Annotated in this window: 59 protein-coding genes and 1 pseudogene (1 of these 60 running past the window's edge); 28 read left to right on the top strand and 32 right to left on the bottom strand. The window is 57.7% G+C overall.

What is annotated here, in order from left to right; all coding sequences use genetic code 11:
- The 9 genes from ilvB to GC177_07730 form a co-directional block, all read left to right on the top strand.
- Positions 1-1,390, top strand: a 1,390-nt coding sequence (gene ilvB, locus GC177_07690; protein MBI1275838.1) for a biosynthetic-type acetolactate synthase large subunit, incomplete at its 5' end; no start/stop codon positions are given.
- Positions 1,391-1,455: 65 nt separating this feature from the next.
- Positions 1,456-1,917: a hypothetical protein gene (locus GC177_07695; protein MBI1275839.1), complete on the top strand. Its 462-nt coding sequence runs from the start codon at positions 1,456-1,458 to the stop codon at positions 1,915-1,917.
- Positions 1,918-1,947: 30 nt separating this feature from the next.
- Positions 1,948-3,363, top strand: coding sequence for a trigger factor (locus GC177_07700; GenBank protein ID MBI1275840.1), 1,416 nt, complete (start codon positions 1,948-1,950; stop codon positions 3,361-3,363).
- Positions 3,364-3,523: 160 nt separating this feature from the next.
- Positions 3,524-4,357 (top strand): histone, encoded by an 834-nt coding sequence (locus GC177_07705; protein ID MBI1275841.1) that lies wholly within the window; start codon positions 3,524-3,526, stop codon positions 4,355-4,357.
- A gap of 178 nt (positions 4,358-4,535) precedes the next feature.
- Positions 4,536-5,792 (top strand): signal recognition particle-docking protein FtsY, encoded by a 1,257-nt coding sequence (ftsY, locus tag GC177_07710; protein ID MBI1275842.1) that lies wholly within the window; start codon positions 4,536-4,538, stop codon positions 5,790-5,792.
- Positions 5,792-6,538 carry a hypothetical protein gene (locus tag GC177_07715; protein MBI1275843.1) on the top strand — a complete coding sequence of 249 codons (747 nt, stop codon included), beginning with the start codon at positions 5,792-5,794 and terminating at the stop codon, positions 6,536-6,538. The genes ftsY and GC177_07715 overlap by 1 nt, the downstream gene beginning before the upstream one ends.
- Before the next feature lie 91 nt (positions 6,539-6,629).
- Complete coding sequence (gene acs / locus GC177_07720; GenBank protein MBI1275844.1) at positions 6,630-8,552, top strand: acetate--CoA ligase; 1,923 nt, start codon at positions 6,630-6,632, stop codon at positions 8,550-8,552.
- Between the two features lie 49 nt (positions 8,553-8,601).
- Entirely contained in the window at positions 8,602-9,714 is a 1,113-nt protein-coding gene (locus tag GC177_07725; protein ID MBI1275845.1) for a hypothetical protein, read from the top strand.
- Between the two features lie 44 nt (positions 9,715-9,758).
- Entirely contained in the window at positions 9,759-10,454 is a 696-nt protein-coding gene (locus GC177_07730; protein MBI1275846.1) for a hypothetical protein, read from the top strand.
- Here the strand turns inward: GC177_07730 and GC177_07735 are convergent.
- Positions 10,451-10,597 (bottom strand): entericidin A/B family lipoprotein, encoded by a 147-nt coding sequence (locus GC177_07735; GenBank protein ID MBI1275847.1) that lies wholly within the window; start codon positions 10,595-10,597, stop codon positions 10,451-10,453. The genes GC177_07730 and GC177_07735 overlap by 4 nt on opposite strands.
- A gap of 118 nt (positions 10,598-10,715) precedes the next feature.
- Here GC177_07735 and GC177_07740 point away from each other — a divergent pair, with 118 nt between their 5' ends.
- Positions 10,716-11,867, top strand: coding sequence for an acyl-CoA dehydrogenase (locus tag GC177_07740; protein ID MBI1275848.1), 1,152 nt, complete (start codon positions 10,716-10,718; stop codon positions 11,865-11,867).
- On the opposite strand, the gene GC177_07745 is transcribed toward GC177_07740, so the two are convergent.
- Positions 11,868-12,899 (bottom strand): hypothetical protein, encoded by a 1,032-nt coding sequence (locus tag GC177_07745; protein MBI1275849.1) that lies wholly within the window; start codon positions 12,897-12,899, stop codon positions 11,868-11,870.
- A gap of 118 nt (positions 12,900-13,017) precedes the next feature.
- Between GC177_07745 and GC177_07750 the strand changes: the two genes are divergently transcribed.
- Both GC177_07750 and GC177_07755 read left to right on the top strand, forming a co-directional pair.
- Positions 13,018-14,625, top strand: coding sequence for a methylcrotonoyl-CoA carboxylase (locus GC177_07750; GenBank protein ID MBI1275850.1), 1,608 nt, complete (start codon positions 13,018-13,020; stop codon positions 14,623-14,625).
- Positions 14,626-14,716: 91 nt separating this feature from the next.
- On the top strand, positions 14,717-16,261 hold the full coding sequence (locus GC177_07755; protein MBI1275851.1) for a hypothetical protein: 1,545 nt from the start codon (positions 14,717-14,719) through the stop codon (positions 16,259-16,261).
- 2 nt (positions 16,262-16,263) lie between these two features.
- Here the strand turns inward: GC177_07755 and GC177_07760 are convergent, their stop codons facing one another.
- The 4 genes from GC177_07760 to argH all read right to left on the bottom strand — a co-directional run bounded on the left by GC177_07760 (position 16,264) and on the right by argH (position 19,684).
- A complete protein-coding gene (locus tag GC177_07760) occupies positions 16,264-16,650 on the bottom strand; it encodes a hypothetical protein (GenBank protein ID MBI1275852.1) in 387 nt (128 codons plus the stop codon).
- A 133-nt stretch (positions 16,651-16,783) separates the two neighbouring features.
- Positions 16,784-18,046 carry a diaminopimelate decarboxylase gene (gene lysA / locus GC177_07765; protein MBI1275853.1) on the bottom strand — a complete coding sequence of 421 codons (1,263 nt, stop codon included), beginning with the start codon at positions 18,044-18,046 and terminating at the stop codon, positions 16,784-16,786.
- A 4-nt stretch (positions 18,047-18,050) separates the two neighbouring features.
- Positions 18,051-18,242: a hypothetical protein gene (locus GC177_07770; protein MBI1275854.1), complete on the bottom strand. Its 192-nt coding sequence runs from the start codon at positions 18,240-18,242 to the stop codon at positions 18,051-18,053.
- Positions 18,239-19,684 (bottom strand): argininosuccinate lyase, encoded by a 1,446-nt coding sequence (argH, locus tag GC177_07775; GenBank protein ID MBI1275855.1) that lies wholly within the window; start codon positions 19,682-19,684, stop codon positions 18,239-18,241. Before argH ends, GC177_07770 begins: the two co-directional genes overlap by 4 nt.
- On the opposite strand from argH, the gene GC177_07780 reads away from it, so the two are divergent.
- Both GC177_07780 and GC177_07785 read left to right on the top strand, forming a co-directional pair.
- Positions 19,548-20,273, top strand: a complete 726-nt coding sequence (locus tag GC177_07780) for a redoxin family protein (protein MBI1275856.1) — start codon at positions 19,548-19,550, stop codon at positions 20,271-20,273. The two genes, argH and GC177_07780, sit on opposite strands and share 137 nt — an antisense overlap.
- Positions 20,260-20,808, top strand: a complete 549-nt coding sequence (locus GC177_07785) for a methyltransferase domain-containing protein (protein ID MBI1275857.1) — start codon at positions 20,260-20,262, stop codon at positions 20,806-20,808. Before GC177_07780 ends, GC177_07785 begins: the two co-directional genes overlap by 14 nt.
- Positions 20,809-20,818: 10 nt before the next feature.
- Here GC177_07785 and GC177_07790 read toward each other — a convergent pair whose 3' ends face one another.
- From GC177_07790 to GC177_07805, 4 genes are all read right to left on the bottom strand, one after another.
- Positions 20,819-21,688: a hydroxymethylglutaryl-CoA lyase gene (locus tag GC177_07790; protein MBI1275858.1), complete on the bottom strand. Its 870-nt coding sequence runs from the start codon at positions 21,686-21,688 to the stop codon at positions 20,819-20,821.
- The gene (locus GC177_07795) at positions 21,685-22,131 is read right to left on the bottom strand and encodes a biotin/lipoyl-binding protein (protein MBI1275859.1); all 447 of its coding nucleotides are present in this window, start codon (positions 22,129-22,131) and stop codon (positions 21,685-21,687) included. Before GC177_07795 ends, GC177_07790 begins: the two co-directional genes overlap by 4 nt.
- A 64-nt stretch (positions 22,132-22,195) precedes the next feature.
- Entirely contained in the window at positions 22,196-23,695 is a 1,500-nt protein-coding gene (locus tag GC177_07800; protein MBI1275860.1) for an ATP-grasp domain-containing protein, read from the bottom strand.
- Positions 23,680-24,477, bottom strand: a complete 798-nt coding sequence (locus tag GC177_07805) for an enoyl-CoA hydratase/isomerase family protein (GenBank protein MBI1275861.1) — start codon at positions 24,475-24,477, stop codon at positions 23,680-23,682. The genes GC177_07800 and GC177_07805 overlap by 16 nt, the downstream gene beginning before the upstream one ends.
- A 41-nt stretch (positions 24,478-24,518) precedes the next feature.
- Here GC177_07805 and GC177_07810 point away from each other — a divergent pair, with 41 nt between their 5' ends.
- Entirely contained in the window at positions 24,519-25,166 is a 648-nt protein-coding gene (locus tag GC177_07810; GenBank protein ID MBI1275862.1) for an O-methyltransferase, read from the top strand.
- A 6-nt stretch (positions 25,167-25,172) separates the two neighbouring features.
- Here the strand turns inward: GC177_07810 and virB9 are convergent, their stop codons facing one another.
- The gene (virB9, locus tag GC177_07815; protein ID MBI1275863.1) at positions 25,173-25,952 is read right to left on the bottom strand and encodes a P-type conjugative transfer protein VirB9; all 780 of its coding nucleotides are present in this window, start codon (positions 25,950-25,952) and stop codon (positions 25,173-25,175) included.
- Between the two features lie 41 nt (positions 25,953-25,993).
- Entirely contained in the window at positions 25,994-26,713 is a 720-nt protein-coding gene (locus GC177_07820) for a hypothetical protein (GenBank protein ID MBI1275864.1), read from the bottom strand.
- A gap of 359 nt (positions 26,714-27,072) precedes the next feature.
- On the opposite strand from GC177_07820, the gene GC177_07825 reads away from it, so the two are divergent.
- Positions 27,073-28,542 carry a hypothetical protein gene (locus GC177_07825; protein ID MBI1275865.1) on the top strand — a complete coding sequence of 490 codons (1,470 nt, stop codon included), beginning with the start codon at positions 27,073-27,075 and terminating at the stop codon, positions 28,540-28,542.
- Here GC177_07825 and GC177_07830 read toward each other — a convergent pair.
- The gene (locus GC177_07830) at positions 28,532-29,323 is read right to left on the bottom strand and encodes an MBL fold metallo-hydrolase (GenBank protein MBI1275866.1); all 792 of its coding nucleotides are present in this window, start codon (positions 29,321-29,323) and stop codon (positions 28,532-28,534) included. The genes GC177_07825 and GC177_07830 overlap by 11 nt on opposite strands.
- Before the next feature lie 86 nt (positions 29,324-29,409).
- On the opposite strand from GC177_07830, the gene GC177_07835 reads away from it, so the two are divergent.
- On the top strand, positions 29,410-30,114 hold the full coding sequence (locus tag GC177_07835) for a hypothetical protein (protein MBI1275867.1): 705 nt from the start codon (positions 29,410-29,412) through the stop codon (positions 30,112-30,114).
- Here the strand turns inward: GC177_07835 and GC177_07840 are convergent.
- Positions 30,111-30,890, bottom strand: a complete 780-nt coding sequence (locus tag GC177_07840) for a YchF/TatD family DNA exonuclease (protein MBI1275868.1) — start codon at positions 30,888-30,890, stop codon at positions 30,111-30,113. The two genes, GC177_07835 and GC177_07840, sit on opposite strands and share 4 nt — an antisense overlap.
- Positions 30,891-30,995: 105 nt before the next feature.
- Here GC177_07840 and GC177_07845 point away from each other — a divergent pair, with 105 nt between their 5' ends.
- Positions 30,996-32,627, top strand: a complete 1,632-nt coding sequence (locus GC177_07845; GenBank protein ID MBI1275869.1) for a hypothetical protein — start codon at positions 30,996-30,998, stop codon at positions 32,625-32,627.
- A 3-nt stretch (positions 32,628-32,630) separates the two neighbouring features.
- Positions 32,631-33,173: a hypothetical protein gene (locus tag GC177_07850; GenBank protein MBI1275870.1), complete on the top strand. Its 543-nt coding sequence runs from the start codon at positions 32,631-32,633 to the stop codon at positions 33,171-33,173.
- Here GC177_07850 and GC177_07855 read toward each other — a convergent pair whose 3' ends face one another.
- From GC177_07855 to GC177_07865, 3 genes are all read right to left on the bottom strand, one after another.
- Positions 33,174-34,115: a hypothetical protein gene (locus tag GC177_07855; protein ID MBI1275871.1), complete on the bottom strand. Its 942-nt coding sequence runs from the start codon at positions 34,113-34,115 to the stop codon at positions 33,174-33,176. It lies immediately after the preceding gene.
- 8 nt (positions 34,116-34,123) lie between these two features.
- On the bottom strand, positions 34,124-35,800 hold the full coding sequence (locus GC177_07860; protein MBI1275872.1) for a hypothetical protein: 1,677 nt from the start codon (positions 35,798-35,800) through the stop codon (positions 34,124-34,126).
- 84 nt (positions 35,801-35,884) lie between these two features.
- Positions 35,885-37,405 (bottom strand): methionine--tRNA ligase, encoded by a 1,521-nt coding sequence (locus tag GC177_07865; GenBank protein ID MBI1275873.1) that lies wholly within the window; start codon positions 37,403-37,405, stop codon positions 35,885-35,887.
- Positions 37,406-37,504: 99 nt separating this feature from the next.
- Here GC177_07865 and GC177_07870 point away from each other — a divergent pair, with 99 nt between their 5' ends.
- A complete protein-coding gene (locus GC177_07870) occupies positions 37,505-38,473 on the top strand; it encodes a hypothetical protein (protein MBI1275874.1) in 969 nt (322 codons plus the stop codon).
- Here GC177_07870 and GC177_07875 read toward each other — a convergent pair.
- From GC177_07875 to GC177_07905, 7 genes and pseudogenes are all read right to left on the bottom strand, one after another.
- A complete protein-coding gene (locus tag GC177_07875) occupies positions 38,470-39,552 on the bottom strand; it encodes a DNA polymerase III subunit delta' (protein ID MBI1275875.1) in 1,083 nt (360 codons plus the stop codon). The genes GC177_07870 and GC177_07875 overlap by 4 nt on opposite strands.
- Entirely contained in the window at positions 39,536-40,204 is a 669-nt protein-coding gene (locus tag GC177_07880) for a dTMP kinase (protein ID MBI1275876.1), read from the bottom strand. The genes GC177_07875 and GC177_07880 overlap by 17 nt, the downstream gene beginning before the upstream one ends.
- 209 nt (positions 40,205-40,413) lie before the next feature.
- Positions 40,414-41,493, bottom strand: a pseudogene (locus tag GC177_07885) (D-alanyl-D-alanine carboxypeptidase).
- Positions 41,494-41,614: 121 nt separating this feature from the next.
- Positions 41,615-42,157, bottom strand: coding sequence for an HNH endonuclease (locus GC177_07890; GenBank protein ID MBI1275877.1), 543 nt, complete (start codon positions 42,155-42,157; stop codon positions 41,615-41,617).
- Between the two features lie 111 nt (positions 42,158-42,268).
- Complete coding sequence (rsmD, locus tag GC177_07895; GenBank protein ID MBI1275878.1) at positions 42,269-42,847, bottom strand: 16S rRNA (guanine(966)-N(2))-methyltransferase RsmD; 579 nt, start codon at positions 42,845-42,847, stop codon at positions 42,269-42,271.
- Positions 42,844-43,668: an alpha/beta hydrolase gene (locus GC177_07900; protein MBI1275879.1), complete on the bottom strand. Its 825-nt coding sequence runs from the start codon at positions 43,666-43,668 to the stop codon at positions 42,844-42,846. Before GC177_07900 ends, rsmD begins: the two co-directional genes overlap by 4 nt.
- Positions 43,669-43,733: 65 nt before the next feature.
- Positions 43,734-44,300 (bottom strand): 5-formyltetrahydrofolate cyclo-ligase, encoded by a 567-nt coding sequence (locus GC177_07905; GenBank protein ID MBI1275880.1) that lies wholly within the window; start codon positions 44,298-44,300, stop codon positions 43,734-43,736.
- A gap of 91 nt (positions 44,301-44,391) precedes the next feature.
- Here GC177_07905 and GC177_07910 point away from each other — a divergent pair, with 91 nt between their 5' ends.
- The gene (locus tag GC177_07910; GenBank protein ID MBI1275881.1) at positions 44,392-44,814 is read left to right on the top strand and encodes a hypothetical protein; all 423 of its coding nucleotides are present in this window, start codon (positions 44,392-44,394) and stop codon (positions 44,812-44,814) included.
- On the opposite strand, the gene GC177_07915 is transcribed toward GC177_07910, so the two are convergent.
- Complete coding sequence (locus GC177_07915) at positions 44,811-46,514, bottom strand: hypothetical protein (protein ID MBI1275882.1); 1,704 nt, start codon at positions 46,512-46,514, stop codon at positions 44,811-44,813. The genes GC177_07910 and GC177_07915 overlap by 4 nt on opposite strands.
- Positions 46,515-46,705: 191 nt before the next feature.
- Here GC177_07915 and rplU point away from each other — a divergent pair, with 191 nt between their 5' ends.
- Together rplU and GC177_07925 are read left to right on the top strand one after the other, a co-directional pair.
- A complete protein-coding gene (gene rplU / locus GC177_07920; GenBank protein MBI1275883.1) occupies positions 46,706-47,017 on the top strand; it encodes a 50S ribosomal protein L21 in 312 nt (103 codons plus the stop codon).
- A gap of 20 nt (positions 47,018-47,037) precedes the next feature.
- Positions 47,038-47,292, top strand: coding sequence for a 50S ribosomal protein L27 (locus GC177_07925; protein ID MBI1275884.1), 255 nt, complete (start codon positions 47,038-47,040; stop codon positions 47,290-47,292).
- Positions 47,293-47,369: 77 nt separating this feature from the next.
- On the opposite strand, the gene GC177_07930 is transcribed toward GC177_07925, so the two are convergent.
- The 4 genes from GC177_07930 to GC177_07945 all read right to left on the bottom strand — a co-directional run bounded on the left by GC177_07930 (position 47,370) and on the right by GC177_07945 (position 49,409).
- On the bottom strand, positions 47,370-47,855 hold the full coding sequence (locus tag GC177_07930) for a hypothetical protein (protein ID MBI1275885.1): 486 nt from the start codon (positions 47,853-47,855) through the stop codon (positions 47,370-47,372).
- A gap of 95 nt (positions 47,856-47,950) precedes the next feature.
- Positions 47,951-48,448: a hypothetical protein gene (locus GC177_07935; protein MBI1275886.1), complete on the bottom strand. Its 498-nt coding sequence runs from the start codon at positions 48,446-48,448 to the stop codon at positions 47,951-47,953.
- A gap of 187 nt (positions 48,449-48,635) precedes the next feature.
- Complete coding sequence (gene zapA, locus GC177_07940; GenBank protein ID MBI1275887.1) at positions 48,636-48,980, bottom strand: cell division protein ZapA; 345 nt, start codon at positions 48,978-48,980, stop codon at positions 48,636-48,638.
- On the bottom strand, positions 48,981-49,409 hold the full coding sequence (locus GC177_07945; protein MBI1275888.1) for a hypothetical protein: 429 nt from the start codon (positions 49,407-49,409) through the stop codon (positions 48,981-48,983). It abuts the gene before it with no gap.
- Positions 49,410-49,600: 191 nt separating this feature from the next.
- Between GC177_07945 and tkt the strand changes: the two genes are divergently transcribed.
- From tkt to grxD, 5 genes are all read left to right on the top strand, one after another.
- The gene (tkt, locus tag GC177_07950) at positions 49,601-51,595 is read left to right on the top strand and encodes a transketolase (GenBank protein MBI1275889.1); all 1,995 of its coding nucleotides are present in this window, start codon (positions 49,601-49,603) and stop codon (positions 51,593-51,595) included.
- 12 nt (positions 51,596-51,607) lie between these two features.
- Positions 51,608-52,615 (top strand): type I glyceraldehyde-3-phosphate dehydrogenase, encoded by a 1,008-nt coding sequence (gap, locus tag GC177_07955; GenBank protein ID MBI1275890.1) that lies wholly within the window; start codon positions 51,608-51,610, stop codon positions 52,613-52,615.
- Positions 52,616-52,748: 133 nt separating this feature from the next.
- Positions 52,749-53,435, top strand: a complete 687-nt coding sequence (locus GC177_07960) for an outer membrane beta-barrel protein (protein ID MBI1275891.1) — start codon at positions 52,749-52,751, stop codon at positions 53,433-53,435.
- A 411-nt stretch (positions 53,436-53,846) separates the two neighbouring features.
- Complete coding sequence (locus GC177_07965; GenBank protein MBI1275892.1) at positions 53,847-54,770, top strand: hypothetical protein; 924 nt, start codon at positions 53,847-53,849, stop codon at positions 54,768-54,770.
- Positions 54,771-54,820: 50 nt separating this feature from the next.
- A complete protein-coding gene (gene grxD / locus GC177_07970) occupies positions 54,821-55,156 on the top strand; it encodes a Grx4 family monothiol glutaredoxin (GenBank protein ID MBI1275893.1) in 336 nt (111 codons plus the stop codon).
- Here grxD and GC177_07975 read toward each other — a convergent pair.
- The 3 genes in view from GC177_07975 to typA are tightly spaced (at most 53 nt apart) and all read right to left on the bottom strand, a layout consistent with a single transcriptional unit that may run on beyond the window.
- Positions 55,153-55,605: a hypothetical protein gene (locus tag GC177_07975; protein MBI1275894.1), complete on the bottom strand. Its 453-nt coding sequence runs from the start codon at positions 55,603-55,605 to the stop codon at positions 55,153-55,155. The two genes, grxD and GC177_07975, sit on opposite strands and share 4 nt — an antisense overlap.
- Before the next feature lie 53 nt (positions 55,606-55,658).
- Positions 55,659-56,057 (bottom strand): hypothetical protein, encoded by a 399-nt coding sequence (locus GC177_07980; protein ID MBI1275895.1) that lies wholly within the window; start codon positions 56,055-56,057, stop codon positions 55,659-55,661.
- Positions 56,058-56,063: 6 nt separating this feature from the next.
- On the bottom strand, positions 56,064-56,174 hold the final stretch of the coding sequence (gene typA, locus GC177_07985) for a translational GTPase TypA (protein ID MBI1275896.1). Its footprint extends 1,716 nt past the window's final position; 111 of the gene's 1,827 nt are visible here — the last part of the coding sequence; its start codon lies off the right edge, out of view; its stop codon occupies positions 56,064-56,066.

Genomic DNA, 56,174 nt, shown 5'->3' on the forward strand with positions numbered 1-56,174 from the left:
AAGGCCCTGCACCAAGCATAATTATCTGGTGAAGCATGTGGATGAGCTTTCGCGCACCATGCATGAGGCGGCCAGCATCGCCCGGAGCGGCAGGCCCGGCCCGGTGGTGGTGGATATCCCCAAGGACATACAGAACCAGAAAACGGTGTATGTGAACCATCAGCATTATCGCCGTCCTTCCTACAAGGTGCAGACCAAGCCGGATGCGAAAGCGATTGAAGAGGCGGTGAAGCTGATTGCCGGTGCCAAGAAGCCGGTTTTCTATACGGGGGGCGGGGTGATTAACAGTGGTGACAAGGGCAGTGAGCTGTTGCGCGAATTCGTGCGCGCAACCGGTTTTCCCTGCACCTCCACCCTGATGGGGCTGGGAGCATTCCCGGCGAGTGACCCGCTTTTCCTTGGAATGCTCGGCATGCATGGCACGCTGGAAGCGAACCTTGCCATGTATCACTGCGATGTGATGATCAATATCGGCGCGCGGTTTGATGACAGGGTGGTGGGGGCGGTGCAGGGCTTCTCGCCGGGGTCCAAGAAAATCCATGTGGATATTGACCCGTCATCCATCAACAAATCGGTGCAAGTGGATATCCCGATTGTGGGGGATGCGGCCGAGGTGCTGGCGGCCATGCTGGCGGAATGGAAAAAGAAGAAATATCAGCCCAATGCCGAGGCGGTGGGCAAATGGTGGGCGCAGATCAAGCGCTGGCAGAGCAAGCAATGCCTGAAATATACTCAAAATGGCGACGGGATTAAGCCGCAATACGCGCTGGACAGGCTGGATGAGCTTTCCTGGAGCCCGGATACGTATATTACGACGGATGTGGGGCAGCACCAGATGTGGTCGGCCCAGTATTTTCGCTTCGATAATCCGCGCCGTTGGATGACCTCCGGCGGGCTCGGCACCATGGGTTATGGTCTGCCGGCGGCAGTCGGCGTGCAGATTGGTCATCCGGAAGGACGGGTGATCTGTGTTTCCGGCGATGCGTCCATCATGATGAATATCCAGGAACTGGCGACGATTGCGCAGTATCAACTGCCGATCAAACTCGTCATTTTAAATAACGGCTATATGGGCATGGTGCGCCAGTGGCAGGAAATGTTCCATGGGGAGCGGTATTCGCAGAGCTATTTTGAGGCATTACCTGACTTTGTGGCGCTGGCCGAGGCATTCCATATCAAAGGTATGCGTGTGACCAAGGCGGGCGAGCTGGATGCGGGCATCAAAGCCATGCTGGCGCATGACGGGCCGGTGCTGATGGATTTGGTGGTGGAGAAGCAGGAAAATGTGTTCCCGATGATTCCCGCAGGGGCGGGGCATAATGAGATTGTGCTCGGGCCGGGGCAGGATGTGGGCGAGCTGAATGAGGAAGATGGGATGGTGCTGATCTAGTTTGTCTCACTTTCGAAACAAAACTCTTTTATTAAAGGCAATCTTTCCATTGCTTTGCCCATGCCATGCAGAAACATCGATATACCTATAGCGACGGACCCATTACGCAGCTTTGCGTAGACGATCAGTATCTCCATTTTCGGGTGGCGGACGCGGATGTCGCCGTTGGCATTCTGAGGTCCATGGTGCCGTATTTTGATGGCGAATACATGGCGGTGGAGCTGGATGAGAAAATGTCGCCCCAATCGAGGGATGACGCGCTGGTGGCACGGCTTCTTAATCAGGAATGGGCCCCGGGGCGGGATTACACGGGCGTGTGGCAGCTCAAGAGCATGCATGCCCGGCAAGATCTGCCGTCATGCGACCCGCAATTGCTGATGGAATGGGTTCATCGCGGCGGCGAGGAGCCATATAACCAGCTGGTTATACCCGCCTGTTTTTCCGACTATATTATTGGTGTGCTGGCAGATGTGGCTCAGGATGTGGCGCAGGATATACCCAAACGCTTTGATATGGGTGGAATGTAGCCAATTTTCCCTTGCCGATGGGCATGGGCTATGGTTATGTGCCCCTCTTCATTTTTCATTAAGATATTGGGGACTCCCATGAACGTTACCGAAACCCTGGCCGATGGCCTGAAACGCGAACTCACCGTGGTGGTGGAAGCCGCTAAACTGCAAGCCCTGACCGAAGAGCGCCTGCAGGCCGTGAGCAAAAACGTGAAAATGCCGGGTTTCCGTCCGGGCAAAATTCCCGCCCAGGTGCTGAAGCAGCGCTATGGCCAGCAGGTGGCCGGTGAAGTGCTGGAGCGCGCCATCGATAATGCCAGCAAACAGGCGCTGGACCAGAAAGGTTACACCCCGGCGCTGCGCCCGCAGGTGACCATCAAGCAGTTTGGCGAAGGCCAGAACCTGGAATTCGCCATGAGCTTCGACCTGATGCCCACCCCGCCGGCCTTGGAGCTTGGGGATGTGAGCATTGAGCGCGATGTGTTTGATGTGGCGGAAGAGGATATTCAGGACGGGTTGTCCCGCCTGGCGAAGGCCAACAAACGCCTGAAGCCGGTGGAAAAAGCCCGCAAGTCCGCCGAGGGGGATGTGCTCCGTATCGATTTCCTCGGTAAAGTGGACGGCACGCCGTTTGAAGGCGGCAAGGCCGAGAATTTCACCATCGAGATCGGCTCCGGCCAGTTGATTCCGGGGTTTGAAGAGCAGCTGGTTGGGCTGAAGCCTGGCGACAGCACTGAAGTGAAGGTAACCTTTCCGGAAGAATATCATGCCGAGAACCTGAAAGGCAAGGCCGCCACGTTCGATGTGACGGTGCGCGAACTGCTGGAAGGCGAAGAGCCAACCGTGGATGATGAATTCGCTAAAATGTCTGGATTTAAAGACCTGGCGGATCTGAAAGATCGCGTGAAAGAGAAAATCACCCGTGATGTGAATGCGGTTGTGCGCATGCGCCAGAAAAAAGCTTTGTTTGACGCACTGGATACCAAACTGAGCTTCGACCTGCCGCAAAGCATGGTGGAAGAGGAGTTTGGCGGTATCTGGCAGAAGCTGGTGCAAACCCAGCCGGATGCGGAAAGCGACGAGGCGCTGAAAAAAGAATACCGCCAGGTGGCGGAGCGTCGCGTGAAGCTCGGGCTTTACCTGGCGGAAGTGGCCAAGCAACAGGCCATTCGCGTCAATCAGCAGGAGCTGCAGCAGGCGGTGATGGAGCAGGCACGCATGTTCCCGGGCCAGGAAACCAAAGTGGTGGAATTCTACCGTAAAAACCCGGCCGAGCTGACGACGCTTCAAGGGCCCATTCTGGAAGAAAAAGCGGTCGATTATGTTCTCACCCAGGTGAAATTGAAGGACAAAAAGACCAGTGTGAAGGCGATTGTCGAAGAAGAAAACAAAGAAAATGAAGCCGAGGCAGCAGCCCGCAAACCCGCGAAAAAGGCCGCTTCCAAGAAAACCAAGGCGGAATAAAAGACACTCTGAAAGGCGTTCGGAACCGCTGGTAACCTTTTGTAAAGGAATAGCAGTTAGAGTTCCGGAAACTCTGGAGGGTTTTCACATGTTAGATCGTATCTTCGGTAATAAGCCTGTGCCTGCCAAAAAGCAGACAGGTTCTTCTAAGTCGGCCGCTATGCCCGCAACGGCATATAAGCCTGTTACTGCTACCCCGGCTTCTCTGAAACCGGTTACTTCCACGACCTCTCTGGCTACCCCGGCTGCGAAAGCTCCGGCAAAGCCTGCTAAAAAAGCCACGGCTAAAAAAGCAGCGAAGAAGACCGTTGCCAAAAAGCCGACGGCTAAAAAAGCCACGGCCAAAAAAGCAGTGAAAAAGACCGCTGCCAAAAAGCCGACGGCTAAAAAGACGACCGCTAAAAAAGCAGTGAAAAAAGTAGCTGCTAAGAAAACAACCGCCAAAAAGACGACGGCTAAAAAAGCAGTGAAAAAAGTAGCTGCTAAAAAGCCGACGGCTAAAAAGACCGCCGCTAAAAAGCCAGCTGCTAAGAAAACAGCTGCTAAGAAGCCGGTTCTGAAGGCTGTTGCTTCCAAACCGGTTGCCAAAAAGACGGCTCCGAAGAAAAAAGCCAAAAAGACCGCCGCTAAAAAGCGCCCGGCTCTGATGGCTGCTTCCAAGCCGATGGTCAAAAAAGTATCCGGCAAGAAAGTTGCTGCCAAAAAACCTGCTGCTAAAAAGCCTGCCGCTAAAAAAGTGGCTGCTAAGAAGCCGGTTCTGAAGGCTGTTGCTTCCAAGCCCGCAGTTAAAAAAGTAGCTGCTAAAAAAGTAGCCGCTAAAAAGCCTGCCGCTAAAAAAGTGACGGGCAAAAAAGTGGCTGCCAAGAAGAAGCCGGTTCTGAAAGCCGCTGCTTCCAAGCCAGCTGCTAAAAAAGTTTCCGGCAAAAAAGTAGCAGCAAAAAAACCTGCTGCTAAAAAGCCGGCTGCTAAAAAAGTAGCAGCTAAAAAAAAATAACGCTGAAGTAAGCCACTCATCCCAGGATGAGTCGGAGACGGGGTTGCGGGAAATTCCTGCAACCCCTCTTTCGTTTAAAGAGCGCTTCAAACGTCTTTTCTCCGCCAGCAAACCGGCTGAACCCTCCAAGATTTTGCCGGTGGTGGAAGAATTGCCGAAGGTTGCTCCGTCCGATACGATCGATACCCCCAGCCCTGCCAAAAGACCCGCAGCAAAGGCAAAGCCTTCGCCCAAGGACGCGCCGGTAAACAAGCCTGCCGCGAAGAAAGAGACCGCTAAAAAAGAGACCGCTAAAAAACCGGTTTCCGTAAAGCCGGTGGCTCCCATCAAAAAAGTCCCGGCGCCTGCACCGCAGCCGGCCAAGCCGGTGCTGGTGAAACCCGTGATCGTGGCCGAGCCGGTTGTGGTTAAGCCGGTATTGGCCAAGCCCGTGATTGCCCCGCCCATTGAAGCGCCGGTGGTAGAAAAGCCAGTGCCCGCCAAACCCGTTTTGTCAGTGCCTGTGGTGACCGAGGGGCCGAAATCCTCCTGGTTCGGGCGGCTGAAAAGCGGGCTGCAACGAAGCTCCGGCCAGTTGACGGAAAGCATCAGCGGCATTTTCACCAAGCGCAAGCTGGATGACGCCATGCTGGATGAGCTGGAAGAGGCGCTGATTACCGCCGATATGGGGGTAGCGGTAGCGATGGAACTCCGCAACAGCCTGGCAAAAGACCGGCTGAACAAGGATGTGACCGATGAGGAGGTGAAGCTGCACCTGGCCAGCGGTATCGCCGCCATGCTGAAGCCTGTTGCAAAACCCCTTCAAATCACGGATGCCGGGCCTTTTATCATCAGCGTGGTGGGCGTGAACGGTAACGGTAAAACCACCACGGTGGCCAAGCTTGCCAAATATTACCAGGATCAGGGCAAAAAAGTGATGCTGGCGGCGGCGGATACGTTCCGCGCGGCAGCGGTGGAGCAGCTGCAGGTGTGGGGCAAGCGGCTTGGCAGCACAGTGATTGCCGGGGAAGCGGAGGCCGATCCCGCCAGTGTGGCCTACCGTGCCGTGGAGCAGGCCCGCAAGGAAAAGGCCGATATTCTCTTGATCGATACGGCTGGTCGTTTACATAATAAGACCGGATTGATGCAGGAACTGCAGAAAATCCACCGTGTGCTGACCAAGCATGACGAGGCCGCACCCCATGCGACGCTTCTGGTGCTGGATGCCACGACGGGCCAGAATGCGCATAACCAGGTGAAGATATTCGACGAGATGGTGAAGGTGAGTGGATTGATCGTGACCAAGCTGGACGGCACCGCCAAAGGTGGTGTGGTGGTTGGATTGGCGCGTGAGTTCGGCAAGCCCATCCATGCCATTGGCGTGGGGGAAAGCACCGAGGACCTGCGCCCGTTTGATGCGGATGAATTCGCCAAAGCGCTGCTGGGGGTTGCCTGATGGGTGAAGCGACGGCCCTTGCCGCGGATGAGATTCAGCTGATTGATGGAAAATGGCCCGCCGACAAAACGGTTGCCATGATGGCCGTCAACAGCGCTCTAAGTGGGCTGGGCTTTTACTTTCGCGGCATGACGGAAGCGGATTTGCACCGGATGTTCGGGGTGCAGGATTCCCTGCAATTTGTAGCCTCTCAGGGAGGGGCGCCCCAATTGGCGATGGTTCCTGCTCCGCTTTTGTCGGTGGAAGCGGTGAATTTGCTGAAATACAGTTTTCCGCATATCGGCCCCAACGCCATTTTATACATGACGGTGCTGGCCCCCACGGTGGAGGCCATTGCCCAGCATCCGTCCACGCCCGTGCCGTTGCGGCAATTCGCGCATGAGCACCCCGTTGCGCTGGCGCTTGCCATTGGCCTGGCTATCGGCGTGGCGTTCGAGCTGTTTCAGGGCATTACCCATACCGGCACGCCGGAGGCGATTGATTTGGTGGCGAATAACATGGGTTATGCCCTGGCCCTGTTGATGCCCAAGGCGATTGACCTTGTAATGCAGAAACAGGATGGCCATGTGATCAGCGATGCATTGCACCGGCTGGTGGATCCCATCGCCGAGCAGATGGGGGAAGCCTATCACGGTGCGATGTTTGACAGGGGCGTTGCCAATTTGCTGAGTTCCGACCGGCTTGTTCCCGGGGATGAGTGGCTGAAGCTGATGATGGACCATGGCGCGACGTCGCGCAGTAAGTGACGGAAAACCGGCGTGATATTCACGCCTCCTTAAATAGTTTGGCGCAGCATGATAGAAGGGTGGGACAGGCATCGTTACCCGGAGGCGCGCCATGAAAGATTTTTATCCCGTGTTGCCGCAATGGTCGGCCAGGGCCCATATCACCAAGGAAGAGTATGCCCGGCTTTATACGGAGTCGGTGAATGATCCAGACGGCTTCTGGGGGCGGATGGGGGAGGAGCTGCTCTGGCGCGAGCGCTGGAAAAATGTGTGCCAGGCCGATTTTGTTGAAGGAAATATCCGCTGGTTTGATGGTGGTAGTTTGAATGTGGCGGAGAATTGCCTGGATGTTCACCTGAAGCTGCGCGGAGAGAAACTGGCCATTATCTGGGAGGGCGACGAGCCGGGGCTGGTGCGGCGCATCACCTACCGCGAATTGCACGGCATGGTGTGTCAGGCGGCGAACCTGCTGGAATCGCTCGGTGTGAAAGCGGGCGACCGGGTGACGATCTACATGCCGATGATACCGGAAGCGGCGGTGGCCATGCTGGCCTGCGCACGCATCGGCGCGACGCATTCGGTGGTGTTTGGTGGGTTTTCGCCACATGCGCTGCGAGGAAGAATCGAAGACGCGGCCAGTGATTTCATCATCACCAGCGATGAGGGGCTGCGCGGCGGCAAAACGGTGCCGCTGAAGGCCAATGTGGATGAGGCCATCGAGGGGTTGACTATCCGGCATGTGCTGGTGGTGAAACGTACCGGTGCGGATGTGCCCTGGAAAGAAGGGCGGGACCTCTGGTGGCATGACACGGTGGAGAAGCAGCCCGCGGCGCACGAGGCTAGGGCGTTTGACGCGGAGCATCCGCTGTTCATTCTCTATACTTCCGGCTCTACCGGAAAACCCAAGGGGGTCCTGCACAGCAGCGCTGGGTATCTGCTCTATACGATGCTGACGCACCGTTATGTGTTCGATTATCACGAGGAGGATATCTACTGGTGCACGGCCGATGTGGGCTGGGTGACGGGGCATAGCTACATTGTGTACGGTCCGCTGGCCAATGGCGCGACCTCGCTGATGTTTGAAGGCGTGCCCAGTTATCCGAACGCGTCGCGCTTCTGGGACGTGATCGACCGCCATCAGGTGACGCAATTTTATACCGCGCCGACGGCTATCCGCGCCCTGATGCGCGAAGGGGACCATTGGGTGAAGAAACATTCGCTGGATACGCTGCGTGTGCTGGGGACGGTGGGTGAGCCGATCAACCCCGAAGTGTGGCGCTGGTATTACGATGTGGTGGGCGAGCGACGCTGCCCGATTGTGGATACCTGGTGGCAGACGGAGACAGGAGGGCATTTGATCACACCCATGCCGGGCGCAACAGACCTGAAGCCTGGCAGCGCGAGCCTGCCCTTCTTCGGTGTGCAGCCGGGGCTACTGGATGAAAAGGGCAAGGAAGTTGCCGGAGCCGGGGAAGGAGCGCTTTGCATCAAGGCAAGCTGGCCGGGCCAGGCGCGCACGGTATATGGCGACCATAAGCGGTTTAAAGAGACTTATTTCGGCGCGTTTCCGGGCTATTATTTCAGCGGGGATGGCGCGCGGCGGGATGAGGACGGCTATTACTGGATCACCGGGCGGATGGATGATGTGCTGAACGTATCCGGTCACCGGCTGGGGACGGCGGAGATTGAATCCTCCCTGGTGGCGCATGCGGATGTGGCCGAGGCAGCGGTGGTTGGGTTTCCGCATGATATCAAGGGCGAGGGAATTCATGCCTATGTGATGCTCAACCCGGGCATAGCGGGGGATGCCGCCAAGGCCGACGAGCTGAAGAAATGGGTGCGCAAGGACTTAAGCGCCATTGCCGCGCCCGACCGTATTCAATTCGCCGAAGGACTGCCCAAAACACGGAGCGGCAAGATCATGCGGCGGATATTACGGAAAATCGCGCATCGGGAGCTGGATGGCCTTGGGGATGTTTCCACCCTGCTGAACCCGGAGGCTGTGGAGCAGCTGAAAAAAGGGATTGTATTATAGGCGTAACAATTATTGGCTAGGGTGGCGCCCATTAAATTTAGGGGTCATAATGCCTGATTTTATCGAGATTGTTGACGATGCCACCCTTGCCGATGCGGCCTTTGCCCAGGACATAGAGGCAGTACTGACCGCGCTTGAAGGCAGTGATGCCGGGCAGGCATTCCTTGCGCAGGTTCAAAGCGGGATTGCCGAAAAGGGCTTTGCTTCCATTCGCATGCATACGTCCCTAAGCCCCGCAGGTGGAGGCGGCGCGCAGGTTGGCTTCAGTGAAGATGAGCACGGCAATCGCGTGGCCGATATTTATCTGGACCGCGAGCTTCTGGCCAATATCCGCTATTACGCGGAAGAGAACCCTGAATGGATGGAAGGCCTTTGGCAATCCGGCCAGGGTTATGATGGCACTGGGATGCCGCTTTCGTCCCTGGCGACGGATTATCGGCCCATGACGCTGGCCAATGCGGTGGTGCATGAGTTGGCCCACATGGTGACCATTGATGCTTCCCTGAGCAACCTTATCCAAGCCTATTCCTACAATGAGGCGGCCTTTTCGCCGTTGGATAGTTTTGGCGCGTATGTTGAAGCCCTGCGGGCAGCGCAGCCTAACCTGCCGGAATTTTTAAGGGACGACTTGCCGCGCATTCATCTGGAAGGGCCAACGGGCACCCAGGTGAACGCCACCATTGTGGAGATGCTTGAGAACCCTTCCATTCTCACGGATGCCGGGCTTCCAACGCTGGATGAATTGAGCCAGGACCCGATGCACCATATTTCCATGTACCGTACCGTGTTGCCTGCCATGAATTTCGTTTCCGACCTCATGATACGCCACAATGAGGAACTGACCATCGGGGTTGAGGCGCAGGTTGTGCATGATGTGTTTGGCCTTGATAATGGCCGTGAGCATTATGACGATGCATGCCATACCGCGGGCGATGTGACGCTGCCAACCGGGCTTGAAGGGGTGCGGCTGGTGGAAGAGCCGACCGCCACGCCCGAAACCTATGTAACCGGGGGGAATGCTCCTGGCAGTATTGCCATTACGATACAGCGGCTGCCGGCAGAAGAATGCACCGTGTTTGATGCAAGTCATCTTACACGGGATACGGCCGCCTATTACTACCGGCAACAGCTTGCCGAAGAAGCGGCCTCGCCGTCTCGTTAAGCGGCATGGTCATCACCTTCACCCTCAAGTAATTTCTGACTCTCATGTACGCCAAGGATCTCATCGCAAACGCCCTTCAGGAGCAGGAACAAGCCTGGGAACGGCTTGTGCAGGCGATTGAAGCGCGTGCGCAGCCCATCATCGACGAGCTTCTGGTGCCGGATTTGCGGCATATCGCCCAAGCTGAATGCGGAATTGATTACGATGCGCTGACCGCCGACCAGCAAAGTGATTTTCTTGAAGAATTTCGTAACTTTGTGGCCAGACAACAGGCGCAGTATATGACCCTGTACAAGCAGCGCTGCGGGCTAAAGGAAATTCCGGAAATTGTGGATGAGATTACCGATCTTCTAAAGGCGGATAATCCATCGGGTGCGATAAAGCGGCTGTTGCAGCATGCCGCGGCTATTGAAGGTTTTTACCAGTCACAGACATTTGTTGCCATCCTGGTGGAACTGGATGTGGGCATGTTTAATGACCTGGTGTTGGAGGGTATGCAGAAAGATCAGGCGCGGGACTTGATCGATGCCATGTACCTTATGGTTGGGCAAACCAATATGGGGGCCGTGGTGGATGCCGCCTATAACTGCGCCACCTCAGGCATTATCGACCAGGCCTTGCGGCAGCATGCCGCCGCGATGCGTGAGCATGAAAAAAGCTGGCTGGACCAGGGACATCTGGATGCAGTGGCGCGGCATATGCGGGAATTTTCCGAGCGGCAATGGGGGGCCGCCGTTTAGCAGCAGCGTTGGATTTTTTCGCCTGCGCGCTCAATGTCCGCCCCGGCGCCGCGTACCGTGTTGCCGCAACCGGCAACGGCCATGACAATCATCCCGGCTAGGGCGATTTTTACCAGTGAGGTGAGACGCATAGCTTGCTCCATTCTTTCTCCCAATGGGTTTCTTATAGCCACAGGCAATCGCGGCGGCAAGGCTTGCGGTGAGCGTGCGCCCGGGGTAGTTTGCGGCAAACAGGAAACATTATCGAAAATTGGGGCACCGATGGATTTCACGCTTGAGCCGCATTATCAGCAACTGCGCGATGCCGTGCGCGATTTTGCCGAAAACGAGATCAAACCCCGGGCACGTGAGCTGGATGAGAAAGAGCAGTTCTCGCCGGAGCTGACGCGCAAGATGGGTGAGCTTGGGCTGTTTGGCATTGTGGTGCCGACGGAATATGGGGGGCAGGGCATGGATTACATGAGCTATGCCCTTGTGTGCGAGGAGCTGGCGCGGGTGGATGGCAGCCATGCGGCGACCGTGACGGCGCATAATTCGCTCGGCTGCGGGCCGCTTTATTATTTCGGCAATGATGAGCAGCGGAAGAAATATCTGCCGCAGCTTGGCACCGGCCAGGCGCTTTGGGCGTTCGGGCTGACGGAGCCATCGGCGGGGTCGGATTCGCGCGGGTCCAAGACGGTGGCGAAGAAGGTGGATGGCGGCTGGGTCATCAACGGGTCCAAGATTTTTATCACCAACGGCTCCAGCGACATGTGCGCGGGTGTGACGGTGCAGACGGTGACGGGGCAGGATGCGAAAGGGCGGCCTGAATTCACCTGCTTCATCGTGGAGAAAGGCAACCCCGGATGGACGGCCAAACCGCTGAAGCATAAGATGATGTGGCGCGCTTCCGATACGTCGGAGCTTTATTTCAACGATTGCTTTGTGACCGATGATGCGATGCTGGGTGCGCAGGGGTCTGGTTCCCGTCAGATGCTGGAGACGCTCGACAGCGGCAAGATCGGCATTGCGGCGATGGGTGTGGGCGCGGCGCAGGGGGCGTTTGAAGCCGCCACGGCTTATGCGAAAGAGCGCAAACAATTCGGCCAGCCGATCGCCAATTTTCAGGCTATTGCCTTCAAGCTGGCGGATATGGAAGTGAAAATCCAGATGGCGCGTACCTATCTGCACAAGGTGTGCTGGATGCGTGACCGGGGCATGAACATCACCAAGGAAGGCGCGATCGCCAAGCTTTATGCCAGCGAGATCGCCAAGGAAGTGTGCGACGAGGCCGTTCAGATCCATGGCGGCTATGGGCTGATGAAGGAATATGACGTGGAGCGCTTCTACCGCGACCAGCGGCTGCTGCAGATCGGCGAGGGCACGTCGGAAGTGCAGCGGCTGATTATTTCGCGCGCGGTGCTCACGGCGTGATTACAAGTGCCAGGCTGGAATGGTTCCCACTTCAGCCGTGGTGACCAAGGCTTGATACTGCTGGCATAGGCCAATATCCGGAATGAGCTGCTCTGCCAGCTGGCAGAGGATTGGCGCATCGCGCATATAGTGGCGCGTGGCGCACTCTTCCTGAAGAACGCTGTTTAACATGAGTTGGGCTGGATAGGCCGATTCGAACGGGACTTCATCTGCGGCATGAAGGCCATCCAGTGAGATTTTGCCCTTTAGATAGCGGTCTTTCATGAGGGTTGGGTCTTTTCCTGAATCCATCAGCACCCATTTTCCTGCCGGGATCTGTTTAACGCTGCCATCGGACGTAGCAACACAGATGGGATCCTGAATGGATTTGAGCAGGGTTATCCAATGGGGATCGGCACTTTCCAGCATGGAGTGAAACATATCGCGCGAGCATGGAGAGAGTTCTGAGCCATGTGTGCACAGCACACGCCGAATGGCAGGCTTAATGGATTCTTCCCATGTGTCCTCGGTTGGGACGAAGCCCATGCTCGACCAGAGGGATTTGCCATCCCTTTCGCACATGATGGTCAGGGAGTCGTGCCCAAGCCTTGCGGCGAGCATGGCACGAAAGTGCATCAATCCTTTGCCAAGACCGTTCCCACGGATGGCGGGTGGAATGTTGGTTTCTCCTGGTGGGAAAGATCGGCCTTCCAGCGGAGCAAGCCAATTCTCGTTCAGCGGCTCATAGCCAACAGACTGGACAGGCTGGGCGTGTGTACGGCCGCCGTTAAACATCACGTCCAGACTAAGAACCGTATTGTTCAGGTTCACGTTCAGAAAGCAGTCTGGAGGCAGATGGTCCTGCGCGGTGTTTTGCAGAATGGTTAGGAATTCTTCCCAGGTTTGCGGTAATGGGCTTTCGGGCAAATAGTCATGCAGAAAACGGCGAAAATGGGCATAACTTTCGGCGATGGTTTGTTCCTGAACGGAATAGACGGATTCGTCTTGCCGAAGACCAAAAAAATGGACCAATGTGGTTGTGCCGCTTGCCATGACACGTTCTTAAGGGGCCTGCATGACAATATGGTGATGGTTTTGTAACCGCTTGATGGCGTTTTGACTTCATGCTTGACCATTTGACGGCTAAAAGAAAGCAAACAGAGAGGGTATGATGGCCATTCTTTCCAGCCAGATCGATTCGCAGCTTAAGGCTTTCAAGGAACGCAGCCAACATCATTTGAGACTGCGAGAGCAATTGACCCGTATGCTGGAAAAAGCCGCACTGGGGGGCGGCAAAGCGGCAGTGGAGAAACATCGTGGACGCGACAAGCTGATGGCGCGGGAGCGTATCGAGAGGGTGATCGACCCTGGTACGCCGTTTCTGGAAATGTCGGCGCTGGCGGCGCATGGGCTGTATGACGGCGAGGTGCCCTCCGCCGGGATGGTGACGGGCATCGGCGTGGTGAATGGCGTGCCGTGCCTGTTTGTGGCCAATGATGCAACCGTCAAGGGCGGCACCTATTTCCCGATGACGGTGAAGAAGCATTTGCGTGCGCAGGAAATCGCGCGGGAGAACGGGTTGGCGTGTTTGTATCTGGTGGATTCGGGCGGGGCGTTTTTGCCGATGCAGTCAGAAGTTTTTCCCGACAAGGAGCATTTCGGGCGAATTTTTTACAATCAGGCGCAGATGTCGGCGGCGGGTATTCCACAGCTGGCGGCGGTGCTGGGCAGTTGCACGGCGGGCGGGGCCTATGTGCCCGCCATGTGCGACGAGACGATCATAGTGAAGGGCAATGCCACCATCTTTCTGGCAGGGCCGCCGCTGGTGAAGGCGGCCACGGGCGAGGATGTGAGTGCCGAGGAACTGGGCGGGGCGGAGACGCATACACGGCTTTCCGGTGTGGCGGATCATTACGCCCATGATGAGGAAGAAGCGCTGGAGCGGCTGCGCGGCATGGTGAGCGGGTTGAACGTGCCGCCCTTATCGCCGCCCCCTTTTGTGCCTGAGGCGCCGCTTTACCCGGCGGAGGAAATCCTCGGCATTCTGCCCGAGGATACGACCAAGACACCGTTTGATGTGCGGGAAATCATTGCGCGGCTCGTGGATGGTTCGCGTTTTGATGAGTTCAAGGCCAATTACGGCACGAGCATTGTGTGCGGGTTTTCCCGCATTCACGGGTACCCCGTGGGGATTGTGGCAAATAATGGCGTGTTGTTTGCCGAGGCTGCCCTCAAGGCCACGCATTTCATCGAGCTTTGCGCCAGCCGGAAGATTCCGCTGCTGTTCCTGCAAAATATCACCGGATTTATGGTGGGCAAAAAAGCTGAGGCAGAAGGCATTGCCAAGCATGGCGCCAAAATGGTGATGGCGGTGAGCAATGCGGCCGTGCCCAAGCTGACGGTGGTGATTGGCGGGTCATACGGCGCGGGGAATTACGGCATGTGTGGCCGTGCCTTCGGCCCCCGATTCCTGTGGATGTGGCCCAATGCCAAGATCGCGGTGATGGGCGGGGAACAGGCGGCGGGCGTGTTGACCCGCATCCGGGCGGACAGCCTGGAAAAACAGGGGAAAAAACCCGATGCCAAGTCGCTTAAGACCATTCAGGAGACCATGAGCCGGAAATATGAGGAGGAATCTTCGGCTTATTACAGTACGGCCCGGCTGTGGGACGATGGTGTGATAGATCCGCTTAAAACAAGGGGTATCCTCGGGTTGGCGCTGGGTGTTACCCAGTATAAACCGGCGGCGGAGACCCGTTTTGGCGTGTTTCGGATGTAAATCATTAAAATATTTACATAAGTTAACAACCATCACGAATTCTTCATGTTTTTATGGTTAAATGGGACGCTTGATTGATTAGGGCATTCCCATGGCGGTATCGCCGCATCCCATGCCGGAGACTAACCATGCGTCCTTAAGCCTGACGCATTTGGAAAAGTGCGACCTTCCGCAGGGCGGCGCAGTGTTTACGCTTTATATCCCCAAAGATGCCGGACCAAACAGCTTGGGCGCGCTGAGCCGCTTCCTGGAAGGAAAGGGCTGTCATCTGCAGCCTGAATTCGCCGATAACCCGAGCGAGCCGGTGCTGCGCATCGGCATGCTGGAACAGGCGGACAAGTTGGAAAGCTGGCTGAAGGATGAATTTCCCACCTGGCAGGAAGCGAACCTGTGGGAGCATGAGGCACGGCTGGACATACCGAGGGACCTGGAAATCAACCCTCTGAAAACACGCGAGCTTGAATATCAGCGCGAAGGCGTTACCCCCTGGGGTAAGATCCGCAACCGTTTCGGTTATAAAATCGGCCCAATTGCGGGGGCGGCCTTCAATGCCGGTAACGTCATGATGCTGGTTTCGTCGCTCTCTTCTGGGACGAATGGAAAGATCGACGCGACCCGTATGCTTTCGGCGCTGACTTATATCGCCTCTTCCGCCGTGGTGATCGCCAATTCGGCAGAGCCTGCCAAAAGCAGGCCACTGGATGAGGTGGTGAAGGAAGCCATCGGCAATATCGATGATCCGGAAACGCGCGGCCTGCTGCAGACCAAGCTGCCCAACCTCACGCCCTGGGTGGAAAAGATCCAGTACGCAGTGAAGAATAACCCCTGGGAGGTCAAGGCGCTGATGGACAGCCTGGCCGGAGCCTCCATGTTCTATGGCGCGCTGCGCAGCGGCCGTCCGGTAACGGCCATGTCCGCCGCGCTTGGAGTTGCCGCCATCGGGGCGCAATTAACGCCCCCGCGCTTCCGCAGCTCCATCGTCGATATTCAGTATATCAAGGATAAGCTCGACGATATGGGGGTGGCATCCAAATGGGTGAAGCTTCAGGCCGAGCAGCCCATCGTTAAAGGTTTGTGGGGGCAGTTGCAGAAAGGGTTCCACTGGCTGCAGGAGCATAACCTTGCCGTGTCCGGCTTTCTGGGGGCGCTGTCGAGCGTCGGGTATATGATTTCGGGCTTTTTGGGTAAGAAATCAGGTGAGAATTCCACGCTTTCGGCCAGTGGGCTGATGTTTTTGACGGGCAATGTGCTGCAATCCATGACCTTGCAGAAGACCGGCTTCAGCCTTGGGGACATCACCTTTGCTTCCGCCCATGCCATGCAGGAACAGAACGCCAATGTGGATGCCACGCAGGATGCGACGCAGGAGCGCATTCACGGCATGGCCATGGCATTGACCAACCAGCCCGAGGTGCACCAGCAGCCCGCCAAAATCAGCCGCCGCATGGTGGCCATGATGGACATCATGAAAACCGAGCATGAATTGAGCCTGCTGAAACCGGACGGCTACTTGACCAATATGAACTGGAACGAACAGCGCAAACGCGATTTCATCGAGCATCCCTGCACGCCACGTACGGCCGCGCTGGAACAGATTGCCGCGCAGCAGGGCATGGCGATGCCGATGGCTCAATAAGGCTAGACGCTGGCGCCTGCGGCTTCGTTGAAGCGTTGTTCCAGGTTCTGCAAATCACTCAGTACCCTATCGAGAAACTCGATCTGCTCAAGCTGATCGGGCTGGCTCTGAATCTGTGACCGCTGGTTATTTACCACGTTACGTACATGCTGATCGAAACGGATGGCGTTCAGAATATTGCCGGTGGCTGTTTGCGCGGAGGTTTCCAGAAGCCGGTCCACGCTGCGCAGGTAGGTGATGATATCGGAACCGTCGAAGGTGATTTTTTCATCGCCGTCCTTGCCTTCTTTCAATTCTTCCGGGAACAACGTGTCGCGGAAGGTGATGCGCTCATTGCGTGCCTGCTGCGCGTAGGCGGTCAGGTGGGGATAGGGCGTTGCCTGGCTCATTGTCGTCCTCATTAATAACATTTATTTTTCGCATAATGTTTAATTTCACTTTCCAGTAAAGAAAAATATTTTTCACCACATTATGATTATGTGGAATTGTGGTGTGGAATTTCCCCGGTAGAAAGGGGCCTTTTTAAAGCCAGGAGGGGATGGATTGATGCTTGATGAGGTCTTCGTATGTCTGGCGCGGATGGGTGATGGCCCAGTTTGCGTCTTTTACCATGCATTCGGCCAGGCGGGGGCGGGCATTGTAGGTGCCGGCCATGACGGCGCCATAGGCACCGGCGGAACGGAAGGCGACCAGATCGCCCGGTTTAAGATGAGGTAGGGCACGCTGCTCGGCGAAGATGTCGCCGGTTTCGCAGACGGGCCCGACCACGTCGAAAGGTGTCAGGGCTGCGTCGGCCGAGGCTTCCCGCACGGGGACAATGTCGTGATGCGCGCCGTAGAGGGAGGGGCGGATGAGGTCGTTCATGCCCGCATCAAGGATGAGGTAGGTGCGGCTGGCGCCTTGTTTCACATAGAGCACGCGGCTGACTAAAACGCCTGCATTGCCGACCATGACGCGGCCAGGCTCGCACAGCATGCGCAGGTTCAGATGGCTTAAGGTGCGGCGGATGATGGCGGCATAATCGGTGAGGGTGGGGGCGGTCTGGTGTTCGTGGTAGCGGATGCCGAAGCCGCCGCCGACATCGATGCTTTCGATGGTCAGGCCGTTGCCGCGGAGGTCTTCCACGAAACTGGCGACGCGGTTGAAGGCCATCTCAAACGGCTGCAGGTCGAGCAGTTGAGAGCCGATATGCACGCTTACGCCCTTAACGGCGATGTGGGGCATACCGGCTGCGCGCGTATAGAGCGCGAGCGCTTGCTTCATGTCGATGCCGAATTTGCTTTCCTTCTGGCCGGTGGAGATTTTGGCGTGGGTTTTGGGGTCGACATCCGGGTTGATGCGGAAGGCGACGGGGGCTTTGACGTTTAAGCTGGCGGCGACTTCGTTCAGTGCGTCCAGTTCCGGTTCGGATTCGACGTTGAACTGCATGATGTTTTGCGAGAGGGCGTAATGCATTTCCTCTCGCGTTTTGCCGACGCCGGAAAAGACGATGCGGTTTGCAGGGATGCCCGCGTGCAGGGCTTTGCGGATCTCCCCTTCGGAGACCACATCGGCGCCCGCGCCGAGCTTGGCGAAAAGGTGGAGAATGGCGAGGGAATCATTTGCCTTTACAGCGTAGCATATCTGGTGGTTCAGGCCTTGCAGGGCTTCGTTGAACACCGTGTAATGCCGCGCGATGGTAGCGCTGCTGTAGCAGTAAAACGGCGTGCCGAGTTCTTTGGCGAGTTGCTCAAGAGAGACGGATTCGGCGTGAAGCGTGCCGTTTTTATAATCGAAATGGTCCATGGTATCAGCGTCTCAAACTGGGGTCGTATACAGGGTTTTTCAGCGTTTCCACATCCGGCATGGATTTTTCCGGCAGCACGCCGCTCGGGCTGGATTCCCGCGTGTCGTCGTCCGGCAGGCGGAGGTCGCGCTTCACGCCGCAGGCGCAGAGGCTGAGGATAAGCAGGTTCATGACTAACAGACGGGTGAGGGTCATAGGTCGAGCTCCCGTTTCCAGCGGCGAAGTTGTTCACGTATGCGGTAGGGCGCGGTGCCGCCGTAGCTCATACGGCTGGCAACCGATTGCTCCACGCTCAGGCGTGAAAAGACATCCTGCGTGATGCGTGGTTCGACGGTCTGCATCTCGGCCAGGGAGAGGGCGTTCAGTTCGCAGGATTTATCCTCGGCGAGCTTGACGATTCTGCCGGTGATGTGGTGTGCCTGACGGAAGGGAATGTTCAGGCTTTGCACCAGCCAGTCCGCCAGGTCGGTAGCGGTTGAGTAACCAGCGCTGGCGGCCTGGAGCATGCGGTCTTTATGAATCTGCATGTCGGCGATCATGCCTTCCACCGCGGCGAGGCATAGGGGAAGCTGTGTGGCTGCATCGATGATAGCTTCCTTGTCTTCCCGAAGGTCCTTATTGTAGGCGAGCGGGAGGGATTTTAGCAGCGTGAGCATCTGCACCAGTGAGCCGGTGATGCGCCCCGTTTTGCCGCGCACCAGTTCGGCGGCATCGGGGTTGCGTTTTTGCGGCATGATGGAGCTGCCGGTGGTGAAGGCCTCCGACAGGGTGATGAAACGCCACATGGGGGTGGACCAGTTGATGAGCTCCTCGCACAGGCGGGAAAGGTGCGTGGCCATGATGGCGCCCGCGGCGAGGAATTCGATGGCAAAATCGCGGCTGGCCACGGCATCCAGCGAATTACCCATCGGCTTGATGAAACCGAGGGTTTTGGCGGTCATGTCGCGGTCGATCGGGAAGGAGGTTCCCGCGAGAGCGGCGGCGCCAAGCGGACATTCGTTGAGGCGTTTGCGGCAGTCGGCGAAGCGGCCCGCATCTCGCGCGAGCATTTCCACATAGGCGAGGAGATGATGGCCGAGGGTGACGGGCTGCGCGGGCTGAAGGTGGGTGAAGCCGGGCATGATGGTTTCGACATGCTCGTCGGCGCGCGCATAGAGGGCGCGTTGCAGGCGCTTGATGGATTCTAGCACGGCATCGCAGGCTTCACGCGTGAAGAGGCGCACATCGGTGATGACCTGGTCATTACGCGAGCGGGCGGTGTGCAGGCGCCCGGCGCTTTCGCCGATGAGTTCCGCCAGGCGGTGCTCCACATGCATGTGGATGTCTTCCAGCGCATCGGTAAAAGTGAATTGACCGTCGGCGATTTCTTTTTCAATCTGCTTGAGGCCATTCAGAATGGCTTCATGGTCCGCCCGGCTGATGATGCTGCTGGCGGCCAGCATGGCGGCATGGGCACGGGAACCGGCAATATCCTGGCGGTAAAGGTGTTTATCCACGCCGATGGAAGGGTTGATGGTCTGCATGGCTTCCGCCGGGCCACGCGAGAAATGGCCGCCCCACATCTTGTTACCCCCTGCTTTTTGGGAGGGCGGTTGTTGCGGAGCAGCATTTGAGCTATATGGTTTTTTAGCAGCCATGGAGGATGTAATGAAACAGGTTTGGATGATTGGGCTTGTATGTAGCATGTGGCTGGCGGTGAGTCACCCCCTGCCAGCACTGGCCATGGGAACCCGGCCCGGAAGCGACATGGAGGAGACCCAGATCGACGAGCATCCGTCGCCGGTCGCCATTCCCGATATCAGCTTTAACGACCAGCTGGGCAAGGAATATTACCTGTCGCAATATCGGGGCTATGTGGTGATGCTCAATTTCTGGGCAACCTGGTGCCCACCCTGCGTGCGGGAAATGCCCGCGCTGGACCGGCTTCAGGGGCGGTACGGTTATAAAGGCCTGGCGGTGATTTCCGTCGCCCAGGACCGGGGAACGCAGGAAAAAAGCGCCCAGCAGGTGGTGACGCAGTTCTATAACCAATACGGCGTGCGCTATCTCGGCATCTATTACAACCAGGATGCCGCCAGTTATTCCAATTTACATATCCCGGGATTGCCGACCACTTTGCTGATCGACCGGCACGGGCGGGAGCGCGCGCGCATTCGCGGGGCGATCGACTGGGAGAGCCCGGCTTTCATCAAGAAGCTCGAGGATTTGCTGAATAGTGGCGAATAGCCCTGAGTTTCAGGCTCTGGAGTTTCAGGCCGGGGCGGCGTTCGGCACTGGGCAGCATCCTTCCACCATCGGGGCATTGCAGGCCATAGGCGGGCTTGCAGGAGTTATTGAGCCAGCGGCGATTCTGGATATCGGCTGCGGGTCGGGACTGCTCTCGCTGGCGGCGGCGCATTACTGGCCGGGCGCGCGTATCGTGGCTTCGGACATCATGCAGGAGGCGGTAGAGACGACACGGCTGAATGCCGAGCAGGCCGGGCTGGGTGGGCATATTCACGCGGTGCGGGCAGATGGCGCGCAGCATGCGGAGATTGGCACACGGGCGCCGTATGGGCTGATCCTGTGCAACATTTTTGCGGAGCCGATCATCGGCATGGCGGATGATATCGCCCGGTTGCATGCGCCAGGCGGAGCCATTGTGCTTTCGGGCATTCTGGCATGGCGGCAGTGGCAGGTGGAAGAGGCCTTTGCGTTGTATGGGCTTAAGAAGGTCGAGGTGATTGAACTGGGTGAATGGCGGACCCTGATACTCGGATAACAGAGAAGGCTCAGGCCTTGCCGACGAGCTTTTTCACCCAGTCGGCGGTGTCGGTGATGGCTGCCGGATCAATGCCATGGGGAATGTTTTTTTGGTCGAAGAAATCCAGCACCAGCGATGTGGCGACATTGCCCTTGGGTGAACCGGCGAAGGGGCAACCGCCAAGGCCGCCGACGGCGCTGTCAAAGGTGCGGATGCCCATGTCGTAACCGACGGCGATGTTTTCAATAGCGCGGCCGCCGGTATCGTGCAGGTGGAGGGCGAGCCTGTTGAAAGGAATGTTTTGCCGACGCGCCTGTTCAAGCAGGGCGGCGGTGGTTTGCGGCGTGCCGATGCCGGTGGTGTCGCCCAGGGAGACTTCGTAACAGCCGAGATCGAGCAGCCGTTGGGTGACCTGCATGGTGCGTTCGGGCGCAATCACCTCATCCATGAAACCGAAGATGGTGGAAACATAGCCCCGCACCTTCATGCCCGCTTTCAATGCGCGTTCCGCCACGGGGGCGATGCGCTGGAAGGATTCCTCCACGGTGCAGTTGATGTTGGCTTTGGAAAAGGCATCGGAGGTGGCGATGAAGAGAGCGATTTCGCGTACTCCCGCATCCAGCGCAATGTCCAGGCCGCGTTCGTTCGGTACCAGCCAGGAGAAGCGGATGCCCTGGGGCCAGTCCATGCCTTGAACCAGTCTGGCCAATTCGTCGGACCCGGCCATTTGCGGCAGGATTTTCGGGTTGACGAAGCTGCCGCCTTCGATGCGTTTCAGCCCAGTGGAGGAGAGGCGTTTCAGCAGTTCCAGCCGTTGTTCCACGGGCAGGATGGCGGCCTCGTATTGCAGGCCGTCGCGTGCGCCTACCTCGACGATGGTGACAGGATCGTTGCTCATTTTTTATCCGCCTCGATGATGGCGAGGATGTCGCCCTGCTGCACCAGGCTGCCCGCTTTGGCGCCGCAGCTTTTTACCGTGCCGGTAACGGGGGCGTTGATGGCGAGCTGGAGTTTCATGGCTTCCAGCACCATAAGCGTGTCGCCGGTTTTTACCTTGCTGCCTGCTTTTACGTTCACGGCGCGCAGGGTGCCGGTCATGGGTGCTGCGATGGTGCCGGAGCCTGCGGATGTAGCCTGTTGACCTTTGCGGATAGGCTCCACCACGGCGTCCACCCCGCCCAGCCAGATGGTGCGCGCGCCGTTGCGGTTGGGTTTGCCGGTGGCGAGGGGATGTTGCGAAATGACGTCGCCCGCTTCGTTTTTCTGTAACAGCAGCAGCTGGCCGTTTGGGAGGGTGACTTTTTCAAAATACCAGTGGTTGCCGCCCAGTGTGAATTCCATGCGGCCTGCCTGCTGCCGCAGGTTGTCCACCGTGACATCGGCGCCGGAAATGCGAAAGCGTTGTTCAGCCATGGAGTTTTCCAATCTGCTGCCAGACGGTGTGTTGTGTTGTGTGGGCGGCGCCTACTGCGCCCGGGGATGCATCCGAGAGAAGGTGCGCGGCTAGCAGTGCGGCACGTTGGGATTGCGAGAGGGGAGGCCTGGTGAGTTTCTTCTCATGTTCGGTAATAAAGCCGGTGGAAAGTTTTGCTTTAGCGAATGCCGGGTGCGCGAGCAGGCGGCAGAGGTAGTCGCGGTTGGTGGCGGGGCCGACCATGATGATGGAGCGGAGCGCGTGCAGCAGGCGCTGGCGTGCTTCCTCCCGCGTGGTGCCATAGGCGATAATCTTGCCGATCATGGGGTCATATTGCGGGGTGATGGCATGACCGGCCGCGTAACCGACATCGTAACGGATGCCCGGCAGGTTCGGCAGCACGAGATGCTCGATCATCCCGGTGGAGGGGAGAAAGCCCGCGTCGGGGTCCTCGGCGCAGAGGCGTGCCTCGATGGCATGGCCGCGGGCTGGGGGGATGGTTTTGGGGAGTTTTTCACCAGAGGCGACGGCAAGCTGCATGGCAACCAGATCAAGCCCGTGGACAAGTTCGGTGACGGGATGTTCCACCTGCAGGCGGGTGTTCATTTCCAGGAAAAACCATTCGCCGCTGGATTCCTCCAGCATCAGCTCGATGGTGCCCGCGCCGGTATAGCCGATGTTTTTCGCCAGACGGATGGCGGCGGATTCCATCTCCGCCAGCATGGTGGCGGGGAGGTTGGGGGCGGGGGATTCTTCCAGCACCTTCTGGTGGCGGCGCTGGATGGAACAGTCGCGCGCGCCGATGGCGAGGACGGTGCCGTGTGTGTCGGCCATCAGTTGAATTTCGATGTGGCGGGGGCGGGTGAGGTAGCGCTCGAGAATCAGGCGGTCGTCGCCGAAGGAGGTTTTGCTTTCGGATTTCGCCAAGGCAATGGCGGTGGCAAGGGCGGATTTTTCCTCCACCACGCGCATGCCCTTGCCACCGCCGCCGGCCGCAGCCTTGACGAGCAGAGGAAAGCCGATGCGGGCGGCCTCTTTCAGCAGGGTTTTTTCATCCTGCGCCTCGCCGTCGTAACCGGGCACCACCGGGATGCCGAGCTTGGTTGCGCACTGGCGGGCGGCTGCTTTGGAGCCCATGGCGCGGATGCTTTTTGCGGGAGGGCCGACCCAGATGAGGCCCGCTTTTTTCACCGCCTCGGCAAAGGCGGCGTTCTCGGACAGGAAGCCGTAACCGGGATGGATGGCATCGGCCTTATGCTGTTTGGCGGCCTGGATAATGGCGGGGATGTTCAGGTAGGTTTCCGCCAGCGTTGCGCCTGAAAGCAGGTGGCAATAGGTGGCCTGCGCGGCATAGGGAAGGGTTTCGTCACCCGGGGCGGCGAGCGCGACGGTATCGATGCCCATGCGGTGACAGGTGGCGATGATGCGGCTGGCGATTTCCCCGCGATTGGCGATCAGCAAACGATGGATGCCGCTCATGGCTTTACCCATGCGGGTGCGCGTTTGGCGAGGGCGGCATCCAGGCCTTCCTGCGCCTCGGCGCTTTGGCGGAGCTCGGTGATGAGGCGGATGGTATGGCGCTGCACGCTGTCATGGCCGTGCGGGGCGAGCTTGAGAAGTTCGCCCACCAGATGTTTGGCATGGCGCATGGCCTGCGGGCCGCATTTGAGATATTCGTTGATGATCATATCGACCCGGTCTTCCAACCCATGCGAGGCTACTTCATGCACCAGGCCGATGGCGCGGGCGCGGTCGGCCGAGATGCGGATGCCGCTGGTGAAGAGCGCGCGCGCATGGCTCGGGCCGATTTTGGCCATGACGTAAGGAGAGATGACGGCGGGCACCAGGCCGAGTCGCGCTTCCGTGAGGCCGAAGGTGGCGTTGGCATCGGCCAGCACATAATCGCAAATGCTGACGAGGCCCGTGCCACCGCCGAGGCTGGCCCCCTGCGCCACGCCGATGACGGGGCGGGAAAGCTGCTGCCAATGATCGAAGAGCCGGGCAAGGCGCTGGCTGTCGGCCTCGCTTTCCTCGGGCGTGAAGGCTTTGACATCGCGCAGCCAGTTCATGTCCCCACCCGCGCAGAAGCTTTTGCCTGCGCCGCGTAGAACAACCAGATGCACGGCGGGGTCTTTTTCCAGCAGGTCGGCAGCCTTGGTGAGCTCGATAATCATCGTGGCATCGAAGGCGTTATGCACATCGGGGCGGTTGAGCGTGACGGTGGCCACGCCTTTTTCGTTCACTTCAAGCAAAATGGTCGTAAACTGTGCCATTATTTATCCCTGTCGTTCACCCGAAATTATCCTGACCCGCCATGATGCGCAATGACGATGAGAGTTTGAATGCATACCTTGCCATGCTGCACCCGCTGGATGAGTTTGGCCGTGTCGTTGCTGAACATGCAAAGGAGGCCGGGCATTACCATATGCAGCTATCGGCGGCGGAGGCGAGGTTTCTGGCTTTGCTGGTAAAGCTCAAGCAGCCGCGCATGGTGGTGGAGTTTGGGTGTTTTATGGGTTTTTCCGCCATATCCATGGCGCGCGCCATGCCGGTAGATGGCAGGCTGATTACCTGGGAGAAGAACCCGAATTTCGCGCGGCAGGGGCGCGAGCACGTCGCACAGGCGGGCCTGAGCGAGCGGGTGACCGTGATGGAAGGGGATGCGCGGGCGAGCCTGGAAGGGTTCGTGCCGCCAGTACCGCTTGAGATGGTGTTCATTGATGCCGATAAGGCGGCTTACCCGGCTTATCTGGACTGGGCGGAGAAGCACCTGGTCCCGGGCGGGCTGCTGGTGGGGGACAACACGCTTCTGTTCGGTCATGCGCCGAAAACCACACAGCCCGAAGGCGTCAGCAAGGCGCAATGGGAAGGGATGCGGCGGTTCAATGCGGAAGTGATGAGGCGTTTCGACGGCTGCCTGCTGCCGACCATCGAAGGGATGGTGGTGGCACTGAAGCGTTAGCGGCGATTATTCCTTTTTGGCTTCCGGCGCTTTGGGCTGGGGCATGCGCTCGTTGAAGACGCAGATCACATCCGCGCCCTGGCGGAGCGTGAAGCGCGAGGCAATGCGCTCCACCACCATGTAGGTGCCGCGGATGCGGAAGTTGATGATGGATTCGCGGTTGGCGGAATCCACCATGAAGATGGCGGGAAGTTCCGGCATGGAATGGGGGAATTCGAAATAGGTGAAGCGGCCGTCGTCGAACACGCGAATGGGTTCGATGTTGCGGGCGTCGCCGGCGATGGAATAGTTGAAGTTGTATTTATAGGATTCGCGCTGAAGGTCGGGCAGGGCTTCCTGGCGGTAATAGTTGCTCACGTTGCCCAGGGTGGAATCCGGATAGACGAAGCGCAGGGTGAAGACCATGGAGGGGTCGTTCATGGATTCCGTTTCGCGCGCATGGAGCTCGAACAGGTAGGAGCGGCGGTTGGTGACCAGGGTCATGTTGGTATCGGCCGCCTGCTCGACCGGTTTCAGGAACAGCCGGTTGTTGACGGGAGTAAGCTGCCAGGCAATGGAATCGCCGATGGAGATGGTCTGGATCTCCTCGCCTTCTTCAAACTCGATACTGGTCTGGTAATTGTAATGGCCGACGAATTTCACCACTTCGTTCGGGCTATAAACCACGGTGCGTATGCGGCGGTCGGATGGGATGGGGACGGGAATGCGTTGCGCCAGTGCCAGGGATGGCGTCAGGACGGCGAGGGCAAGAACCGGCAAGAGGAACAGCTGTTTCCATGCTTTCATAGCGCGCATCATACCGGTTTGCGATTTGGTTGCAATCCTGCTCATGGGGTGTCTTCCAGTGCTTCGTACCGCGTTACCTGAAACTGCATGGGGGCAATGCTGTAGTCATCCTGATTCACTTCAACCGGGGTGACGCCGAAGGTCAGCTTGACCCTGCCGGTTGTGTCACGCGTGCCTTTGGGGCCGGTTTCCGTGGCTTCAAAGCTGACAATGGCGGAAGAAGGCGTGCTGGCGGCATCCTCGAATTCCGGCTCGGTATTGTAACGGATGGCGGTGACCCTGACAGTGCGGATGGTGTGGGCCTCAAACCGCACGACGGGACTTTCGGCATTGCCGGTGTTCTGGTAGCGCTTGTATTCGGAATAGGCTTCGTCGTTGCTTTGAGCGCGGATGCGGGCAGAATAAACGCTGAACCTGCTGTAATCGTAGGACTCACGGTTTTTGACATAATCCTTCACGAAGAAATCCAGCAGGGCCTCGTTGGCATCCCCAGTGCGGTTGGTCAGCGGTTTCATGTTGGTTTCAAAATTTTCCAGGTCCTTCACCACCATCACAAAAGGTTCCTGCTTCTGAATGGGCATGAGTTCCAGCAGGCCGGAAATGGCAAACCAGATGGCGCCAATGGCCACCATCGTCACCACGACTGAATAGGCCTTGGTGATAATTGGCGCGTGGTAGACGGCGTCATACCAGGTGAGCGCCTCGCTGAAATAGGCGCCGCTCTTGATTTTTTCTACCGTGTGACGGTGCTGTGCTGGCATGGTGACCGAAGGTTGCTGAGAAACTCTACATAAAAGGGCTAGCTTAATTTTTTCTCAAAGCCAAGGCCTATACTGCGGTATGCGTGGCCTCTTCTGTATAAGAGGCGATGCCGGTGGGTGCGTGAAATATTTATGACGGCCCATTTCGCAGTTGCGAGATGGGGCGGTTTTTCGTATGAGTAACGGACCAAGTGCTGATTTTTACCAAATTGCGGGCACTCAAAATAAACGGCTAAAGCGGTACGACGAGCGAAAGCCCGTCACGCCGCCCGCGTGACGGGCTTTGTTTTTGCCTGAATCGCGGGTTCTCTAGCGGGCAATTTGGTTTGAGCCAATTTATCAAACCAAGGAACTTGATCATGACAAACCAGGCACAACCGATCACCAAGAAACTTCTGGTCGTGGGGGATTACGGCACCCAGGATCTCGCTTTTTACGAAGTTGTTCAGAAGCTGCACGAACATGCCGCCAAGGCGGGCATCCGGCTCGATATCGATATTGCCAGTGTCGATTCCTTCGACATCGCGCAGACGGCGGTGCTGGTGAAAGAGGCGGCGGCATCGGGGAAATATGACACGGTGTATCACAACACGGCCCCGCGTCTGGATGGAAAGCCCAAGCTCGGCAATGTGGGGGAAGGGCTCGCGCATATCGAGATAGAGGCCGCCAACGGAAAGAAAGTTCCCGTGGTGGGTGTGGCTTCCGGCTCGCAGGAGTCGGGCAACAGCTTCTCTCTGCTTCGCCAGGGCTGGCAGGCAGCGCTGCTGCATACTATCGAATTCGACAAAGGCAATACGCAGTTTCGTTCGCGCGATTTGTTTCCGCAGGAAGTGGTGCGCGTGCTGACGGGTGACCGTTCCCGCTTCCGCGAGACCGTGACCGTGGACCCGCTGCCGGAAGCGGAAGAAAAACGCGCACGCTTTGAACTGGCGGGCAAGCTGGATGTGCTAGCTGACAGCCGGCCGAAACACCCCGGTAATGCGGCGCAGGGGTATGTCACGATAGTGGCGCCCTCCGCATTGGCGGATAAGCTGCTGCCGCGGGTGCGCGAGGCTAATCCCGGCGCGGAGATCGACTTTATTCCATTGAAAAGCACCACGCCGGATGACCAGAGGCTTGAGTCGAGTTTTGTCGCCACCCAGCTGGCGGCCAATACCGACAGCAAGGCGCTGCCGAACCGCGCCCTGTTTGTGGTGCCGACGCAGGCAGCCTTCAAGCAGCTTTCCGACAGCCCGGCGAGCTTTTTTGCGGAGCTTGAAAATGGCGCGCGCATTATTTCTCCCGATGCCGCTGCATTGACGCTGGCTGCACGCCCCGCCCACCATAACGGGCAAAGCGTGATTCAAACCCTTTCGCGCCTGCCCTGGCAGGCCGGGCTCAGTTTCGGGCCGGATTTCAACCTGCATGTGCTGAACCTGCAGGACCTTTATCAGGCGATTCCGGCATTGACGGAAAGCCGCATCGCCTATGTGGATGGCTATGGCAATGTGAAGCTGGCGCAGTTTTTTGAAGATATTCAGCGTGTGGGCGATATCCATGTGCATCTGCCCAGCAATGGCAAATTGTTCGAGGTGCCGACGACGGAGCGCGAGAGTTTTGCCACCTCGCTTGGGCAGCATAATCTTTCGCGCGGGAGTTCCGGCTGGGGTGAGCGCGGGCTGGCGGAGCTCTGGGTGCGCTATAACCATAAGTCCCAGGATTCGGCGGCCAGCAAACTGGGGCACCCCGAGCCGGGCGAGCCGATTCACCTACACGGGTTGAAGCTCGACAGCGCGCTGACGCAAACGGCCTTGCAGGCGGAAGACGCTCAGGCCCGGGTCAAAGCGTGATCACCATGCCGTCATAGCTGGGCTCCGTGCCCGGCGGCAGTTTGGTGCTCAGGGCTTCGTATTCCAGCTCATGCGACATATGGGTGAGGATGGCGCGGCGGGGTTTGACGCGCTCGATCCATTCCAGGGTCTGCTCCAGGTGTGAGTGGCTCCAGGTCGGGGTTTCCTTGAGGCAATCCACGATCCAGGTATCCACGCCCTGCAGAATGCCGAAGGCCGTTTCGTCGAGGGCTTTCGCATCGGTGGAATAGGCTAAATTGCCGATGCGAAAACCCAGGCTTCTGACTCTGCCGTGATCCTGCCAGAAGGGAATAACCGGGATGCCTGCTGCCTCAAACGGCGTGAGCGGGTCGGGAATCTGCCGAAAATCCAGTGCAGGGGCGTACCAGCCGAATTCCGGTTTCGGCGGGCGAAAGACGTAGCCGAAGCGTTCCCTCAGGGTGGCAATGGTCACAGCATCCGCCCAGGCGGGGACGATGCCGGAGCGGTGGTAATTGAAGCTGCGCACGTCGTCGATGCCGTGGGTATGGTCGGCATGGTCATGGGTGAACAGAATGCCATCCACGGTGGTGATGTTATGTTTGAGGGCCTGTTGGCGGAGGTCTGGCGAGGTGTCGATAAGCAGGCGGGTGGCCTTATTCGCTCCCGTTGAGCGCGCGTCCACCAGCAAAGAGGCTCTGGACCGGTTATTTTTGGGGTTTGGGGAGCTGCAGGCCACGCAATGACAGCCAATCAGCGGGACGCCGGAAGAGGAACCGCAGCCCAGCAGGGTGGCGGTGATATGTAAGGAAGGATGGGCCAGGCGTTGAGACATGCCAAAATGTAATAAATTCGTGTTAGGTTGGTATCACACGTTTAGTACATACCATGTCAGATGCCCATCAGAACTGGATAAACCGAACGGTTAGCGGTCTGTGCCTTCAGCCCGGGGCTAATGTCGCGCTGGTTGATTTTGACGGTACCATGCTGAGCAGTTACGGCTTTCTGGGCAGGCCTGATAATATCCTGAAAGCGGCGGCGAATGCATTTTATCATTATCGCGATGCGCCCGGCGGCTATTATATCGGGCGGCTTCTGCACGCCTTCGGCCACGAGCGGACCGAAGCCATCTATCAGCACCGGGCATTTCACGAAGCGCTGGATGTGCTGTTTACCCATGTGCTCAAGGACGGCCGGTTGGTGATATTGACGGCATCCCCGGAACCATTCGTGGAAGGCGTTATTCAAGGACTGGCAGGCCTGTGGGCTGCCCAGCATCCGGAGGTGCTCCACGGAGCGAAGCCCGAAGCGGTGGCGGTGGAGATTCTTCAGAAATGCCACGTCATCGGCACGGTTTATGAAGAAGGCATGCTGCATGTGGTGCGTGGGGAGACCAAAGCCCTGATCGCCGACGGCATCAAGGCATGCGAAGGGGTGAATGTGGTGCTGGGGGCGGGCAACCATTTACCCGCCGATCAGCATATCACGCGGGCCGCGCTGCAATTGCTGGTGAAGGATGCAACCCAGTGGGCGGATGCCGCGTTTCTCGAAAGCTTCTGGAAACAGCATGATACGGCGCCCGGCCTTGCCTAGGGACGCGTCGCTTTTTTAAAGAGCCGGAAAAAATTCTCCGTCGTGGCATGGCCGATTTCCTCTGCCGAAACCCCTCTTAGTTCCGCCAGGCATTGGGCGACTTCCTTCACATAGGCAGGTTCGTTGCGTTTGCCGCGATAGGGGATGGGGGCGAGGTAGGGAGCGTCGGTTTCAATCAGGATGCGGTTGAGCGGTATGTCTTTTGCGGTGGCGCGCAGCTCTTCGGCTTTTTTGAAAGTGAGAATACCGGAAAGCGAAATGTAAATGCCCATGTTCAAGCAGTGTTCCGCCAAGGCACGGCTTGAGCTGAAACAGTGGATGAGGGCCGGAAAAGGGGCTGCATTCTGTGTTTCTTCCAGAATGGCGAGGGTATCGTCATCGGCATCGCGGGTGTGGACGATGATGGGAAGCCCGTTTTGCTGGCTGGCGGCGATGTGGCGGCGGAAGCTCTCGCGCTGGGCCTCGCGCGGGGAATGTTCGTAATAGTAGTCCAGCCCCGTTTCGCCCAGGCCGATGACCTTGGGATGGGCGCTTTTTTCCAGTAATTCGGCTGTCGTGACCATTTCCCCTTCTCCCGCATGGTGGGGATGCACGCCGATGGAACAATAGATGGTAGAATTGGCCTCTGCTATGGCCAGAACAGTAGGGAATTCCTCCATTTTGGTGCAGATGGTCTGCATCAGGCCGACACCCGCATTGCCCGCGCGGGCCAGCATGTCGGCATAATCCGGGGCGAAGTCAGGATAATTCAGGTGGCAGTGGGAATCGATGAGCATGGGGTTTGATAGCCTCGGGGCGACTGGTAGTAAATAGCAAAACTAATAATTAATTAATTAGTTAATGTTATTTTATACGGGTAATAATTGTAGAATGATCTGTATATGGTGAAAAAGCTCAACCAATTTGATTCCGAGGGTATTGCAGCAGGATCGCTGGAAAAACTTGCGGCAAAAGCGTTGCATGAATTTCGGGAACTGCAGGAACAGGGGCTACTGGTTCCCAATTCATTGTCACATCAGTTTACTCCCCGGAGTTTAAGCGCGTTTCGCGATCTGGCATTCATGTATGAAATGGCGGCCGTGGTTTGCGGCGGCGACATCGACGATACGGCACTGCCGAGCGGCGCGCTTGTTTCGGATGTTGTGCGAGATACCGTATTGCAGTGCGCTTTTATGCTGGATTGTGCCTCCGACGCTAACATCAGTTATGAAACGCTGGTTCGCGGGCCATTGGCCGTGACCGTGGGGTTAAGGGTTGAGAGTTTTTCGATTATATCCATCCTTAACGACCGCGCCCTGCCGGACGGACAGCCACTGGGAGCCCTGGCGGGAGGAAACTGGAACCCTACCTTTAACAGCATGTGGCGATGGGAAGCACCGGATCGTATTCAGGCGAATTCGGCGAGCATTGCCTCCCGTGAAGTAGATGGTTATCTGAACGAACTGCAAAATGCCAATGACCGTTCTTACTCTGCCCAGATACGCGTATGGCGCAACGAACAGAATGAAGCAACCCGCCCCTTTACCGTTCATGAGATAGAAGGCTGGTTGAAGACGGGTTCGAGCATTATGGATGTTGGGGAATTTATCATTCGGGAGAAACTTACTTCTGCGCTTGAATTGCATAACACTGTCGAGGGCCGGGATATTGGTGATGCAAACGGCATGCAGAATTTAATAAATCTGGTGGAAGCGGTTAACCACGTTCGCGAAGGCGAGGGCCAAGGCCCGTTGATGGCGAATGAGATTTTCCACATCATTGAAGATTTTTATAATCAAAACAGAGTGCCGAACGGCGGATTGGACTCCAAGGCCCATACGTTCGATAACTGGCTGAACATTATGAAAGAGCAATTGGCAGATAGCCATCCCATGTGGCAGGCCGGAACGGAATTCCGGTTGGAGTATTTACAGGGAGCGCCTCAAGAAGAAATGACGCAATCCTTTACTGTTGATCCTGCTGTTGCTGATTTGCGCGCGGCTTTTGAGAGACGCCCCGTCAATCCCGCCCAGCTTACCTCGGCCCTGGAGAATTATTTTCATGGGCACAAAGGAGAATGGGAGAAGATTGCCAATAATCCGGCAAATTTCCTGGAAAACCACTTTCTGCTTCCCAAAGGGGTTGAGGCAGATAGCAGGATAGCCGTCAAAAGCCTGAATGATCGAAATGCGCCGACCACTCCCATTGATTTTGTGGTGGGTACGCTGAGAAATTGCGTGGAGGCAGACCGGGCGACAAGGCGTGAGACCGACGATGTGTTTCTGGAAGCGGCAGGCCAGCAAGTTTCGGAGTATCTACGTCATGGAGATGTCGGTAGTGCGATCGGCTGTTTGAAGCTCGTGCAGGCGGATGATCACTTTGCCGAACACCGTGGGGACAATGCCGCGCAAATTGCGCAGGCGCTCCATTTGAATCCGGCGGAAAGGTTTAATTTCATGAGCGAGGGGCATAATAAGTCCGCCACGGTTGAAGCATTGATCAACCATGCGCTTGGCGCACCTTCTCAAGGATAGGCCATGCGCCGTAACAGCAAGAATGCCAACGCTACCGAAGCACCGCCACTGCTTGTGCGTCATGTATCTTTCGCTCATGCCGGTGCGGTGTGTTATGCACCCGCGGATGTGAAGCATGTCGCTAATAAGGAAACAATCCTGGATCTGGCCGTTAAAGTCGCCCAGCCGGACAAGCCTAGCGAAATAACTATTTCTGAAATATGGCCGGACAGTGAGCGCACAGAAGTCGCCGTCGCGAGCGAGCTGTCTCAGGCAACATTAACTGCACGAGAAAAACACCTGGCCGCGGATTTCTCGATTACCTTTATGCTGATGCATGAAACGGAAAATGGAGAAGAGCATTACTGCTATGCGACGGCACGCGTTCCGATGTGGTTGAAGATACGGGAATATATAAAGAACAATACGTGTTTCGATTTGGCTAAATATGCCCACGTTCTGTTCAGCGGGCCGGGAAATCCGGAAATGCTGCGCCCGCTAGTGATCGCTTTTTATGGGTTTAGCGAACGTGGCCTGAATATCAACATTCTCAGGCAGGACGCCTGATCAGCGCCTTAGCAGGCTGCACCCGCGATTCTGTTCCAGAAACACGTTTAGCATATGTTGGTCTGGCTCGGAGATGGAAAGCTCGTCCAGCGATCTGCCCTGCTCGAGGTAATGAAAGCATGTGAACAGGGTGGGAACCCAGGCCGTGTCGATGCGGATGCTTTTGGAGCGGATTTCTTCACGCGAAGCCATTGCCAGCATGCCGGTGTCGTTGGAAATATGGCCATGACCTTCGTCGTCAAGCATGGGTTTGTGGCTGCTGAAAAGCTGGTGTTTTCCAGCATTGGCATAAAAATAATCGCCATAATTGGAACAGAGCACCGCGATGGCAATGTGTTCGAAATCATTATTACGGTCTGGCGCGCAGGAGCGGAAAAGCTCTTCTGCGGTGATGGGGTCACCCATTGAGGGGATTTTCAGCATCAGCTGTTTGGCGGATGGTTTATAGGCCGAAGGATCAAGGATAAGATCATAGATGGCGTTATTCAGCGCAACCATGACATCCTTGTCGATGATGGTCGGGGTTTCCCGCGGCTGGAGGTCATAGGCGCCACCGCGCTTGACGATGTCGTAATGGCGGTAGAAAAAGCCGCTTTTGTCATCGTAGGTAAAAATATTGCGGCCCTCGGGCGTGACGATGGATGCGGCGGAGGCATAAGCCTGACTGCCGATGGTGTACAGCGAGGGATGGGTCCACCAGCCATCGTTGGTAATGCTTTCATCAACGAGTTTGCCGGGCCCGTGATATTTTTCACCTTTGCGTTCACCCAGGGTCAGGCCATCCGTGCCGGGGGCATCGCCGGAAGGGTGGCTTTGGATGATGCTGCCGCTGATGCCGACACGTTCATCGTAGCCGGTATGCCATTCCGCCGCGGCCTGGATGAGGTTGCCGCCGCTATGCCGAAGACGTGCCAGAAATGAGGTGTTTGAGTGGGAGGGCATGGAGGCGGTTACAGAGGGGTGGAGGCGATGGCGCCTTTGATGGCATCAATGCGGTTCTGATGCGCATGAATGAAATGTAAGAGCGGCATGTCAAAGGACGTGACCTCCATTGCGGAGTCGCGGTTATGTTCCTGCATGGCCTGCCCGGCGAGCGTGAGGCCGGTCAGGCTGGCGCGGCTCATTCCTTCCCCTGACAACGCATGCGCCGCTTCTTCCTCACCGATGGGGGAGCGGCCATGGCAGATGTTGACGTAGTTCATTACGTCCATAAATGTTGCCGCCGCAAAACCCGCCACGAAATCATGATTCATGGGACCAAGTGCACCATAAGGGAATGCGGCGTTTTCCGCCGATGCATCCGGCAGGGTATAGAGGGTGTCCTTATGGGCGGCCAATCTCAGAATATTCTGCAGCGCGGATAATTTTTCCTGTACGTCGTAAAGATTGTTGTTGGCCTGGCCGGGTATGCCGGGGTGCAATGTGTATTCGTGCAGCACATGTTTCAGGCCCTGAAGGAACATGTCGAGAATGGTTAGCTGGTCCTGAAGGTGGGGGGTGTTGGGCTCTTCGATGCCGGACAGCCCCATGGCGCAAATGGAAGAGGCAATATGCTCCAGCGCGGCCGGGGGCTTGATGCTCTCATCCAGAATGAATGCAAACGCGCCGTGGAACGCATGGGTAAGCGCTTCCCACAGGTTGGGCCTGGGTGAGTCGGCCGGGGTGTAGCGTTCATGATAGGTCAAGTAGGAGGTGCCGTCGTGATAGGCCGATGCGATGTCGGGGATCGACAGAATGCTTTCCGCAATGTTGCTGGCGACGGTTTTATCCTCGATGCCTTTGCGCCCCAGCTGTTTGTGAAGGGAGTCGAACACCATGCCATAGGTCGCCTGATAGCATGTCAGGGCATTGCCGTAGCCATATTCATCCAGCATGGTTTTAAAGCATTGCGCCAGGACCGGCTGCACGCTGGTTTCGCACAGGTAACGCAATATGTGCGAGTAGCTGTCCGTGTTGTTCAGGTCCGTCAGTCCGGAATCCGTGACAAAATCCACCAGCATGTCCACGATGCCGTCGAAAGAGATGCGCACCACGTCCTCTAGCAGGTCGATGGAGCGACGGTCTTCCCGGGCCATCGTGGCGTTAAACCGGTTGTTCAGGCGTTCACTGAGCGAATCGAGCTTCAGGATGATATTGGTAAGGGCGCGGAGTTTTTCGTCCTTGGGGACGAAAATATCGTAGGCTACCGGGTGGAGATTGTTATTGGTATTCCAGCCCATCAGCACTTCACGTGTGGCCTTGGCCGCGGCCGTGTATAGTTTTTTCCTGCGATCAAGCCGATCCCTGAAGGGCAAAAGGTCGTCGTCGGCCAGAGCGTTTTCCAGCAGGTTTTGTATGGCGGTGGAAAAATTGGCAAGGGTTTGGATTTCCGGAAGGCCTTCCTGAAAATTCGGACGGAGCGAGGGGTTCTGCTGAATATCATCCAGGCTTAAATCCGGACGTTGGATCATCAGCAGAAAATCCGACATGATCTGCATGGATTGCGTGCCGACCGCCGCGCCCATTTCCTCCAGCGATTCAATGGTGAGGGGCTGGCGGAACGCCGCGCCTAACCGTTCTGCCGCCTGCTCGAATGCATGTCGGGCAAGAATCAGGCTGGCGGGAAGGTTGGTATCGGTCGGGTTCATGGCGCTATAACTACGGTTACAGGCCAGATTACGCCCAGGACAAGACAGACGCCTGACAGTTTGATGACGCTTTTTTGAACAATTCTAGCTTTGCGCGGCTTCCAGACGGGGGAAGGCGGGTTTCGGGGCTTCCAGCGGGGTGCCGCCCAGGGAGAGGGGCTGGCCGATGAAGGGGGTTTCGGCCAAACCGAGATTTCCTGCAACGGTGGCGGCGGCGCCCGGGGTGAAGGGGGCCAGCAAGGGGGTAATCGTACCGATGGTTTCGGCCAGTTCGGCCAGTACGGCAGCCATGCGGGCGGGATCGGTCTTTTTCAGGGTCCAGGGGGCCTCGGTATCGATGAAGGCGTTGGCTTCGTCGCCCGCGAGGCGAAGCTGTTCGAGGGCGAGGGTGAAGTTGGGAGAATCCGGGCCGGTCATGTAGCGCTGCATGTCGGCCAGCACGTTGCCGCGTTTGGGGCCGTAGGCACTGGTGACGGCGGCATCGCGCGCGGGGATTTTGCCGTCGCAGTTCTTCACCATCATGGAGAGGCTGCGCTGGGCGAGGTTGCCGAGGTTATTGGCCAGTTCGGCATTGCAGCGGGTGATCATGGCTTCGTGCGAAAAATCGCCGTCATTGCCGAAGGGGACTTCGCGCAGGAGAAAGTAGCGCACGTAATCCAGCCCGTATTGCTCGATGAGCTTGAAGGGATCGATGACGTTGCCGATGGATTTGGACATTTTCTCGCCGTTGATGGTCCACCAGCCGTGGGCGATGACGCGTTTGGGCGGCTCGATGTTGGCGGCCATAAGGAAGGCGGGCCAGTAGACGGCATGGAAACGAAGGATGTCCTTGCCGACCATGTGGATGGCGGGCCAGTATTTTTTGTAATTGTTGTCGGGGTAGCCGATGGCGGTAAGGTAGTTGGCGAGCGCATCCAGCCAGACATACATGACGTGCTTCTCGTCGCCCGGAACGGGGATGCCCCAGGAGAAGCTGGTGCGGGAAATGGAGAGATCCTGCAACCCGCTTTTGACGAAGCTTTTCACCTCGTTGAAGCGGCTTTGCGGGTAAACGAAATCGGGGTTGTCCTCGTAGAATTTCAGCAGGCGATCCTGAAAGGAGGAAAGGCGGAAGAAGTAGCTTTCCTCTTCCATCCATTCCACCGGAGCGCCGGTGGGGGCGAGTTTTTCGCCGGTCGGGCTCTGGATGAGTTCTTTTTCGTCGTAATAGGCTTCGTCGCGCGTGGCGTACCAGCCGGAATAGCTGCTTTTGTAGATGGCGCCGTTATTGTCGATGGCCTTCCAGAAGGCCTGGGCGCCTTGTTTGTGACGATCTTCCGTGGTGCGGATGAAATCGTTGTTGGTGGCGCCGATGGCGCCGAGCAGATCTTTGAAGCGGGCGGCATTTTTGTCCACAAATGCCTGGGGGGCGATGCCCGCTTTTTCCGCCGAGCGCTGGACTTTCTGGCCATGTTCGTCGGTGCCGGTGAGGAAATAGACCTCCTCGCCCATGGCGCGGTGCCAGCGGGCCAGCACGTCGCAGGCGATGGTGGTGTAGGCATGACCGAGGTGCGGCACGTCGTTGACGTAGTAAATCGGCGTGGTGATGTAGAAGGGTTTGGTCATGGCGGAATCGTTAAATTGTCATGGAAATGCGTTACATGGGCATAAACCAGTTAAGGATATTGTGCAATGATCGTAGCCGCCAGAACATGGCTGGGCCGCATGACCGGAGCTATTCGGCACATGGTGGAAGGCGCCGAGGACCCGGTGGTGGAGGCGCTGCAGAAGCTTGAGCACGCGGAGAAAATACTGGCGGAGCTCGGCCGGTTCAAACAGCGGGACGAGCTGTTTGCGCCGCGCAGGCGCGCAGCCTATGAGGTGGCGCATCTCATCGTCGAGCTGCACGAGGGGCTTGGGGCGGAGTTTCCCCGGGTGCGGGAGCAGATGCAGCCGCTCAGTTCCGGCCTGGAGTCGTTCATGCTGGCGCTGGATGATGACTGGGCGCTCAGGATTTCCCCGGACGGTTTGCGGCGGAGTGCTTCCAACCGCTTGTGCGGAGATGATTGTTTTACGATTCCCGCCGTGCAGAAGGACCGGTATGGCCATAGTGACCTCGGCCTGGTGGCCAACCTCGCGCACAAGGAAGCATGGCTTATTGGGCGGAACGACGCGCATTACCCAGGGCTGCATGTGAGCCATCTGGGTGAGGATATGGAGCTGGACATGGAAAAGGCCGCCCTACTCAAAGAGGCCATGTGGAAGCTGTTTGTTGCCAAATGGCAGGCGGGAGAACTGCTGTGCGACGCGATGTGCTGCAATGTGGCCTTTTACTGGCCGGAGGAACAGGAAAAGCCCATCGCCATGCTGATGGACCCTTATGCCTGCCTGCCGCGTGAGGAGGCGGGATTTAAGGAAATCGAGCTGGCGATACGGTCTATGCAATACAGCATGCTGATGCCGGTGCCGGTTGTTTCGGCGCTTGGGACCTGTATCAAACAGGCGGAAGAAGGCTATATGCACCATGATGGCCTGAACCAGTTAAAGGCGCTGATGGAATGCCAGCCGGAAATGGATACCCAAGCCTGGCAGGATGTGCATGGCATGCTGGCTTCACAGGTGCCGCCATATGCGGAATATTTTGATGGGTACATGCCCATGCAGGCCGGGCAGCAGACAGGCAGAGCATACTAAGCCGAGAAAAGCTGGCTGAGCAGCATGCGCCGATCAAGGTGTAAAATACCATCCTGATGCAGCAGGCGGGTGATGTCATCGTAATGATGAAGCCAATGGGAGAGGGAATGGCGAGCGGCGATGCGGGTGAGCGACGCTTGCTCTTGCGCGGGCATGGCAGGTGGGGTGCTGCCTTCGGCGGTCATGGCGACATGGTGCAATAGCTGGCGGGCCAGGTTGGTGATCAGCGGCCAGCGGTCTTCCTCGGCCTTGGCGGCGAGTTTTTCAGCCAGCTGCATGGTGGCGTGCTCGCTCATGCCTTTGCTCATGGCATCCAGTATCGATTTATAGAGGGCGAGCCCATCGAGGTTCAGCAATTGAAGCGCCTGGCCGGGGCTGCCTTCGGAAAGCGTGTGCAGCAGCAGATGGTCGTCGCCGTTCAGTTCGCCGGTGTAGGCATCGGTCACGCGGGCGGCATCTAACGGTGACAAGGGTGGCAGACCAAGGACGCGGCAGCGCGAACGGATGGTGGGTAAAAGCTGGCCGGGTGAATGGCTGATGAGCAGCATCAGCACCCTGGGGGGCGGTTCTTCCAGCATTTTCAGCAGGGCATTGGCGGCACTAGGGTTCATGTTCTCGGCGGGGTCGACAATCACCACGCGCCATGCGCCTTCGCCCGCTTTGAGGTGCATGAAATCGGACAGGGTACGTATCTGATCAATGGTGATGTCGTGCGAGGGTTTTTTCTTCTCGTCCAGCACCACGCCGCCTTCGGCGGTGGGGGCGATGACGCGCAGGTCCGCATGGCTTTGCTCGGCGACGCGGCGGCTGATGGGGTGGTTCTCATCCGGCTCAGGCGGCAGCACGGTATCGGTTGCCTGCGCGGCCAGCACGCGACGGGCGATGTGATAGGCGAAGGTGGCCTTGCCGACGCCCCTAGGGCCGGTGATGAGCCAGCCATGGGCCAGGCGGCCCGCGGACCAGGCTTGTTCAAAGGCTGCGACAGCGCCGGCATGGCCGTAAAGCGCACGCACGCGGCGCGGGTGGGGGATGGCTAGCGAAGGTTCTTCCTTAACCGCCTTTTTAGTGGCTCTGGCCATGGGGCAGCCCCAGCCTTTCGCCAATGGCGGCCTTGAGGGCCTGGGTCACTTCGCTGAGCTGTTTGCCGCCTTCGATCATCACGCAGCGCTGCGGCTCGGCTTTGGCAAGCGCGTGGAAACTTTCGCGAACTTTCTCATGGAAGTTTTGGGACTCGGACTCGAAGCGGTCATCCTCGCTGCGCTTGCCGCTGGCGACGGCGCGTTTGAGGCCTTCTTCAGGCGGAAGGTCGATGATGAGGGTGAGATCGGGCATAATGTCGCCGATGGTGGTGCGGTAAACGGCCCAGGCATATTCGCTGCCGAGCTGGCTGGCCGCGCCCTGATAGGCCACGGTGGAATCCATGAAGCGATCGCAGATGACCACCTTGCCTGCGGCGAGCGCGGGCTGGATGATTTTTTCCACATGGTCGGCGCGCGCGGCAAGGAAGAGCAACAGCTCCGCCTTGGGGGAGAGGGGCTCATCCTTGGGGGCCAGCAGCAGGTCGCGAATGGCTTCCGCTCCTTTGCTGCCGCCGGGTTCACGCGTCAGCACCACATCGTGTCCGGCTTGTTCAAGCCAGCCCGCCAGGCGACGCGCCTGGGTGGATTTGCCCACGCCTTCCCCGCCTTCCAGCGTGATGAAATAGCCTTTTTTTGAAGAGGATTCGGTCATGCGGATTTCAATCTAAAAAGTTATTCCGTCGGGGCTGCTGAATGGCCTACCGAAGCAGCGGACGCTGCGGGAGCAGGCTCAGCAGGTTTGGCAGGCGCCGGGGCTTCCGCAGCAGGGGCGGCGGCAGGTTCAGCGGGTGCCTGTGCGGCGGGGGCATCTTCATGTTTTTTGCCGAACAGACGCTCGAACGCCACTTTCTGCCAGCGCGAGAAGCCGGTGAGCTCGGTTACGTCCGCAGCCGCCACCAGCGGGATTTCCTTGGAGAGCGCCATGGATGGAACGGAGATGACCAGGGTGCCGAGCTTGTCACCTTTCTTGATTGGCGCGGGAACGGGACCGCTGGTTTTGACGGTCAGCTTGGTTTCGCCTTCGGAGGCTTTCGGCATGGTGATTTTCACGTCTTCCGTTACGGTGAGGGCGACCTTATCCTCGCTGCCCATCCAGACCGGGATTTCGGTGATGCTGTCGCCAGCCTTGAAGGGGGTTTTTACGTCGAATGCGCGGAAGGCGTAGAGGTAGAGACGTTCGGCTTCGGCGGCGCGTTCGTTGGTGGAGTTCAGGCCGTTGACGACCAGGATGACGCGGCGGCCGTTCTGCTCGCCCGAGATGGTGATGCCGTAGCCGCCTGCATCCGTGTGGCCGGTTTTCATGCCGTCCACGCCGATGTTCTTATCCAGCAGCGGGTTGCGGTTTTGCTGGGTGATGTTGGCGTAGGTCATCTGCTTCTGGCCGAACAGGGATTTGTGCTCGGGGAATTTAGTGTTGATGGCACGGGCGAGTTTGTAGAGGTCGCGCGCGGTCATCAGGTGGCCATCGTCCGGCCAGCCGGTGGCATTTTTGAAAGTGCTGTGCTCCAGGCCGATTTCCTTGCCCTTGCGGGTCATCATCTCGGCGAAGGTTTCCTCGGAACCGGCGATGCCTTCGGCCACCACGATGCAGGCATCGTTGCCGGAGACGATGGAGATGCCGTTCAGCAGGTCTTTAACGGCAACATTGTCACCCACATGCACGAACATTTTGGAGCCGCCCATGCGCCAGGCCTTTTCGCTGACGGGGAAAGTATCGGTCTCTTTCAGGGAACCTTCCTTCAGCTTCTCCAGCGTGATGTAGGTGGTCATAAGCTTGCTCATGGAAGAGGGGTGCATGAGCTCGTCGGCGTTCTTTTCAAACAGCACGGTGTCGGTGGTGAGGTCTACCAGGATGGCCTGCTTGGAAAGCGTATCCATTGCCTGAGCGGAAGAGGCGCAAAAAAAGATTGCGGCGATGAGGGAAGAAAGAAGCAGACGCATGGCAGCCACCTTAGTGATTGGTTGGTCGGGCTACCATAATCAAAAAGTCAGGGGCTGCAATAGGACCTTTTCCGAACCTGCGCTGCGCGCAGGGCATGGCCGCCCCCAGAGCGTGCTCCATTTACTGTAAATAGCTTTCCCAGCTCTCGGGAAAATTATATGCCGCCACGATTTTGGCGTGTTTCTGCAATTGCCGCGCGGTGGGCATGACGGGCTCGTTCAGCGGCCTGTCCCAATGAATACCGGGGAGCTTGTCGCCTTTGAAGGTGTTGCAAGGATGGCAGGCGGCCACCAGGTTTTCCCATGAGGATATCCCGCCGCGCGAGCGGGGGATGACATGATCCAGCGTCAGGGCGCGCGGGGGGAAGATGTCGCCGCAATATTGGCATTCGTATTTATCGCGCAGAAGGATGTTATGCCGCGTCATGGGCGGGCGGCTCGGGTTGCTGGGCACATAGCGCCTAAGCACCACCACGCTTGGGATTTTGATGCTGACCGATGGGGAATGTACCTCGGTTTCATATTCCGACACAACGGTGACGCGGCCCATGAACAGGGCCTTGATGGCTTCCTGCCAAGTGCAGGTTGATAAGGGAAAATAACTCACGGGCCGAAAATCGGCATTCAGCACCAGGGTATGCAAGCTGGATAATCTCTGATCCATGATTGTATTTTAGCACAAGTTTAAGGCTATTTCTACCAGATTTAGGTGAATAACTTTGGTAAATGCCTGAAAATCAGTGGCGCATACGATCGGGCGCTACGGGGCAATACACTATATATTGTGTGCGGTGACGATGACATGCAAGGTGGCCGCACCATAGGTTCGGCTGTCTACCAGGTTAAAGGGTTCCGGCAGATTGAGCGGTTCCCGGCTGCCGGTTTCCAGCAGAAGCAGGGTGTGAGGGGCCAGCCAGCCCTGCTGAAGCAGCGATTGCAGGATGGGAATGCCCAGATTTTTTCCGTAAGGCGGGTCCATCAGGATGGTGTCGAACGGTTCCACCACGCGCGGCAACTGGGCGGCGTGGCATTGAACGGTATGAATGTCGGAGGCTTCCAGCATGGCCGCGTTTTTGCGGACCAGCTCCAGACTGGCGCGGGACTGATCGACAAAGGTGACATGGGCGGCGCCGCGCGATAGGGCCTCGAACCCCAATGCTCCGCAACCTGCGCAGATATCCGCGATGCGCGCGCCGGTGAGGCCGGGATGGTCGAGCCTTTCCAGAATGCGGTGATGGGTCAGAAGATTGAACATGGATTCCCGCACGCGGGAAGCAGTGGGGCGCACGGCCTTGCCCGCGGACATGGTGAGCGCGCGACCACGCCATTTGCCTGCGAGGATGCGAAGGCTCATGGTTCCCCCCCCGTGACAGTCAGACGTTGGGAGAGGGTGTCCACCAGGGTGGCGGTCGGAAAATCCGTATGGCCGATATGGGGCAGGAAAATGCCGGTTTTAGGCTCGTTGGCGGCGGCCAGCAGCGCGCGCCCATGAGCAGCGGGTATGGTGATATCGTCCTCGCCATGGATGATCACCAGCGGTGCATGGACCTGCTTTATAGTGGAGAAGGAGTCGTAGACATCCCGTATCAGGTAGCGCACGGGAACATAGGCGTAGATCTCCTGCGCACGACCGGCGACGGAAGTGTAGGGGGCTTCCAGCATCAGGAGCCTGGGCGATCGTTCCGAGGCCAGTTTGACGGCAACGCCGGTGCCCAGCGATTCGCCATAATAGATAAGATCGCCGTGTTTCAGGCCTTTGCTTTCCAGAAAGGCAAGGCCTGCGCGGGCATCGTTGAAAAGGCCTTCCTCACTGGGGCTGCCGGTGGAGCCGCCATAGCCGCGGTAGCTGACGGCCAACAGGCCGTAACCGGCATCGACAAAGGCGCGGAACTTATCGGCGCGATTGCCAAGGTGGGCGGCGTTGCCATGGAAATAGAGGATGGTGGGCTTGCCGGCTTTGGCCCCGGCAAACCAGGAGACAAGGGTTTCGCCATCCGCGGTGTTCAGCCGTTGCAGCGTTACGCCGGGAAGATTGTATTCTCCCGGATCGGCAAGGCTTTTGTTGGGATGGTACATCAAGACGCGCTGGGCGAAGAAAAGGCCCACGACGATGGCCACATAAATGGTCAGAATGATGCCGGCGAATGTTGTGAGCACTGTCATTGGTCTGATCATGCTAACCGTGTTTGCTTAAGATTTTGCCTATTCGCCAATTTAGCCGGAAAGGGATTAGCAAATGATTAGTCGACCCCCAGCCAGCGAAAGCCGGATTCGGTGATGACAGCATCGAGTTTCTGATCATGCCGATCGGCGGGAAGCCGGTCGGTTTCCTGCGTGTCATAGGCGAGGCCTACGGCGATGAAGCGCTGGTTTTTGCTGCGCAGGAACTGGATGGTGCGGTCATAAAAACCGGCGCCGTAACCCAGGCGGTGCCCTTTGGCATCGAAAGCGAGCAACGGGACCAGAAGAGCAGCGGGAATGATCTGAGGGTTTTCCTGCGAAGGTTCCGGGATGTGACGGTAACCCGGCTGCAGCGCATCGCCCGGCTGCCAGGCGTGGAAGTGAAGCGGTTTATCCGGCGCGGCTACACGCGGCAAAGCGGTTTGGATGTTCTGCTGAGCCAGATGCTGTAGCAGGGGCAGGGGGGAGGCTTCCGTCTGGATGGGATAATAGGCGCCAACCACGGCGTATTGGTGGAATGACGCACCGAAGGTGAGGCTTGTTTTTGTTAAGGCCTCAATGCGCTCCGGGGTTGCGGTGGCGGCGCGCAGGGCTTTGAAATGGTCACGCAGTTCGTGTTTTTGCATGTTTCATATCATGACGGTGCGCGCGTGCGCGTTTAGGGAGCATTTAACCGGCAGCGGTAGGGTGGGAACAGATTGCCTTGGAGGTTTGTATATGCCTGAACGAAGCTTTCGTAAATCCATCCTTATGTCTGTTCTGGCCGTGCTATTAGGCATGCCGGGCGTTGCCCATGCCGGTTGCGCTTCTCCCATCGGGGGTGAGGGGCAATTGCGTTACGACCCCACGACCAAGGTGGTCTGGGTTTGCGACGGATCCGGCTGGAAGCATGTGGGGGGAACGCCGACTTATACCCGAATAAGTAATAATTTTACGCTTTCCGTTATTGGAGAGCAGGTCAAAAGCGTGAGCTGTCCTGTGGGGCAGACCGTGGTGGGCGGCGGGTGCAGCACGTCGGCCTCTGTGGCGCTGCTGTCCATCAATGACAGTTATCCCAGCGGCACGGGAAGCTGGAGTTGCCGCAGCTCGGCGCTGTCGCTCGGGCTGGTGATGACGGTATATGCCATTTGCGCCGGTTAGGCGGCCGTGGGAGACGCGCCCTGGGTTTGTGAGGCGGCTTCAACATCCATGGCGATGATTTTATCGGAGGCGGCGGCCTGTTCCGGTTTTACGGCCTGATTCTCGGCCTGCTGCGCGGCCAGGATGGCGTTGTCGCTGGTGCTTGGGACGGCGTTTTCCTTTTCGCCGCCATGGATGGCGCCGATGATATTGGCATCCACGCCCATTTGCTCCAGCTGCATCTGAAGCCCGATGGTCATCTGGAGCAGGCGGCTTTCGGCCATGTCCTGACAGGTTTTGGCCAGGCCGTTGATGGTGCCGTTTAGCTGCGCGCCGACGCGTTTGAGGCCTTTGAGTTCGCTATTGGCCTGATCCAGCGCGGCTTCGGCCAGGAACTGCATGTGCAGCTGCTGAAGATCGCGGAGGGAGGAGGCCGGGCCCTGTTCGGCAGACGTAATCTCCCGCAATATTTTTAATGAAATGGGCTGTGTGGAATCGCGGAGCTGGTCAGCCAGGGGTTTGGCGTCGGGGTATTTATCGAGAAAGGCGGCGATTTCCTTGGCGGGAATAAAGGTGGATTGACTGGTTTTTCCCAGTTTGCCCAGATCGTCGGCCAGTTGGGCGATATCGATGCTGCCGCGTGCCGCCAGTTCCATGAAAGCCACGGCAAGCTGATCGGTGGTGGAAAGGCCCTGCATATCCTCGGCCTTCAAATCGCCGCCGCGTTTGCCCATGCCCATGTTGACGACCCATTTGGTTTTGTTCATCAGGCCGACAGGGTTGTTCTGGTATTCGTTGCGGATGGCTTCGAACGCCTGGTTTACGGCCCCGCTCACGGCATCATGCCCGACGGTGGCGACCATGCCCGCCGCCACGCCCAGCATGATGGCCGGTGCGTAGCGCTCGGCGAAATCCCTGCCTTTGGTGGCCATGTCCTCGGCCGCGAGCTGCAGCTTGCCGGTGGTCATTTCCTTGCGCATGCGGGCGATGTCCTGCTGCATCTCGGCAATGTTGGTCGCCCAGTCGCCCAGCTGAAGCTGGTCGGCGGCGAATTCGGCGAGGTCGAGCTGGAATTTGGGATGAGCATAATCCGCCGCCACGATAACGCGGCCAATTTCCTTTGCCGCGGACTGGATGCGCTCCGCCAGCACGGGGATGCCGCTGGCCTCGGCCCAGCCTGCAAGATCATGAGCATTATCGCGGATAAAGGCTTTGCCGGAGAAGTCGATAATCTGCCGGCGAACGGCTTCAACATCCGGCTGATTGGGCCAGATGGTCCGAAGGCTCGCTTCCGGCAGGGCGCTCAGGTTTTCCAGGAAATCCTCCACTGGAACGGAAAGGCCGCGCGTTTGGGCCAGTTTATCTAGAATATGGCCGCGCATTTCCTGTGTCGGAGAGTCGGAACGGCCGCGGAAAAGCAATTCACTGGCGGAATGTTCGTGCTTCAGACGGAAATCGGCGATCTTATCCAGCATGGCCTCGGCCCATATGGCGCCCTGTTCGCCGAAGCCGGCTACAAAATGGTTCCAGCCGAGGGAGTCGTTAATCTCACGGCGGGTGGCCTCCTTGATGGCATCCCTGGCGCGGGACAGACGCGCTTCGGTGCCTTCCTTGAGTGCGGCGCGTATCTCCTCACCGGTTTTTTGCGGGGTGGCGTCGATCTGAGCAGCCAGCGCGTCCAGCCTGGCGGTGAGGTCGTCTTGTGCTTCTTCGTTTGCCATGGGGCGGTCCTATCTCAATGTAGCGACAGAATAGGCCCTATTGATTAATTTATTAATAAATGGCCGTGGAAAAAAGCAGCGTGGCACAGATGGTGATTGACAGGCGGCGAGATATGGTTATATTCCGCCTCCCTTTTGGCGGATACCGCCCGAAGACCCTATTTATTCTATATTTATGCAGGATTTCAGCCATGCAAGCAGTCATCGCGACCGGCGGTAAACAATATACGGTCCAAAAGGATGCCGTGTTGAAAGTAGAGAAGCTCGCAGGTGATGTGGGTGCCAAGGTGAAGCTGGACCAGGTTCTGGCCGTCATCAATGGCGATAAAGTGAACGTGGGTGCCCCGCTGGTTAGCGGCGCCACGGTGGAAGCCGAGATCCTGAAGCAAGGTAAAGGCGACAAGGTGCTCATCTTCAAGAAAAAGCGCCGCCAGAATTACCGCCGGAAGAATGGCCATCGTCAGCTGTTCACGGCCATCAAAATCACCAATATCAACGCATAGTCAGTTAACAGGAGTCAGCCATGGCACATAAGAAAGCCGGTGGTAGTTCCCGCAACGGCCGCGATTCCGCCGGTCGTCGTCTTGGGGTTAAAAAATTCGGTGGCGAGCAGGTGCTGGCCGGTAACATCATCATCCGTCAGCGCGGCACGAAAGTGCATCCTGGCGTGAATGTGGGCATGGGCAAGGACCATACCCTGTTCGCCATGGCCGAAGGCACGGTGAAATTCTACCGCAAGGCCGATGACCGTCATTACGTGACGATCGTGACCGCCTAGTTTCGCGGATCGCCTGAATGAAAAAGCCCGGCCAAACGGCCGGGCTTTTTTGTTGGTTGCGCCTGAAAAGAGAGGTGCTATTTGCAGAGTTCCTTCATGCGGTCATAGGCGGCGCCGAAGCCGGACATGGAGTAGGTGTCGGAGGATTTGGTGCCCTTTTGCGAGGTGCCGGTTACCAGCAGTTTGGAGCCTTTGCGCATCTGGCGCACCACTTCCTTGTCGGCATCTTCCGTATAGGTCCAGGCGAGGTTGTCTTTCGTGAAGAATTTTACGACGTGATTCTTGTCGACCTTCACCTCGACTTCGCTTTTTTCCTTATAGGGATAGCCGCTGGAAAGGCTGACCTCATCCGAATTCGCGCCACGGCTGGTGACGAGCAGATAGGGCTCGTCGCGATTTTTGGCGCTGCCATCCTTTTTGGTGGGGGCGCTGGCGATGTAGCAGGTTTTCTGACCGCCCTGATCGATGGAGAAAACGTTCCAATCCTTGAAGGCTTTGTCGAACTGCTGAGCCTGGGCGGAAGCGCTGGCAAAAGCAAGTACAAGCGTGGCCCCGACAGCCAAACGGTTTATCCTGCTTTTTTGCGCCATCCCTAACCCCCTTCGGTGACAGGGGTGGAATCTAATGGAAGGTGGCAGGAGTTGCAAGCCCTGGAGGCCTACAAAAGGCCGCAAATGATGCTGCCTTTGTGGCTTTCCAGCGTGAGGCCGAGGGGGCGAAGTTTCTTGCGCAGCCGGTACAAGTGGCTTTCCAGAAGGTCGGTCTCGCTTTCATCCAGTTTGGAATGCAGCGCCTTTTTCAGGATGAGCTGACGGCTGACGCCATCGGCATTCTGCGCCAGCATGGAAAGGATGGCGAATTCGCTTTCCGTCAGCTTGGCGGCTTTGCCGGCCTGCTTCACATAGGGAGGATTGCCGATAAGCTCGGCATTGCCAGGCAGGATGAGGGCGTTTTCATTCTGGTTTAAAGACTGCCAGACGGTTTTGAGTTCTGCCAGGACGACCGGAAAGGGCAGGGTAAAGCGTTGCTTGCCGCTGGCCGTGACCACCAGGCTTTCGCCTTCCATTTCATATTCCGGCGTGAGTGCGCCAAAACCGCTTTGCCCGGCCAATTCGCCGAGCGCGGCTGCCAATAATGGTGGAAAATCGGATGTCATAAAATAAAGCTCTGGGGCACCGCGCTGGCCGTCTGTTGCATGATACGCAAGCGGCCCTCAATAAAAGGTGGGTGCCATATAACAGGACCACGATCCTGACAGTGACAGCTCCCGGCTTGCACAATTATCGGCCCTAGGTTTCATGCCCTATACTCGCGCCAGGCAGACATCCCCAGAGCTCTTTACCTTACACGTTTTCCAGGCTTTCGGCAATGGATTCGATGCGCGACGAAATGCTGTCGATGAAACCAAGGAGTTCGTCCTCGCTTACGCTGCCAGCGACAGAGGCGCCATTGCCGCCGGACTGGCGCTTGAGGCGTTCGGCTTCCTGGCGGCTGTCATGTGCTTCGTCTGCCAGCATGAGGGCGGTCATGACCCAGAGCATAGGGTCCTGAATGCCGGGGACGCGGCTTTTGAGATCTTTCATGCGATGATCCACCGCGGCGCCGAGGCGGCGGAGGCGGTCTTCCTCGCCATCGTCGCAGGCGAGGTTGTAGAAACGGCCGTTGATATGCACTTCAATGGTTTTCATCTAGTGCGTCTCCAGCAGTTTTTCGACCGTGGCGATGGCCTTGTCCAGCCGTTTGGACAGCTCGGCCCGGATGGCCGGGCTCAGACGTTCGCCGTTCTCCGGCGCACTGGCGGAAAGGGTCTGGCGCAGGCGGGAGAGCTCGGCCTCGTAGGTGCCGGTGATGGCGGCGTGTTCGTCATGCACGCGGTTGAGCTCGTCTTGAATGGACTGGGCCTTGGCTTTCTCGCGCACGATGACTTCGTCGCTCGCTTTCAGGTCATGACGGAGGGCGGCGAGTTCGCGGTCCTTGTCGCCGATCTGGCGGAGCAGGGCTTCGATGTAGCGGCTGGTGTCGCCATCGGCCTGAACTTTGGAAAGTTCCGACTGCTGACGCGCCTGGGCCATTTTGGCTTCGATCGCGCGCGACAGAGCGGCCAAGGCGGCTTCCATACGGTTCGCCGCGTTATCCAAGCTCGTTGATGGCCCTGTTTGCGTTTTCATTGTTAACCAACATACAAGGAGCATCATAAAATCCAAGCCCCTCAAGCATTGAGACGCAAAAAACTGGATTTTTGGCGGGAAATGGTTAAAAGCCGTTCCATCCCCGCACACAGCACGAGTTCATCATGTCCGCCACCGCCATGAAAGCAAACCCCGCCAATGCCGATTGGGCACAGTATCGTGAAATGGCCAATGCCATCCGCGCGCTCAGCATGGATGCGGTGGAAAAGGCGAAGTCCGGCCATCCGGGTATGCCGATGGGCATGGCGGATGTGGCGACCGTGCTGTTCACGCGCCATTTGAAATATGATGCGAAAGCGCCGCGCTGGGCGGACCGGGACCGGTTCGTGCTTTCCGCCGGGCACGGCTCGATGCTGCTTTACTCGCTGTTTTACCTGACGGGGTATGAGGATATTACGCTGGATGACCTCCAGAACTTCCGCCAGCTGCACCGGCCGACGGCGGGGCATCCGGAATTCGGCGAGCTGGCCGGGATCGAGACCACGACCGGGCCGCTGGGGCAGGGGATTGCCAATGCGGTGGGTATGGCGTTGGCCGAGCGGATGATGAATGCGCAGTTCGGCAATGATCTGGTGGATCATTATACCTATGTGATTGCGGGTGACGGCTGCCTGATGGAAGGCATCAGCCAGGAGGCGATTTCGCTGGCGGGGCATTTGAAGCTGAACCGTCTGGTGGTGCTGTGGGACGATAATTTGATTTCCATTGATGGGCCGACCTCCCTGAGCGTATCGGACGATGTGCCGGCGCGATTCGTTGCCAGCGGCTGGCAGGTGGAGAGTGTGGACGGGCATGATATGGCGGCCATCGATGCGGCGCTTGAGCGTGCAAAGCAATCCGACAAGCCGGTGATGATTGCCTGCCGCACGACGATTGCCTATGGCGCGCCGACCAAGGCGGGCAGCGAGAAAAGCCATGGTTCGCCGCTGGGTGCGGAAGAGATTGCCGGCACGCGCGAGAAGCTTGGCTGGAAATATGGTGCGTTTGAGGTGCCCGAGAATCTGTTGGGTGAATGGCGCAAGGCAGGTGTGCAGAATCAAGCTGTGCGCAGCGCATGGGAGGGGCGCCTGAGCGCATCTTCCAAAGGTGCGGAATTCGAGCGCCGCATGGCGGGCCGTCTGCCGCAGAACTGGCGCGATGTGGTAGTGAAGCTGAAGGATGAGCTGGCCAAGGTGCCGGTGAAGGAAGCGACGCGCCAATCGTCCCAACGGACACTGGAGATTCTGGCGCCGGTGCTGCCGGAGCTGGCGGCGGGTTCGGCAGATCTGACGGGATCGAACAATACGCGCACCAAGGGTATGCAGCCGGTGAGCGCGAGCAATTACGGCGGCAATTACATCTTCTACGGAGTGCGCGAGCATGGGATGGCGGCGGCCATGAACGGCATGGCGCTGCATGGTGGGTTTATTCCCTATGGCGGGACGTTTCTGGTGTTCACGGATTATTGCCGTCCGTCCATTCGCCTTTCGGCCTTGATGAAGCAGCGCGTGATTTATGTGATGACGCATGATTCCATCGGGCTTGGCGAGGATGGGCCGACGCACCAGCCGGTGGAGCATCTCTCCGCGTTACGAGTGATTCCGAATTTGAAAGTGTTCCGCCCGGCGGATGCGATTGAGACGGCGGAGTGCTGGGAGCTGGCGCTTTCCAACCAGCATGGGCCATCCGTATTGGCATTGACGCGCCAGGCGCTGCCGCAGCAGCGGACCGACGGCAAGCGGGAGAACCGCAGCGCGATGGGCGGGTATATTCTGCGTGAAGTGGAAGATGAGCTGAAGGCGATTGTGATCGGCACGGGGTCGGAGCTGCATCTGGCATCGCAGGCGGTGCAGCAGCTGGGTGACAAGGCCAGGCATGTGCGCGTGGTGTCCATGCCGTCGCTGGAACTCTTCTTTGAACAGCCGGAGGATTATCAGCAGAAGCTTTTGCCGGATCATATTCCGGTGATTGTGACGGAAGCGGCAAGCCGACAGAGCTGGGACCGTTTGCTTGGGCGCAAGGGGCAGTTTATCGGCATGAAGGGTTTTGGCGCGTCTGCCCCGGCGGAAGTGCTGTACCCGCATTTTGGCATTACGGTGGAAGCCGTGGCCAACGCTATCAAGAATGTGTTGTAATTGGAGAAGATGATGAAGAAGACCCGCATTGCCATCAACGGACTCGGCCGCATCGGGCGGCTGGTGGTGCGCGCGATTGTGGAAGAGAAGCGCAGTGACATTGAGCTGGTGGCGGTGAATGGGCCGGCGGACCTGGCGACGCATCGGCATTTGCTGCAGTACGATTCGGTGCATGGGCGGTTTCCGGCGGAGATCAAGGCTGATGGCGATGCGCTGGTGTTGGGTGATATGCGCGTGCCGGTGTTTCATGAGCGCGATGTGCAGAAGCTGGACTGGGGCAAGCTGGGCGCGGATATCGTGCTGGAATGCACGGGCAAATTTACTAGCGAGGCGGATGCGGGATTGCATCTGGGCCGTGGTGCGAAGAAGGTGCTGATTTCAGCACCTGCGAAGGAAAAGACGGTGCCGACGATTGTGTATGGCGTGAATAATGAAGCGCTTAAGCCGGAGCACAAGGTAATGTCCGTCGGCTCCTGCACGACCAATGCGCTGGCGCCGGTGGCGAAGGTGATTCAGGATACGGTGGGTATCAAGCACGGGTTCATGACGACGATTCATGCCTATACGGGTGACCAGAACATCCATGATGGCAGCCATAAGGATTTGCGCCGCGCGCGTGCGGCGGCGATGTCCATGGTGCCGAGCTCGACCGGTGCGGCCAAGGCAATCGGCCTGGTGCTGCCGGAGTTGGCGGGGAAATTATCGGGCACCTCCATCCGCGTGCCGGTGCCGAATGTGTCCTTGGTGGACCTGGTGGTGGAGACCGAGAAGGATGCGAATGTGGAGACCATCCATGCAGCCATGAAGGCGGCGGCGAATGGGGCCATGAAAGGCGTGCTGCAATATTGCGATGAGCCGCTGGTTTCCATCGACTTTGTGCATAACCCACATTCGAGCATTTTTGATGCCACGCAGACGGTGGTGACGGGCAAGACGAGCCTGCGCATTGCCAGCTGGTATGACAATGAATGGGGCTTTTCCATCCGCATGCTGGATGTGGCGAAACTGGCTGATAAGTAGTTTCGGTTGCCGCTTTTATTATTCGGCGGTTTTTAGGCATGACATCTTTACGCGTGAGCGCCTAGCTCTGCTAGCTGCACGGATGAGCGGCGCGGCCGCTTTCATTGCGTAAACCCATCATGCAGAGGCTCCTATGAAACATCTAACCTTTACGGCCGCCGCTGCGCTGGCCGGTTTGACCTGTTTTCCCTTCGCCGCACTGGCCGAACCGGCACAGAACGGCAACCATTACAGCATTTACGGCATGCGGCCTTACATCGGGGCGGAATATCAGTATTCCACCACGGATGTGGACCCGTTCTACGGCACCGAGCTGTTTGACGACAGCTACAATGGCGGTGCGGCCTTTCTAGGCTTGCGGGATAAATATTTTGGCCTGGAACTGGGCTATATGCAAACGGGCGAGGGCGGTAAGAATATTGCCGGTTCGGGCGCATTTGCAGGCGATACGTTCAGCACCAAATCCGAGCTTTCAGGCATCACGCTGGACCTGATGGGGTATATGCCCGTGGATAATGACGGGAAGTTCGAGATTATCGGGTCCGTCGGCGGAGGGTATTATATGGCTGATGTGGACACGACGCTTTCCGGCCCGGCCACGACGGCGTTTTACGGCGCTTCGCCCGTTACCAGCTCCACGGATGATAACCAGTGGGGTGGGCGTGTGGGCATCGGCGCGCAATATTTCATCATGCCGAATTTGAGCCTGCGCGCTATGGCGCGCTATACCTGGGTGGATTTTACCGGGTCGGCCGCTGGGGATGATTATGGCGTGGAGGATTTTGCCACCTATAGCGCAGGTGTGGCATTCCATTTTTAAGAAGGTCCGCCCCCCGAAACGAGAAAAGCCGCCCCAAGGGGCGGCTTTTTTTATGAAAAACGCCCGGAACTGGGGTTCCGGGCGCTCCTTCTGGGTTCAGCAGTCGGAAACTAGATGGCTACACCCGCCAGCTGCTGTGCCGAGTTATCGGCCGGCATGCGGTAGGTGGTTTTTTGCGAAAGGGGCTTTTCTTCCGTTACCAGCACGGCCAGATCGGTTAAAATAGCCTGGTTAACACCTTCGGCCATCACCCGGGCAAGGTCGGAAATGTTGATGCGGTTGAACATAATCAGTCTCTTATTGTGTAATGTATGATTTAATGTAACCTGATGAGTGTTAAACAAGATTAAACAAAATGCGGTTATTTGGTTAATAAGCGTTTTTATTTCAGGGAAGCTTCGAGGGGGGTAAATGACAAATCAAACCGTGCCTTATGGCGGAATGCCTTTAATAGACAGTGGGTTGCTTGAGTCCGGCCGACAAAGCCTGCTGATGCAGATGGATGGCAAATTGTATTTTCTGGCAAGCGCAGGCGATATTAATTTTTGCGGTTTTTACCAAGGAAGCGGGTTATCAAACGGCATTAAACAAAAAAACGGAACGGAAGCCCTGGTGCTGGTGGATAGTGTTCATGAACTGGTACTAAAGGCCATCCGCGCACTGCATCCGGATTCTGTTATTTACGCAGGGCCGGAATTTAGCTCCCGCTATGTATTGGGGCAGATTTATGAGCTGGAGGGACCGTCGCTTATCCATGGAGAGGTGCAGCCCTTCACTAAAATGGCCAATTTAACCACCCGTGAGATGGGAATTATCGTGAAAGCCATGCGGGCCATTGGCTGGGAAATGGACCTGAATGAGGGACGACGTGGAGATGTTGAGCAACAGGCGGAGTGGCGAAGGGACTTACAGAACCTGATTGCCGCCAGGCCCGATGTGCGCAAGGCGGTAATGGACGGATTGTTGCTGGCCTACAATCTTTACAAAGACACGAGGAAGGACCCTTATCTCGCGGTGATGGACGAGCCTACGCCCAAGAATATCGGCTATCTGCCCAACCAGACCGAAGCGCCGGTGGTGATTGACCGATCCGCCATTCGCATCAGGCCCAATCACGCTGATTTACAGGACAGGCTGGAGGGATTGTTTGCCATGTCGCTGGAGTTGTGCGGGGTGCCCTGCGAGGAGGGGCTGGATGCGGCATTTGACCGGTATGCCCGTGGGGAATCCTACGCCTGGCCGAAGCCCGAGCAGCAGCCTTACCTTTTTGGTAAGCTGGTGCAGATTGTGGCCGAATATGGCCAGCAAGGGGCGGATGTCGCACGGCAGGCTTGAAATTCCGCCGTTTTTACCTATTTTAAGGGTTCATTAGAAGGAACCCCGCCATGACCGCGCCGATTTTCGAGCAAATCCAGTCCACCATTGATAATAATGACGTGACCCTGTTCATGAAAGGCACGGCGGATGCGCCAATGTGCGGATTTTCCGCCATGGTGGTGGATATTCTCGGCCGTCTGGGCGTGCCGTTTAAAGGCGTGAACGTGCTGGAGGATGCGGACCTTCGCCAGGGCATCAAGGATTTCACCAACTGGCCGACAATCCCGCAGCTTTACATCAAGGGCGAGTTCATCGGCGGGTGCGACATCGTGCGCGAGATGGCGCAGACGGGCGAGCTTCAGCAGCTGCTGAAGGATAAGAACATCGCGGCACAGGCGGCCTAATAACGGGATACGAGCTGCGTTTTCAACGCTTCGTGCTGGTCCAGGCAGTCTTTCAACAGTTTGGCCAGATCCGGCGATTTGTTGTTTACGGCAAGGTTGCCTGAAGCCGCGGCACTGACGGCGGCTGCGGCAATGCCGCCAATATCGCGCGCAATGATGTCCAATTCGGTGTCCGTCAGTTCAAAATCGCATTCGCTGATTTTGGGTAAGGCAAATACATGATCGGCACCGTCGCTGGTTTGCACTTTGACGTTACGGCTGTTGTGATGGCGGTCCTTGTAGCCGCTCAGGTATTCATCCCTTACCTCATATTCCAGGCGGCTGAGGGCCCGGTGAAATTCGGCATCCTTAATTCCAAGCGCCTTGATGTTCTGAATATCCACGAACAGGGCGGAAAGCGCATGGAAGGCTTCATCGGCGCCATTGGCGCTTACATCTACATATGACACGAGCAAATCCCTTTGGTGTGATTAGATGCAATTATCAGACCCGTTGGGCATTTTTATGACGGTGACAAACCCGGATCGAGCTGTTCGTGAATGTATGCCTTCAGGGCGATGGCGGCATCGCGCGTGGTCGTGAGCTGAACCTGCTCCGGCCAGGTGTCGTTAGGTTCCGGCATATCGATGCTGGCATAATGGGCGTGCATTTTTTCCAGCAGTTCATCACGGCTGAACTCGATCATGTTATCCCACGGGCACAGGTTCAGGCCTTCAATGACGGGCGGTTTACCGAGGGATGCATCTTCCCACATACCAACAAGCCATAAGAACCGGTCGATGACCTCCGGCGCATCGCCGCAGGCGAAGGTCACAACCATGGCATTGTTGCGTTCGATGCTCTCGACGACGAGCCCCATCGCTTCGGCCATATGTTCCCATATCTGCCGATCGGTGAGCATGGAAGCTTAGGCCGATTTGGCTGCTTTGGCGTGGCGTTTGCGCTCGTTCACATCCAGGTAGCGCTTGCGCAGGCGCAGCGTTTCCGGCGTGACTTCCACCAGTTCATCGTCCTCGAT

The organism is bacterium (assembly GCA_016124905.1).
Lineage (GTDB): Bacteria > Pseudomonadota > Alphaproteobacteria > Rickettsiales > RI-342 > RI-342.

Bases quoted from the DNA above. Each gene is read 5' to 3' on its own strand.
- GC177_07695 (MBI1275839.1), top strand. From the start codon at position 1,456: ATGCAGAAACATCGATATACCTATAGCGACGGACCCATTACGCAGCTT.
- GC177_07700 (MBI1275840.1), top strand. From the start codon at position 1,948: ATGGTTATGTGCCCCTCTTCATTTTTCATTAAGATATTGGGGACTCCC.
- GC177_07705 (MBI1275841.1), top strand. From the start codon at position 3,524: ATGCCCGCAACGGCATATAAGCCTGTTACTGCTACCCCGGCTTCTCTG.
- GC177_07715 (MBI1275843.1), top strand. From the start codon at position 5,792: ATGGGTGAAGCGACGGCCCTTGCCGCGGATGAGATTCAGCTGATTGAT.
- acs (MBI1275844.1), top strand. From the start codon at position 6,630: ATGAAAGATTTTTATCCCGTGTTGCCGCAATGGTCGGCCAGGGCCCAT.
- GC177_07725 (MBI1275845.1), top strand. From the start codon at position 8,602: ATGCCTGATTTTATCGAGATTGTTGACGATGCCACCCTTGCCGATGCG.
- GC177_07730 (MBI1275846.1), top strand. From the start codon at position 9,759: ATGTACGCCAAGGATCTCATCGCAAACGCCCTTCAGGAGCAGGAACAA.
- GC177_07735 (MBI1275847.1), bottom strand. From the start codon at position 10,597: ATGGAGCAAGCTATGCGTCTCACCTCACTGGTAAAAATCGCCCTAGCC.
- GC177_07740 (MBI1275848.1), top strand. From the start codon at position 10,716: ATGGATTTCACGCTTGAGCCGCATTATCAGCAACTGCGCGATGCCGTG.
- GC177_07745 (MBI1275849.1), bottom strand. From the start codon at position 12,899: ATGGCAAGCGGCACAACCACATTGGTCCATTTTTTTGGTCTTCGGCAA.
- GC177_07750 (MBI1275850.1), top strand. From the start codon at position 13,018: ATGGCCATTCTTTCCAGCCAGATCGATTCGCAGCTTAAGGCTTTCAAG.
- GC177_07755 (MBI1275851.1), top strand. From the start codon at position 14,717: ATGGCGGTATCGCCGCATCCCATGCCGGAGACTAACCATGCGTCCTTA.
- GC177_07760 (MBI1275852.1), bottom strand. From the start codon at position 16,650: ATGAGCCAGGCAACGCCCTATCCCCACCTGACCGCCTACGCGCAGCAG.
- lysA (MBI1275853.1), bottom strand. From the start codon at position 18,046: ATGGACCATTTCGATTATAAAAACGGCACGCTTCACGCCGAATCCGTC.
- GC177_07770 (MBI1275854.1), bottom strand. From the start codon at position 18,242: ATGACCCTCACCCGTCTGTTAGTCATGAACCTGCTTATCCTCAGCCTC.
- GC177_07780 (MBI1275856.1), top strand. From the start codon at position 19,548: ATGGAAGGGTTGATGGTCTGCATGGCTTCCGCCGGGCCACGCGAGAAA.
- argH (MBI1275855.1), bottom strand. From the start codon at position 19,684: ATGGCTGCTAAAAAACCATATAGCTCAAATGCTGCTCCGCAACAACCG.
- GC177_07790 (MBI1275858.1), bottom strand. From the start codon at position 21,688: ATGAGCAACGATCCTGTCACCATCGTCGAGGTAGGCGCACGCGACGGC.
- GC177_07795 (MBI1275859.1), bottom strand. From the start codon at position 22,131: ATGGAATTCACACTGGGCGGCAACCACTGGTATTTTGAAAAAGTCACC.
- GC177_07800 (MBI1275860.1), bottom strand. From the start codon at position 23,695: ATGGGTAAAGCCATGAGCGGCATCCATCGTTTGCTGATCGCCAATCGC.
- GC177_07805 (MBI1275861.1), bottom strand. From the start codon at position 24,477: ATGGCACAGTTTACGACCATTTTGCTTGAAGTGAACGAAAAAGGCGTG.
- GC177_07810 (MBI1275862.1), top strand. From the start codon at position 24,519: ATGATGCGCAATGACGATGAGAGTTTGAATGCATACCTTGCCATGCTG.
- virB9 (MBI1275863.1), bottom strand. From the start codon at position 25,952: ATGAAAGCATGGAAACAGCTGTTCCTCTTGCCGGTTCTTGCCCTCGCC.
- GC177_07820 (MBI1275864.1), bottom strand. From the start codon at position 26,713: ATGCCAGCACAGCACCGTCACACGGTAGAAAAAATCAAGAGCGGCGCC.
- GC177_07825 (MBI1275865.1), top strand. From the start codon at position 27,073: ATGACAAACCAGGCACAACCGATCACCAAGAAACTTCTGGTCGTGGGG.
- GC177_07835 (MBI1275867.1), top strand. From the start codon at position 29,410: ATGTCAGATGCCCATCAGAACTGGATAAACCGAACGGTTAGCGGTCTG.
- GC177_07840 (MBI1275868.1), bottom strand. From the start codon at position 30,890: ATGCTCATCGATTCCCACTGCCACCTGAATTATCCTGACTTCGCCCCG.
- GC177_07845 (MBI1275869.1), top strand. From the start codon at position 30,996: ATGGTGAAAAAGCTCAACCAATTTGATTCCGAGGGTATTGCAGCAGGA.
- GC177_07850 (MBI1275870.1), top strand. From the start codon at position 32,631: ATGCGCCGTAACAGCAAGAATGCCAACGCTACCGAAGCACCGCCACTG.
- GC177_07855 (MBI1275871.1), bottom strand. From the start codon at position 34,115: ATGCCCTCCCACTCAAACACCTCATTTCTGGCACGTCTTCGGCATAGC.
- GC177_07860 (MBI1275872.1), bottom strand. From the start codon at position 35,800: ATGAACCCGACCGATACCAACCTTCCCGCCAGCCTGATTCTTGCCCGA.
- GC177_07865 (MBI1275873.1), bottom strand. From the start codon at position 37,405: ATGACCAAACCCTTCTACATCACCACGCCGATTTACTACGTCAACGAC.
- GC177_07870 (MBI1275874.1), top strand. From the start codon at position 37,505: ATGACCGGAGCTATTCGGCACATGGTGGAAGGCGCCGAGGACCCGGTG.
- GC177_07875 (MBI1275875.1), bottom strand. From the start codon at position 39,552: ATGGCCAGAGCCACTAAAAAGGCGGTTAAGGAAGAACCTTCGCTAGCC.
- GC177_07880 (MBI1275876.1), bottom strand. From the start codon at position 40,204: ATGACCGAATCCTCTTCAAAAAAAGGCTATTTCATCACGCTGGAAGGC.
- GC177_07890 (MBI1275877.1), bottom strand. From the start codon at position 42,157: ATGGATCAGAGATTATCCAGCTTGCATACCCTGGTGCTGAATGCCGAT.
- rsmD (MBI1275878.1), bottom strand. From the start codon at position 42,847: ATGAGCCTTCGCATCCTCGCAGGCAAATGGCGTGGTCGCGCGCTCACC.
- GC177_07900 (MBI1275879.1), bottom strand. From the start codon at position 43,668: ATGATCAGACCAATGACAGTGCTCACAACATTCGCCGGCATCATTCTG.
- GC177_07905 (MBI1275880.1), bottom strand. From the start codon at position 44,300: ATGCAAAAACACGAACTGCGTGACCATTTCAAAGCCCTGCGCGCCGCC.
- GC177_07910 (MBI1275881.1), top strand. From the start codon at position 44,392: ATGCCTGAACGAAGCTTTCGTAAATCCATCCTTATGTCTGTTCTGGCC.
- GC177_07915 (MBI1275882.1), bottom strand. From the start codon at position 46,514: ATGGCAAACGAAGAAGCACAAGACGACCTCACCGCCAGGCTGGACGCG.
- rplU (MBI1275883.1), top strand. From the start codon at position 46,706: ATGCAAGCAGTCATCGCGACCGGCGGTAAACAATATACGGTCCAAAAG.
- GC177_07925 (MBI1275884.1), top strand. From the start codon at position 47,038: ATGGCACATAAGAAAGCCGGTGGTAGTTCCCGCAACGGCCGCGATTCC.
- GC177_07935 (MBI1275886.1), bottom strand. From the start codon at position 48,448: ATGACATCCGATTTTCCACCATTATTGGCAGCCGCGCTCGGCGAATTG.
- zapA (MBI1275887.1), bottom strand. From the start codon at position 48,980: ATGAAAACCATTGAAGTGCATATCAACGGCCGTTTCTACAACCTCGCC.
- GC177_07945 (MBI1275888.1), bottom strand. From the start codon at position 49,409: ATGGAAGCCGCCTTGGCCGCTCTGTCGCGCGCGATCGAAGCCAAAATG.
- tkt (MBI1275889.1), top strand. From the start codon at position 49,601: ATGAAAGCAAACCCCGCCAATGCCGATTGGGCACAGTATCGTGAAATG.
- gap (MBI1275890.1), top strand. From the start codon at position 51,608: ATGAAGAAGACCCGCATTGCCATCAACGGACTCGGCCGCATCGGGCGG.
- GC177_07960 (MBI1275891.1), top strand. From the start codon at position 52,749: ATGAAACATCTAACCTTTACGGCCGCCGCTGCGCTGGCCGGTTTGACC.
- GC177_07965 (MBI1275892.1), top strand. From the start codon at position 53,847: ATGACAAATCAAACCGTGCCTTATGGCGGAATGCCTTTAATAGACAGT.
- grxD (MBI1275893.1), top strand. From the start codon at position 54,821: ATGACCGCGCCGATTTTCGAGCAAATCCAGTCCACCATTGATAATAAT.
- GC177_07980 (MBI1275895.1), bottom strand. From the start codon at position 56,057: ATGCTCACCGATCGGCAGATATGGGAACATATGGCCGAAGCGATGGGG.